Source organism: Pseudocolwellia antarctica (assembly GCF_049933045.1).
Classification (GTDB): Bacteria; Pseudomonadota; Gammaproteobacteria; order Enterobacterales; family Alteromonadaceae; genus Pseudocolwellia.
Genome location: NZ_CP187926.1, coordinates 1,268,771 through 1,326,441, shown reverse-complemented (window position 1 = coordinate 1,326,441; position 57,671 = coordinate 1,268,771). Strand labels below are relative to the sequence as shown.

52 protein-coding genes (1 of these 52 cut by a window edge) are annotated in these 57,671 nt (G+C 34.7%); 13 read left to right on the top strand and 39 right to left on the bottom strand.

What is annotated here, in order from left to right; genetic code table 11:
- The first annotated feature begins 25 nt into the window (after positions 1 to 25).
- The 4 genes from ACPUVN_RS05780 to ACPUVN_RS05765 all read left to right on the top strand — a co-directional run bounded on the left by ACPUVN_RS05780 (position 26) and on the right by ACPUVN_RS05765 (position 3,342).
- A complete protein-coding gene (locus ACPUVN_RS05780; RefSeq protein ID WP_426370165.1) occupies positions 26 to 772 on the top strand; it encodes a hypothetical protein in 747 nt (248 codons plus the stop codon).
- Entirely contained in the window at positions 769 to 1,113 is a 345-nt protein-coding gene (locus ACPUVN_RS05775) for a hypothetical protein (protein WP_426370164.1), read from the top strand. The genes ACPUVN_RS05780 and ACPUVN_RS05775 overlap by 4 nt, the downstream gene beginning before the upstream one ends.
- Before the next feature lie 103 nt (positions 1,114 to 1,216).
- Positions 1,217 to 2,167: an O-antigen ligase family protein gene (locus ACPUVN_RS05770; RefSeq protein WP_426370163.1), complete on the top strand. Its 951-nt coding sequence runs from the start codon at positions 1,217 to 1,219 to the stop codon at positions 2,165 to 2,167.
- A 2-nt stretch (positions 2,168 to 2,169) separates the two neighbouring features.
- Complete coding sequence (locus ACPUVN_RS05765) at positions 2,170 to 3,342, top strand: nucleotidyltransferase family protein (protein ID WP_426370162.1); 1,173 nt, start codon at positions 2,170 to 2,172, stop codon at positions 3,340 to 3,342.
- 331 nt (positions 3,343 to 3,673) lie between these two features.
- Here ACPUVN_RS05765 and ACPUVN_RS05760 read toward each other — a convergent pair whose 3' ends face one another.
- The 21 genes from ACPUVN_RS05760 to ACPUVN_RS05660 form a co-directional block, all read right to left on the bottom strand.
- Positions 3,674 to 5,098: a phosphomannomutase gene (locus ACPUVN_RS05760; protein WP_426370161.1), complete on the bottom strand. Its 1,425-nt coding sequence runs from the start codon at positions 5,096 to 5,098 to the stop codon at positions 3,674 to 3,676.
- 1 nt (position 5,099) lies between these two features.
- Positions 5,100 to 6,545 (bottom strand): mannose-1-phosphate guanylyltransferase/mannose-6-phosphate isomerase, encoded by a 1,446-nt coding sequence (locus tag ACPUVN_RS05755; protein ID WP_426370160.1) that lies wholly within the window; start codon positions 6,543 to 6,545, stop codon positions 5,100 to 5,102.
- An 82-nt stretch (positions 6,546 to 6,627) separates the two neighbouring features.
- Positions 6,628 to 7,089, bottom strand: a complete 462-nt coding sequence (locus ACPUVN_RS05750; RefSeq protein WP_426370159.1) for a GDP-mannose mannosyl hydrolase — start codon at positions 7,087 to 7,089, stop codon at positions 6,628 to 6,630.
- A gap of 514 nt (positions 7,090 to 7,603) precedes the next feature.
- Positions 7,604 to 8,563, bottom strand: a complete 960-nt coding sequence (gene fcl / locus ACPUVN_RS05745; RefSeq protein ID WP_426370158.1) for a GDP-L-fucose synthase — start codon at positions 8,561 to 8,563, stop codon at positions 7,604 to 7,606.
- Between the two features lie 177 nt (positions 8,564 to 8,740).
- Positions 8,741 to 9,124: a GxxExxY protein gene (locus tag ACPUVN_RS05740; RefSeq protein ID WP_426370157.1), complete on the bottom strand. Its 384-nt coding sequence runs from the start codon at positions 9,122 to 9,124 to the stop codon at positions 8,741 to 8,743.
- A 297-nt stretch (positions 9,125 to 9,421) separates the two neighbouring features.
- Positions 9,422 to 10,543, bottom strand: coding sequence for a GDP-mannose 4,6-dehydratase (gene gmd / locus ACPUVN_RS05735; protein ID WP_426370156.1), 1,122 nt, complete (start codon positions 10,541 to 10,543; stop codon positions 9,422 to 9,424).
- Between the two features lie 38 nt (positions 10,544 to 10,581).
- Entirely contained in the window at positions 10,582 to 11,820 is a 1,239-nt protein-coding gene (locus tag ACPUVN_RS05730) for a WcaI family glycosyltransferase (protein ID WP_426370155.1), read from the bottom strand.
- Positions 11,817 to 12,734 carry a glycosyltransferase family 2 protein gene (locus ACPUVN_RS05725; RefSeq protein WP_426370154.1) on the bottom strand — a complete coding sequence of 306 codons (918 nt, stop codon included), beginning with the start codon at positions 12,732 to 12,734 and terminating at the stop codon, positions 11,817 to 11,819. Before ACPUVN_RS05725 ends, ACPUVN_RS05730 begins: the two co-directional genes overlap by 4 nt.
- Positions 12,727 to 13,287, bottom strand: a complete 561-nt coding sequence (locus tag ACPUVN_RS05720; protein ID WP_426370153.1) for a putative colanic acid biosynthesis acetyltransferase — start codon at positions 13,285 to 13,287, stop codon at positions 12,727 to 12,729. Before ACPUVN_RS05720 ends, ACPUVN_RS05725 begins: the two co-directional genes overlap by 8 nt.
- Positions 13,284 to 14,417, bottom strand: a complete 1,134-nt coding sequence (locus tag ACPUVN_RS05715) for a glycosyltransferase (protein WP_426370152.1) — start codon at positions 14,415 to 14,417, stop codon at positions 13,284 to 13,286. Before ACPUVN_RS05715 ends, ACPUVN_RS05720 begins: the two co-directional genes overlap by 4 nt.
- The gene (locus ACPUVN_RS05710) at positions 14,414 to 15,589 is read right to left on the bottom strand and encodes a hypothetical protein (protein WP_426370151.1); all 1,176 of its coding nucleotides are present in this window, start codon (positions 15,587 to 15,589) and stop codon (positions 14,414 to 14,416) included. The genes ACPUVN_RS05715 and ACPUVN_RS05710 overlap by 4 nt, the downstream gene beginning before the upstream one ends.
- A 2-nt stretch (positions 15,590 to 15,591) precedes the next feature.
- Entirely contained in the window at positions 15,592 to 16,662 is a 1,071-nt protein-coding gene (locus ACPUVN_RS05705) for a glycosyltransferase family 4 protein (RefSeq protein ID WP_426370150.1), read from the bottom strand.
- A 3-nt stretch (positions 16,663 to 16,665) separates the two neighbouring features.
- Entirely contained in the window at positions 16,666 to 17,529 is an 864-nt protein-coding gene (locus ACPUVN_RS05700) for a glycosyltransferase family 8 protein (protein WP_426370149.1), read from the bottom strand.
- A gap of 37 nt (positions 17,530 to 17,566) precedes the next feature.
- Positions 17,567 to 18,994, bottom strand: coding sequence for an oligosaccharide flippase family protein (locus tag ACPUVN_RS05695; RefSeq protein ID WP_426370552.1), 1,428 nt, complete (start codon positions 18,992 to 18,994; stop codon positions 17,567 to 17,569).
- 38 nt (positions 18,995 to 19,032) lie between these two features.
- A complete protein-coding gene (locus ACPUVN_RS05690; RefSeq protein ID WP_426370148.1) occupies positions 19,033 to 20,091 on the bottom strand; it encodes a polysaccharide pyruvyl transferase family protein in 1,059 nt (352 codons plus the stop codon).
- A 39-nt stretch (positions 20,092 to 20,130) separates the two neighbouring features.
- Positions 20,131 to 21,102: a nitroreductase family protein gene (locus ACPUVN_RS05685; protein ID WP_426370147.1), complete on the bottom strand. Its 972-nt coding sequence runs from the start codon at positions 21,100 to 21,102 to the stop codon at positions 20,131 to 20,133.
- A gap of 19 nt (positions 21,103 to 21,121) precedes the next feature.
- A complete protein-coding gene (locus ACPUVN_RS05680; protein WP_426370146.1) occupies positions 21,122 to 22,474 on the bottom strand; it encodes a UDP-glucose dehydrogenase family protein in 1,353 nt (450 codons plus the stop codon).
- A gap of 740 nt (positions 22,475 to 23,214) precedes the next feature.
- Entirely contained in the window at positions 23,215 to 24,621 is a 1,407-nt protein-coding gene (locus ACPUVN_RS05675; protein ID WP_426370145.1) for an undecaprenyl-phosphate glucose phosphotransferase, read from the bottom strand.
- Positions 24,622 to 24,745: 124 nt separating this feature from the next.
- Positions 24,746 to 25,762 carry a hypothetical protein gene (locus ACPUVN_RS05670; RefSeq protein WP_426370144.1) on the bottom strand — a complete coding sequence of 339 codons (1,017 nt, stop codon included), beginning with the start codon at positions 25,760 to 25,762 and terminating at the stop codon, positions 24,746 to 24,748.
- Positions 25,763 to 25,817: 55 nt separating this feature from the next.
- A complete protein-coding gene (locus ACPUVN_RS05665; protein ID WP_426357598.1) occupies positions 25,818 to 25,979 on the bottom strand; it encodes a lasso RiPP family leader peptide-containing protein in 162 nt (53 codons plus the stop codon).
- A 26-nt stretch (positions 25,980 to 26,005) separates the two neighbouring features.
- On the bottom strand, positions 26,006 to 26,617 hold the full coding sequence (locus tag ACPUVN_RS05660) for a hypothetical protein (RefSeq protein WP_426357599.1): 612 nt from the start codon (positions 26,615 to 26,617) through the stop codon (positions 26,006 to 26,008).
- Positions 26,618 to 27,042: 425 nt separating this feature from the next.
- On the opposite strand from ACPUVN_RS05660, the gene ACPUVN_RS05655 reads away from it, so the two are divergent.
- Positions 27,043 to 29,004 carry an asparagine synthetase B family protein gene (locus ACPUVN_RS05655; RefSeq protein WP_426370143.1) on the top strand — a complete coding sequence of 654 codons (1,962 nt, stop codon included), beginning with the start codon at positions 27,043 to 27,045 and terminating at the stop codon, positions 29,002 to 29,004.
- 36 nt (positions 29,005 to 29,040) lie between these two features.
- On the opposite strand, the gene ACPUVN_RS05650 is transcribed toward ACPUVN_RS05655, so the two are convergent.
- Positions 29,041 to 29,532, bottom strand: coding sequence for a lasso peptide biosynthesis B2 protein (locus ACPUVN_RS05650; protein WP_426357601.1), 492 nt, complete (start codon positions 29,530 to 29,532; stop codon positions 29,041 to 29,043).
- Between the two features lie 54 nt (positions 29,533 to 29,586).
- On the bottom strand, positions 29,587 to 29,865 hold the full coding sequence (locus ACPUVN_RS05645; RefSeq protein ID WP_426357602.1) for a PqqD family protein: 279 nt from the start codon (positions 29,863 to 29,865) through the stop codon (positions 29,587 to 29,589).
- Between the two features lie 580 nt (positions 29,866 to 30,445).
- Here ACPUVN_RS05645 and sppA point away from each other — a divergent pair.
- Positions 30,446 to 32,302, top strand: a complete 1,857-nt coding sequence (sppA, locus tag ACPUVN_RS05640; protein WP_426370142.1) for a signal peptide peptidase SppA — start codon at positions 30,446 to 30,448, stop codon at positions 32,300 to 32,302.
- 135 nt (positions 32,303 to 32,437) lie between these two features.
- Here the strand turns inward: sppA and ACPUVN_RS05635 are convergent, their stop codons facing one another.
- Positions 32,438 to 34,174, bottom strand: a complete 1,737-nt coding sequence (locus ACPUVN_RS05635; protein WP_426370141.1) for a hypothetical protein — start codon at positions 34,172 to 34,174, stop codon at positions 32,438 to 32,440.
- Between the two features lie 49 nt (positions 34,175 to 34,223).
- The gene (traF, locus tag ACPUVN_RS05630; RefSeq protein ID WP_426370140.1) at positions 34,224 to 35,525 is read right to left on the bottom strand and encodes a conjugal transfer protein TraF; all 1,302 of its coding nucleotides are present in this window, start codon (positions 35,523 to 35,525) and stop codon (positions 34,224 to 34,226) included.
- 167 nt (positions 35,526 to 35,692) lie between these two features.
- On the opposite strand from traF, the gene ansA reads away from it, so the two are divergent.
- Positions 35,693 to 36,709 carry an asparaginase gene (gene ansA / locus ACPUVN_RS05625; RefSeq protein ID WP_426357607.1) on the top strand — a complete coding sequence of 339 codons (1,017 nt, stop codon included), beginning with the start codon at positions 35,693 to 35,695 and terminating at the stop codon, positions 36,707 to 36,709.
- 78 nt (positions 36,710 to 36,787) lie between these two features.
- Here ansA and ACPUVN_RS05620 read toward each other — a convergent pair whose 3' ends face one another.
- From ACPUVN_RS05620 to ACPUVN_RS05580, 9 genes are all read right to left on the bottom strand, one after another.
- Positions 36,788 to 37,375 (bottom strand): hypothetical protein, encoded by a 588-nt coding sequence (locus tag ACPUVN_RS05620; protein ID WP_426370139.1) that lies wholly within the window; start codon positions 37,373 to 37,375, stop codon positions 36,788 to 36,790.
- Positions 37,376 to 37,393: 18 nt separating this feature from the next.
- On the bottom strand, positions 37,394 to 37,996 hold the full coding sequence (locus tag ACPUVN_RS05615) for an AHH domain-containing protein (RefSeq protein ID WP_426370138.1): 603 nt from the start codon (positions 37,994 to 37,996) through the stop codon (positions 37,394 to 37,396).
- A 192-nt stretch (positions 37,997 to 38,188) separates the two neighbouring features.
- A complete protein-coding gene (locus tag ACPUVN_RS05610; protein ID WP_426370137.1) occupies positions 38,189 to 40,735 on the bottom strand; it encodes a metallophosphoesterase in 2,547 nt (848 codons plus the stop codon).
- 288 nt (positions 40,736 to 41,023) lie between these two features.
- A complete protein-coding gene (locus tag ACPUVN_RS05605) occupies positions 41,024 to 42,022 on the bottom strand; it encodes an alpha/beta fold hydrolase (protein WP_426357610.1) in 999 nt (332 codons plus the stop codon).
- A gap of 177 nt (positions 42,023 to 42,199) precedes the next feature.
- Entirely contained in the window at positions 42,200 to 42,745 is a 546-nt protein-coding gene (locus tag ACPUVN_RS05600) for a hypothetical protein (RefSeq protein ID WP_426357611.1), read from the bottom strand.
- Between the two features lie 178 nt (positions 42,746 to 42,923).
- A complete protein-coding gene (locus ACPUVN_RS05595; RefSeq protein WP_426357612.1) occupies positions 42,924 to 43,214 on the bottom strand; it encodes a Rho-binding antiterminator in 291 nt (96 codons plus the stop codon).
- Between the two features lie 41 nt (positions 43,215 to 43,255).
- Positions 43,256 to 43,531 carry a hypothetical protein gene (locus ACPUVN_RS05590; RefSeq protein ID WP_426357613.1) on the bottom strand — a complete coding sequence of 92 codons (276 nt, stop codon included), beginning with the start codon at positions 43,529 to 43,531 and terminating at the stop codon, positions 43,256 to 43,258.
- Between the two features lie 91 nt (positions 43,532 to 43,622).
- Complete coding sequence (locus ACPUVN_RS05585) at positions 43,623 to 44,039, bottom strand: group II truncated hemoglobin (RefSeq protein ID WP_426357614.1); 417 nt, start codon at positions 44,037 to 44,039, stop codon at positions 43,623 to 43,625.
- Between the two features lie 109 nt (positions 44,040 to 44,148).
- Positions 44,149 to 44,430, bottom strand: a complete 282-nt coding sequence (locus ACPUVN_RS05580) for a hypothetical protein (RefSeq protein ID WP_426357615.1) — start codon at positions 44,428 to 44,430, stop codon at positions 44,149 to 44,151.
- Between the two features lie 505 nt (positions 44,431 to 44,935).
- Between ACPUVN_RS05580 and tal the strand changes: the two genes are divergently transcribed.
- A complete protein-coding gene (tal, locus tag ACPUVN_RS05575; protein ID WP_426357616.1) occupies positions 44,936 to 45,874 on the top strand; it encodes a transaldolase in 939 nt (312 codons plus the stop codon).
- A gap of 273 nt (positions 45,875 to 46,147) precedes the next feature.
- Positions 46,148 to 47,788, top strand: a complete 1,641-nt coding sequence (gene pgi, locus ACPUVN_RS05570; RefSeq protein WP_426357617.1) for a glucose-6-phosphate isomerase — start codon at positions 46,148 to 46,150, stop codon at positions 47,786 to 47,788.
- A gap of 157 nt (positions 47,789 to 47,945) precedes the next feature.
- On the opposite strand, the gene ACPUVN_RS05565 is transcribed toward pgi, so the two are convergent.
- The 5 genes from ACPUVN_RS05565 to apbC all read right to left on the bottom strand — a co-directional run bounded on the left by ACPUVN_RS05565 (position 47,946) and on the right by apbC (position 53,822).
- The gene (locus ACPUVN_RS05565; protein ID WP_426357618.1) at positions 47,946 to 48,245 is read right to left on the bottom strand and encodes a PilZ domain-containing protein; all 300 of its coding nucleotides are present in this window, start codon (positions 48,243 to 48,245) and stop codon (positions 47,946 to 47,948) included.
- A gap of 318 nt (positions 48,246 to 48,563) precedes the next feature.
- Complete coding sequence (locus ACPUVN_RS05560; RefSeq protein ID WP_426357619.1) at positions 48,564 to 50,393, bottom strand: SLC13 family permease; 1,830 nt, start codon at positions 50,391 to 50,393, stop codon at positions 48,564 to 48,566.
- 230 nt (positions 50,394 to 50,623) lie between these two features.
- On the bottom strand, positions 50,624 to 51,961 hold the full coding sequence (locus ACPUVN_RS05555; RefSeq protein ID WP_426370136.1) for a hypothetical protein: 1,338 nt from the start codon (positions 51,959 to 51,961) through the stop codon (positions 50,624 to 50,626).
- A 108-nt stretch (positions 51,962 to 52,069) separates the two neighbouring features.
- The gene (gene dcd / locus ACPUVN_RS05550; RefSeq protein WP_426357621.1) at positions 52,070 to 52,663 is read right to left on the bottom strand and encodes a dCTP deaminase; all 594 of its coding nucleotides are present in this window, start codon (positions 52,661 to 52,663) and stop codon (positions 52,070 to 52,072) included.
- A 61-nt stretch (positions 52,664 to 52,724) separates the two neighbouring features.
- The gene (gene apbC, locus ACPUVN_RS05545) at positions 52,725 to 53,822 is read right to left on the bottom strand and encodes an iron-sulfur cluster carrier protein ApbC (RefSeq protein ID WP_426370135.1); all 1,098 of its coding nucleotides are present in this window, start codon (positions 53,820 to 53,822) and stop codon (positions 52,725 to 52,727) included.
- 137 nt (positions 53,823 to 53,959) lie between these two features.
- On the opposite strand from apbC, the gene metG reads away from it, so the two are divergent.
- The 4 genes from metG to ACPUVN_RS05525 form a co-directional block, all read left to right on the top strand.
- The gene (gene metG / locus ACPUVN_RS05540) at positions 53,960 to 56,080 is read left to right on the top strand and encodes a methionine--tRNA ligase (RefSeq protein WP_426357623.1); all 2,121 of its coding nucleotides are present in this window, start codon (positions 53,960 to 53,962) and stop codon (positions 56,078 to 56,080) included.
- A 180-nt stretch (positions 56,081 to 56,260) separates the two neighbouring features.
- The gene (gene rcsF, locus ACPUVN_RS05535) at positions 56,261 to 56,656 is read left to right on the top strand and encodes an Rcs stress response system protein RcsF (protein ID WP_426357624.1); all 396 of its coding nucleotides are present in this window, start codon (positions 56,261 to 56,263) and stop codon (positions 56,654 to 56,656) included.
- Positions 56,657 to 56,660: 4 nt separating this feature from the next.
- Entirely contained in the window at positions 56,661 to 57,422 is a 762-nt protein-coding gene (gene tsaA / locus ACPUVN_RS05530) for a tRNA (N6-threonylcarbamoyladenosine(37)-N6)-methyltransferase TrmO (RefSeq protein ID WP_426357625.1), read from the top strand.
- Positions 57,423 to 57,424: 2 nt separating this feature from the next.
- Positions 57,425 to 57,671 carry the start of a DMT family transporter gene (locus ACPUVN_RS05525; RefSeq protein ID WP_426357626.1) on the top strand. It continues 641 nt past the right edge of the window, so the window shows 247 of its 888 coding nt (coding positions 1-247); its start codon is at positions 57,425 to 57,427; the stop codon falls past the right edge of the window.

The following is a 57,671-nucleotide window of genomic DNA, read 5'->3' as shown; positions in this document are numbered from 1 at the left end:
TCCTTGGCTAAATAGTATTAAGAATATGAGTAACAATATAAAACATAACTACCCTATAATATTAGTAAGTTTAACTTTCCTTGCTTTGGCTATCTGGGCAAGTATCTTATCATGGTCAGAAATACTTACAATTCGACCTCAAAAGGTTCTCAAACAATTAAATAAGACTCATCATATTGAGCCAACCTTAATCAATAAAATGATAGATCGAGTTAACACGTCAACGACTCTAAATCCTAGTTCAGCTAACAACCATTTAATTCTTGCACAATTATATGAATACTTACATGAATCAAGTCCAGAAAAGAATAATATTAACTACCTAGTGTTGGCAGAGAGTGAATATCTAAAGGCTATATATTTACAACCAAATTGGGACAAGGCTTGGGCTCAACTTGCAAAGTTTTATGATAAAAAAAATGACGGTTACAAGATGCTATATGCTTTGGAAAAAGCAATGTTTTTAGGACCTTTTGAATATAATATTCAAGAATTAATATTACCTGTAATATTTAAGTATTGGGAGTTAGTAAATAATTCAGACAAAAATGCGGATAAGATAAAACAAATACTAAAGCACATATTTAAATACAAGAAAAAAATTCATCTCACATTCACTTATGCCTTAAAAAGTAAAAACCTAGAAGCTATGAAAGTTATAGAATTTATGACATCTAAAAAAGAATACAAAAAGCAATTAAAAATTCAACGTTTAAAACTTCAAGTGAATGATAGCCAATACGAAAATACAAATTTGGACGTTAATCAGTGAATAAACAACAACCATTATTTGTTCCAAGTAATTTAGGTCTTCTATCGGGACTTTTAGCAGTTATAATTATTTTACCTTGGTTTCATGGTGGAGAAATTAATTGGCAATATAAGATATTTGAATCTGCTCTATTCTTAATGTTTGCATATTTCTGTATGAAAGCTATTAAAACGAATTCTCTGATTCTATTATTAAAACCACTACAAAAATTTAAATTACCTATTTTATTATTACTATCATTTTGCTTATATTCATTTTTTCAAGCAGTTGATCTAAATACTATATTTGACTTTAATCAAAAAACAAACGACAGCTCATTTGTAGAAAAAAAAATTAGGTAGTCTTAGTATATCCCCAGAACATTCTTTCAATGAAGCATTAAAACAATTTAGTTACTTAAGTGTTTTTGTATTAACCATATTATTAATAACTACTAAAAAAAGAGTGATAACTATAGTCACAGTAATTTTTACAGTTTCTGCTCTAACAGCTCTACATGCAATAATAAATTATTATACTGATGGAGGATTTCTGTATATTGACACGTTACCTCCTTGGCACGCATCTAATTATAAAACAATTCATGGTCCTCTAAGCTATAAAAATCACTATGCATCATTATTAATACTTACTATTCCATTAGGTTTTGGGTTACTTTTAAGTAATAAATCTCCCAAACATCATTCAAAGTCAGCTTTAGTATTAAACTTCATTTTATCTAAAAACTTTATACTATTTGTTGCTTCCTTGTTTATGATAATGGTTTTGATATTTAACACCTCTAGAGGTGGTTTAATAGCATTCATATTAGGAACAACTATAACAACAATATTATTTTTTTATATTAAGAAAATTAAACCAAAAAACATATATAAAAACATTGCAGGGTTAATATTAATATTTATAACGATTATTTTTTCTGGTCTATCCGACCGGCTTTTTGAGCGTATCAGTAACTATGGTGAAAATGGGAGGGATATATTAAGGACTACAGCGTTAAACATTGTAATTGACAATCCAATTATAGGAACAGGACCTGGTACTTATCCTGCGATACAGCATAAGTATAAACCTGACACATTAAATGGAAATAAAATGTGGCAACATGTTCATAATGACTACCTAGAGTTACTGAGTAACCAAGGTATAATAGGTATCTTATTACTTGGAACAGCAATATCGATGCTAATATTTTCGCTAATTAAAGGGATAAAATCCAACAATAGCTCTTTATTAGGAATTCAAACTTCATGCCTATGCTCTGTGTTTTGTGTATTGATCCATTCCCTTATGGACTTTAATTTTCAGTTACCTGTTATCAATGTATATTTTTATATAATTCTTGCTGTAGGGATAAGAATATCAAGCATCAAACAAAGCCGAAGCCACTATTAAATATGAAGAACAATATTTCTAATCCCTTACATATATTATCCTCATTGGTACGCGCTAAGTCTATAGATGAGATTAGCCCTTTTGATGCAAAGAATATTGATGAGTTATATTCATTGAGTATAAATCATGGAGTTGCTAACCAAATCAACTCAAACTTGACTGATTTTTTATCTAAAGAAAAAAAAATCGTTGAAAATACACAACAGCTATCATCATTAACTCAACTTAATATAAAGCTCACGACGTTTGCCCAACATAGTAAAGTAATTAGTACTATAACTGATAACGCAGCTAAAAATTTCCTTCTTGCTTTAGCTGAAGCAGAGATAAAGGTTGTCGTACTTAAGGGATTTTCATTAGGTTACCAAGTATATAAAACATCTTATTTACGACCTAAAACAGATGTGGATATTTTAATAAGAAATGAAGATAAACGGAGAATATCTGAGATTTTCGTAAATTTAGGTTATAGCAACCCTCGAGGATGGGAACCACAAGCAATTAATAATCAATTTTCAATGAAAAAAATGCTAAGTAAAGGAGTAAGTACTCTTTTTGACGTCCACCTTAAAATAAGTAACAGCAAGCAAATTGAAAATATTCTAAATTATGATGAGTTGCTGATATCTGCTAACTCCACTCAACTAACTAACATTAACTTAATTAATAAACCGTACGCACTCATACACGCTATTTTCCATTTATTACACCACAAGTCATCTGGAGATTTAATTAAGCTAATATGGCATTACGACCTCTATTTAATTACTAAGCAACTTAATGAAACTGAGTTAGTGCAATTAAAAGAGTTAATAAAAAGTAAAGGTTTAAGTAACTTAGTTCAGTATACTCTTACACTGACTGCTAACTACCTCCCTACCAATGAATTACAGCACTTAATTGAATGGTGTAATACGTCAGAAATTACTAAAACTTACCAACCGCAATATGATTATTTATTGGGAAGAACATTGGGTATAAAAGGTGTTTGGCTAACTTTGTGTGCTACTGAAGGATTATCAAATAAAGTAGCTATAATTCAAGAAATGGTATTTCCTCCAGCAGAAGAAATTTATATAAAGTACGGTAAAGACAGTGGCTGGCCACTCGTAATGTTATATATAAGAAGAATATTTACCGGTTCAATAAAATATATTTTCAAAAAGAAAAAATAATAAATCTGTCAGCTAATTACACCAATTACCCTAATTAAAAGATTAGCCACAGAGTACACAGAGGGACTTAGTCCTTAACAGAGAAAAGGTTAATAACGATTAAGATTGATGTTTTAAACAATTCGTGAAATTAGGGTAATTCGTTAATAAGGTCTTTAAAAAAAAAGTATTTTGAACTTCTCGGTGTGTGCGAAGCACAACTCTGTGCTCTCGGTGGTAAACTTCTTTGTGTTTCAATATCTAACTGTGAGCTAATTACGCCAATGACACTAATAAAAATGTAGATTATAAATAATTAGTGAAATTAGCGTAATTCGTTGATAAAAAGTCCCTAAAGACTCACAACTTTACCTAACACTTGTACAACCAATTGCTTGGCTTTTTCATCACTTGTAGATTCAGCATAACAACGTAATTCTGGTGCATTACCTGAAGGTCTTAAATGAATCACATCGTTATCTGATAACGTCATTCTTAAGCCATCAGTCACATCAATACTCGTAACCGTTAAATCATCAAAACCTAATAACTTAATAAGCGTTGAAGCATCTTGAGTATAAGTTTCAATTAGCTGCTTACTTTTTGCTGTAGCAAACTTTTGAATTCTATCACTCGCTGAAAAACGCTCAGTACAATCGCTTACTAAATCAGAAATATTATTATCGCCTGCCGCAGCAAGTAACATAATGGCAGGTAAAAGTGCATCACGAGTAGGTAAGGCTTTTAATACTTTACCGTTGATACTTGTATCAGACCCTAATAAAAAACCACCGTTTGCTTCAAAACCAGCAACCGATTTATAGCTTTTACTTAAACGTTCAAACTCAGCAATAACATAAGGTGAACCAATGCGAGTTCTCTCTATTTTTTTGAAAGCATTTGAAAGCTCAATCGATGTATTACTATTAACAGGAATAGATAACGCTTCAACATTAAGTTGTTTAGCACACAATAAACCTAAAATATCACCACGTAACCAAACGCCCTTCTCGTCTGCAATTAAAGGACGATCGCCATCGCCATCTGTAGAATAAATAGCATCAAAGCCATATTCTTTTGACCAATTAATGGCTTTCAACTGATCTTCAGCAGAAACAGCCTCAGTATCAATAGGAACAAAATGGTCGCTACGCTCAAGCGATGTGACCTTAGCACCTAATTCTTCAAACAAAGCTTGGTATAAGTCTCTACCAGCACTTGAATGCTCGTAAATACCAATATGTTTACCTTGTAAAAATGGCTTATCAAATAACGACGAATAACGACGAATATATTCTTCACCAGCTACTGTACTTACTTCTAATTCTTCTAAAGTGCTTAATGGTTCAAAAGCCGCTTCACTTTTCAGAATAGAAAGCTCGTCGCTTTTACTAATTTCACCATCAGGTCGATAAAACTTTAAGCCATTACGATCAAACGGAATATGGCTACCGGTAACCATAATACAAGGAATGTTTCTTTCCATCGCAGCATAAGCTAAAGCGGGAGTAGGAATAACACCACAATAAATTATCTCAATGCCCTGCTGCTTTAAAGCGGCACTACAAGCTTGAGCCATAGCATAGCTGCTTGGACGATTATCAATAGCAATAGCTAAACGCTCAAAAGTAAATTGCCCTTTTAACGTATCAATAAAAGCTAAAGAAAATGCCGCACAAACGTCTGGCGTAAATTGCTCTACTAAACCACGTGCACCACTTGTACCAAAAGCTATACCACTATTCGCTAACACTGTATTTGCTTGTAATGTGCTCATATTATTTTACTCTACCGTAACGGTCTTCAAAGCGAACAATATCGTCTTCACCTAAATACGAACCAACCTGAACTTCAATTAGCTCAAGATCAATTACCCCAGGGTTATTTAACGCATGAACAACGCCAACAGGTAAATAAACCGATTCATTTTCAGTTAAGAAAATTTCTTCTTCGCCTTTTTGTACAATTGCTGTTCCAGAAACTACTACCCAATGTTCAGCACGATGATGATGCATTTGTACTGACAACTTAGCCCCAGGTTTAACCGTAATGCGTTTAACTTGGAATCGTTCACCATTATCTACTGAATCGTATTTACCCCAAGGGCGATAAACTTCACGATGTACAGAAGGTTCTGAACGACCATTTTCTTTAAGTTTATTTACAATCGTTTTAACATGTTGTGCTTCATCTTTATGAGCAACTAAAACAGCATCTTTAGTATTTATTACTACTAAGTCTTTCACGCCAACAGTCGTTACTAATTTATCTTCGCTGATTACCAAGGTGTTATGTGTATCAACTGACTCAACATCACCGGTAAAAGCATTACCGTTTTCGTCTTGTTTAGACACTTCTAATAAAGCGGCAAAACCACCAACATCATTCCAACCAGCGTCCATAGGTACAACTACAACATCAGAGTTGTTTTCTGCACATAATGGTTCCATTACAGCGTAATCGATTGAATCGTCAGGACACTGCATAAACGCGTCTTTATCTACACGAACAAAATCCATATCTTGATTTTGTACTTGCATTGCCTTAACACACGCATCATAAATTGCAGGGTTATATTTTTTAAGCACATCAACATACTGGCTTGCTTTAAACATGAACATACCACTGTTCCAGTAATATTCACCCGAATCAACATAACCTTTAGCTGTTTCTAAGTCAGGTTTTTCAACAAAGCTACTCACTAAAAAAGCGTCATCGCTAACTGCACTGCCGCGTTTAATATAGCCATAGCCTGTTTCAGGGCTATTAGCCACAATACCAAAAGTTACTAACTTATCGTTTTTAGCATGTTCATAAGCTTGTTTAACCGAAGTTTGAAAAGCAGCTTCGTCGCTAATTACATGGTCAGCAGCTAATACAAGTAATACAGGATCTTCACCATCTTTTGCTGTTTCTAACGCATGTATTGCTGCTAAAGCAATAGCTGGTGCGGTATTACGACCAACAGGCTCTAAGAATATTCCACCATGTTCTGCACCTAGTGTTCTTACTTGTTCAGCAGCAATAAAACGATGCTCTTCATTACAAATAAGCATACAAGGGGCGTTGCCTAAACCATTTAAACGAGAAATAGTTTGTTGCAGCATTGTTTGGCTATGATCGTTACCACACCCTAAAGCTAAAAATTGTTTTGGGTAATTGCTACGAGACAAAGGCCATAAACGTGTACCTGAGCCACCGGCCATAATTACGGGTAAAATCATTTTTAAATATCCTATTTATAAATTTTATTGAATGTAGAAAGCGAAATAGTGAAATACCTATTTATGTTCGCAAGCTAAACATTTATTTAATTTTTTCAAAATACCACTTGGTATGTAGATGAACATTTTCATCTTCTAATAACGAATCAATTTCAAACCATTTATAACTGCCATGTTGAACATCTAGCGGCAGTTTTTCAAGTTCTGTATCTAAGGTTAATACATAAGCAATAGCCACATAATGTGTAGAAAATTCATCTCCAAATACATTATCGCTATAGAAATGATCAAACGGCCCTAATAGCTCTGCTTGATTTATGCTAAACGCTTGCCCTAATTCTTCTTTTGTAAGTCGTTTAAAAGCATCAGCCATAGACTCATCTTTTAAAATTCGACCTCCAGGGACAAACCAATTACCTTTAGCGGGTTTATTTAAACGCTCACCTAAAAGTGCTTGCCCATGTTTGTTTTTAACTACTAAATCAATAGACACCAAAGGCGTACTTTCAATCACTGTAGAAAACGTTTCTTTATCTAAAAACATATTTAAAACCTTGTCACCTAATTAAAAACAATTTAACCACCGAGAAGGTCAAATAATAAAGAAATAAAACACTATCAACGAATTACACGAATTGCTCGAATTAAAAAAAATTAACCACCGAGGGACTTCGTCCTCACCGAGAAAAGCAAGAGTAAAACAAAAAGATCATTCTTTTAATCCCTTGTCATTTATCCCTTATCACTTCTCTGTGTAGCGCGCAGCGCCTCTGTGTTCTCTGTGGTTAAATCTCTTTAATGCCTTAATTCGTGTCATTCGCGTAATTCGCTGACAAAAAAATTCACCACCCAGTTACACCAAGAAGGTCAAATAATAAAGAAATAAAAACACTATCAACGAATTACACGAATTGCTCGAATTAAAAACAAGCCAAAACATAAAAATATAATCGTCTAATACATTATCACTTCTCTGTGTAGCGCGCAGCGCCTCTGTGTTCTCTGTGGTTAATAGATCCGTTTACTTAGCGTAATTCGCTGACGATCATTCAAAACACTTACTTTCTAAAGTTATCTTGGTTATCTAAAAACCACTGGTAACTATGTGTTAAACCTTCTTCTAAACTAATTGAATATTCCCAACCTAAATCTTTAAGGCGGCTCACATCCATTAACTTACGTGGAGCACCATCTGGTTTAGTTGCATCGAACGAGATAGAACCTTCATAACCAGTAACTTTAGCTACAGTTTCAACCAATTCACGTATAGTACAATCAATACCTGTGCCTACATTAATATGGCTAAGCATTTCTTGTGTATTTGCTTCATACGTTTTTTTATCTAATTCCATTACATAAATAGAAGCTGCAGCCATATCATCTACATGCAAAAATTCACGCATTGGTTTGCCTGAACCCCAAGCAACAACTTCTGGTAAGTTATTTAATTTGGCTTCATGGAAACGGCGCAATAATGCAGGAATAACATGCGAATTTTCAGGGTGAAAATTATCATGAGGACCATACAAGTTAGTTGGCATAACTGAACGGTAGTTACGACCGTATTGTCTGTTGTACGATTCACACAACTTAATACCCGCAATTTTAGCAACAGCATAGGGTTCATTCGTAGGTTCTAAAGTCGCCGTTAACAACGCAGACTCTGTCATTGGTTGTTCAGCTAACTTAGGATAAATACACGAAGATCCTAAAAACAGTAAATCTTGAACGTTAGCTAAATGAGCACCATGTATAATATTACATTGGATCATTAAGTTTTGATGAATAAACTCGGCAGGATAAGTATTATTAGCAACAATACCACCCACTTTAGCTGCTGCTAAATACACTTCGTCTATATTTTCAGTTGCAAAAAAATCTGCAACAGCTTGCTGGTTTAATAAATCAAGCTCTTTACGTGAACGTAAAACCAGCTCTACATCTGCTTGTTTTTCTAACTGACGAACAATAGCAGAGCCAACCATACCGTTATGGCCAGCAACAAATACTTTTTTCATATAAAACCTTTTGAGAGATAATCAACGAATTACGCCAATTATTCGAATTAAAACCAAACACATAATCACAGATAAGTTCAAGAAAACAAATTAGCTATTCAGTTTCACTTAGCAACTTTAATTAAACTCGTGAAATCTGCGTAATTCGTTGATGATTACTAATCACTGAAACAGCACCTAAAAGTTATTAACAACTCTTTTACTTTGTAAAGAGCTTTGCCCAAAGTTAACCAATAAACCAAGTTTTAACTTAGTTACTTTCAAATAATTAATTAATTGAGATTTATGTACTGAACTTATTTCTGATAATGCTTTTAACTCAACTATTATTGAATTATGACAAACAAAGTCAGCAATATATTGTTTACTTAATACTTGCCCTTTATAAGTTATTTCCAATGACTTTTCGCGAACATAAGGAATGCTTCTGAGTTGAAACTCTGCTTCTAGAGCTTCTTGATAAACAGCTTCTAAAAAGCCACAACCTAATTCTCTATGTACTGCCATGCAAGCACCAATAATTTGGTAACATTCATCTTTAAGCATAATGTCCGCTTGCATCATAAAATCCTTTTCATAATAAAATCGTCTTTATTGGAGAATTGAAAACCAAACACATCAACCACAAAGAAGTTCAAGCAAACAACTATCACCGAATTACACGAATTTCTCTAATTATAAATATTAACCACCGAGTTGCTCGAATTAGAAAAAAACTAGAAAACAAATTAACCACAAGTTCCCTAGTCTCTTACATTTAATCACTTTTCCTTAATTCGTGTTATTCGTGTTATTCGCGAAATTCGTTGAAGATCCCTAAATGTTTGACTTTCATTCGTTGACGAAATGTCTTACTAATTATTCAACAGATACGTTTACGTTATGGCCATGAGCTTTTAATAACGCATGTTGCTTAGCTTTATCTAAATCATTAGCAACCATTTCTGCACACATTTCTTCAACTGTGATTTCTGGAGTCCAACCTAATTTTTCTTTCGCTTTAGTTGGGTCACCTAATAATGTTTCAACTTCTGCAGGACGGAAGTAACGAGGATCAACCTTCACAATTACATCGCCAACAGTAAGTGCTTGAGCATTATCGCCTTCAATAGCAGTAACAGTACCTACTTCATCAAGACCTTCACCTGAGAACTCAACTGTTACACCAACTTCTTTAGCTGATAAACGTACAAATTCACGTACAGAAATTTGCTTACCTGTAGCAATAACAAAATCGTCAGCAACATCTTGTTGTAACATCATCCATTGCATACGAACGTAATCTTTAGCATGACCCCAGTCACGTAAAGCGTCCATATTACCTAAATACAAACAAGGCTCTAAACCTTGAGAGATGTTAGCAATAGCGCGAGTAATTTTACGAGTTACAAAAGTTTCACCACGACGTGGAGACTCATGGTTGAACAAAATACCGTTACACGCATACATGCCATAAGATTCGCGATAGTTAACCGTGATCCAGTAAGCATACATTTTAGCTACTGCATAAGGTGAACGTGGGTGGAACGGCGTGGTTTCTTTTTGTGGGATTTCTTGTACTTCACCATAAAGCTCTGAAGTAGATGCTTGATAGAAACGTGTTTTCTTTTCTAAGCCTAAAAAGCGAATAGCTTCTAAAATACGTAAAGCACCCATAGCATCAACATCAGCTGTATATTCTGGACATTCAAACGACACTGCAACATGAGATTGAGCACCTAAGTTATACACTTCATCAGGTTGAACATCTTTTATAATACGCGTTAAGTTAGACGTATCACTTAAATCACCATAGTGTAAAAAGAACTTAGGGTTAACAGCATGCGCATCTTGATAAATATGATCAACACGCTCAGTATTAAACGACGATGCACGACGTTTTATACCATGTACTTCATAACCTTTTTCTAATAATAACTCAGCTAAGTATGATCCATCTTGGCCTGTTACACCGGTAATTAATGCTACTTTGTTAGACATGTGTCTTCCTTATAATTTAATTCTTATTAATACAAATATTATTTTTTAATTAACGTTTCTACGTCAATTAAAAAGTTATCTAAAATTTTATCTTTAGCTAAAAATCCATTTGCGAAAGTTCTAGCGACTTTATTGCATTCGTTAGTAGCACTTTCTAACAAATACGTTAACCCTTTAATAAACTCTTGAGTATTTTCTGGTTCTACACAATGAAAAATGCCCTCATGCTTTTCAGCTAATTTGCCTAATTCAGTATCAGCTTCAGTAGTTACTAATGCATGACCACCGACTGACAATATATTGGTTAACTTAGAAGGTAAAACAGCGTCTGCTGCACCCTTTTTTTGTACAACCAAATGAATATCAGCCAAAGCTAACATTTGCGGCACTAACTCCCATGGTTGTAACGGTAAAAATACAACATTATTTAACACTAACTTTTCAGCTTGCGATTTTAACACATCAACATGAGCACCAGCACCTACAAACACAAACTTAACGTTCGTATTACTCTCAAAATGCTTTGCTGCCTCTAAAACGACCTCAAGCCCTTGTTTTTTTCCTATATTTCCTGCATATAAAACTATTTTCTCTGACTCCGAAAAGCCCCATTCTTTTTTAAGTGCGGTACCGTCAGTTTCAGGCGTTACAAACTCTGTATCTGACCAGTTAGGAAAATAAATAATATTTTCGCGGTTAACACCTTTAGCTACTGCATTTTCAATCATACTGTAAGAGATGGTAGAAACCGCATCGAATCGTTTCATTAACCACGACTCAATCGATTTAATAAAAGAGGTAACTTTACTGTCATCCTCGCCCATCATACCTAAACCAAACATGGCGTCTATTTCAAAGTCTTGCACATGCATAATAGATTTAGCACCTGTTAACTTACAAAACAGCAATACAAAAGGTGCACAAAATAGAGTAGGTTGTACCAAAAAAACTACATCAGGCTTTTTAAATAATTGGGTTAATAAAGCAAAAGCAGAAGATATTGCAAAAGTACTTAAATGAATTAACCGTTTAATGGTCGAGACATTTTTAGGTACATATAAAGGGCAACGAATTACATTAACACCTTCCTTTTTCTCTGTTTTATATAAAAAACCAGAAAAACCTTCATGCACTTCCCATTCAGGGTAATACGGCGGCGCCACTATTACGTTAACATTAACACCACGTGTAACCAGTTCAAGGCACATTTCGCCGTTATATTTACCAATACCAGTAAGCTCAGGAGAATAATTAAGACTATTTAAAATTAGTTTCACTTGTAATCCTTTAAACAGTATCCACTTAGCTCTTCAAGTTTTTCAATTTTCTCAACTTTTGATTTAGCATTTATCCATTCACGCTCAACCTCAATACATTTTAAGTCTACTAATGCTCGATACCAAAAAGCCTGCATAAAATGATAAGCAAATCCTGTTGCACCATCCAAGAAACCTAGTTGTAAAATATAACGAAAATTAAAATAAACAAAAGGCCTTACAAAATAAGGAAGTTTCATATAGACAGACTGCTTAAGAAACCTTTTTAATCGAATAGAAAAACCAGTGGATTCAGAAATCTTAGAGTCTGATGATGGATCAAGCTTCTTTAACATTATATCTACAACTTCTCTAGTAGCATATTTGTTATGCTTATCAATAAACCAAGAAACTGAATTTAGATTATCATCTGAAAAACCACCTTCAAGTACACAAGAAGTACCTGAATCTAAAACAATATGTTCATCCATCCAGCGGAGTTCAACATGTGCTTTACCCGTTCTAAATAAACGCAACATAGGCAATGGATACCTACCACCGTATTTCACCCATTTTCCTAAGAAAATATGTTTACGATTAAAAATTGCGCCGTTATGGCCTGCACCATCTTGTTTGATAAAGGTATTAATATTATTAACAAGTTCTTTATCAATAGTTTCATCAGCATCTAACCTCAGAACCCACTCGGAATCTATTTTACAGTTATCTATTGCCCATTGGAATTGCTGCGCTTGATTAACAAAAGGGTTTTGAAACGTTTCAGCACCTTCTTTTCGCGCTATTTCACAAGTACCATCTGTCGAAAAAGAGTCGACGATAATAACTCGAGCATTTAATTCTATAACAGAATCTATGCATCGTTTTATATGCTTATCTTCATTAAATGTTAAAATAATTACTGTTAAATCACTCATTAAATTTAGTCCTTTTCTTTAATGCTTTAGCCGGATTACCGCCATATACAGTCCACTCTTCCGTACTTTTAGTTAATACTGCACGCGCTCCAACAACACAACCTAAATCTATAGCAACATTAGGCCCGATAAAAGCTTCGGCACAAATCCAAACATCATTAGAAACATTAATAGGAGCTAGTAATAATGGATGTAAAGGATCATTGTAATCGTGTGTACTAGCACAAAGATGAGCACCTTGACTTACAATAACTTTATCACCAATGGTAATTTTACCTTGGTTATAAACATCAACAAATGGCCCCAAAGTAGATTGAGAACCTATACTGAGGTTAGCAGGTAACCATATAGAAACTGATGGATAAATACGTGAAGTTGTTTGTAAGTTTGCTCCAAACAATTTCAATATAAAATTACGATATTTAAATAAAGGTACAGGGCTAAATCTAAAAAATACGATATATACAAAACGCCATATAACTCTTATCAATTTATTTTGAAGAGAAAAAGTAGGAGAAGTTAGCGTTTCTTTTTGTTTAGTAACCGAGCTCATAAACCATACATCCTATATAACTCCATATACTGATCGCATACAGTTTCCCAATTATATTTACTTTTAACATAATCATAAGAAGCTTGTGATAAATCTGATTTTTCTTTACCCGATAAATTGAGGAATTTGGTTATACTGTTAGTTATATCTTTAACATCTGTACCCGTATCAATAGCAATACCTTCTTCTATAGCGTCTGTCAGATTACAATGTTTTGACATTAATACAGGAATACCATAACTCCATGACTCTAATATTGTTAATGGGAGTCCTTCAGAAAAAGAAGGTAAAATAAAAGCATCAGAGTTTTTTAATAATGAATCTTTATCATTCCCAAAAATAGGTCCAACAAAGTTAAAGCGTTCACTTTTAGAACCTTTAATTGTATTAATAACAAGCGCTTCGTACTCGGGCTCCCCCCAACCAGCTATATTTAGAATAAATGGGGATTTATCATAATCAATTTGTGAAATATTATTAATGGCTTCAATCAAACCTAAAATATTTTTCTTTTCATGAAGTCTACCTAAATATGTTATTAAGGTAATTTCAGCAGCATTTTTTTGTAAGTATAAATTTGTATCAGGAATATCTATTCCATTTGGAATAATATGAATATTAGCATTAGGTAATACTTTTAAAATAGCATCTGCCTCTTGTGTATTTAAGGCATGAAATGCATTAGCCTTATTCCAACTGTATCCTTCATATAAAAATTTGAGCGTTTTTTTAAGTAGAGGGCCTCTACTTAAAATCCATGGATTTAACATTCCATGAGGCGATATAATTGTTGGTGTACGATTTGAGAATTTGGCAATATTTCCATAAAGCGTCGTTGCCATCCAAATCCCATGCAAGTGCACTAAAGATGACTCGTGAGAAAACGCATTTTTTACTAATCTAGGAGAAAAACCAAGGCGCTTTGGAGGAATCGCATTATAAATCTTTGAACTAAGATTCTTTAAATCGTCATTAGCATGATAAAGGCTCTCATCTTCATAATTAAGTGAGTTAAGTTCTATAATCGTATCTGGGTTACGTTTAGCTATATTACTATAAACATCAACAACTACTTTACCTACTCCTCCAGAAGAACGTGTTAGTGATGGAGTTATAATTTCTATTTTCATCGTACCTTCCCTTGTGCACACAGTTTAAAAAAGTTTAATGAATGGAATCCTAACTCCAAAAATAAAATCAAGTATAAAAATCGTGCAGCTGAACGCAGGTTATACTGGGGAATTAATATCGCCACATAAAAGATGAGGATTGCTTGAACAATACCTAAATAAGTTTTGCTTGTGATGTTTTTATTTATTTTACCTACTAAGAGGCCAAGAAAAACACAAAAACCAAGTCCCAAGGATACAGAATAAGCGAAAACCTCACCTAATGTACTATATGGTACGTTTACATTTATTCTATACTTCCAAAAAACATCTCTCCACCCAACTAAACTTCCAGGCAATGGATTTAAACTTATTAACACATCATTTAACTGCATCCATCCAGCTTGATTTAGCGTTTCTGCGAAAATAAAGTAAGTACTAGAAAAATTACTTATAATGCCTCTTAATACTTTGTCATAACTAAAATCTACATCTGTAAAGAAGTACTCTATAAATGGGAGAAAACCTTGTAAATTTAATCCTCTAAGCTGAAGTGATAATGTTAATAAAAAAGGCAATAATATTAACGATACAGATAAACTCGTACTAAACTTCTTACCTGCCCAACATGAACTTAATAAGAATAATGTTGGAGCAAGAGCAAATATACGACTGGCTTTAGAGAAAAAAGCTAGAAACACAATAAAAAATATAAATAAAGCAATATACTTCCAAGCATTTTTATTACTTCCATAAGTAAAACCTAGAGTAAAAATTGACAATAACCCAAACATACCAGCTAAAGCATAAAGGCTTGGTAAAAAACTAATTTCAACTCTGTACCCATAACGTTCAGGGAAAAACATCCAGCCTTGGAATATAAAGAAAAAAACAGCACAGAATAATGCAATATAATGACTATATTTGCCTAAGACAAAACGTATCTCATCCATATGCAATTCATTATTTTTAGTTATATTTAATTTTTTATCCGATGATAAATGATTAGACATAAAGTAAGCGAGAGCATAACTAACACTACCCATTAATAATAGGATCAGGGGTTCAAAAGTATTTGTCCGCAATGATAAAAAATCAAAATCACTAATGTCTGACAATCCTAAGATGTAAGTCAAATAACCTAAAATAGGAAAACCAAAAATAACAAAACCAATAAAATAAAATAGCATCATAATCAAACTTCATTTATAAGGTTAGAAAAAGCATTTACAACAGACTCGCCATTTAATTCTTTATATTTATTTAAAGAATTCTTAGCTAGACTATCCCAATCATCGGTATTTCCCATTTTTGCAATAGCTTGAGCCATAGATGAAGCATTGTTTCTTTCAAAAAAAACACCGCACTTTCCTTCTTCAACATAAGCAGGCTCAGGCCCCATATGAAGATTAAATGAATCATGAACTATAATTGGTAGCCCCATAGACATATAGTGAACTACACTAAGACCTGCATCACCAGGGTAAATACCACAAAAACAGGTTTTTGATACTTCTAGTATTTCCTCTTCTTCATATATAGCACCTAAAAAAACAATATTGGTATAGCCCGAATATTGTTTTTTATATACTTCAAAAAGTTCACCTTCACCTATCACCTTTAAGCGAATATTATTATTTGAATTACTTTTTAATTGTTGTAAAGCCTCTATTAGAAGATCTAACCCACAATCATTTCTTAACCTACCAACATATAAAATATCTTTACGCTCACTCTTACCAGTAAGTTCTTTTTCAGAGAGTGAAGTATTCAAAAATAAAGTGTTAGAGGCATAATGCAACTTCATTTTAAACCGAGGTAATACTTTAATAGTTTCATCTCTAGAGAAAGCGTTATAGCAGATATAAGCGTCGGCCAGTGACAATGCTGCTTTATACATTACCCTTTTAACGAAGCCCGCTCCATTATATAAACCTTGACCATGAAGAATTATTTTTTGACCTGTAAATAGTGACGACTTAATAAGTAACAACCATAGAGCTATATTGTTTAAGTTACCGTAAGATAAAATTATTGGGTGCTTAAGTTTTAACAAACCTGTTTGATAGAAAAAACGGCCAAACTTAAACTTAATAAAACTTGTTAAAGTATTAAAAGGGTAAGATTCAGCTGTATTAAAGCCTTCTTTGGCATCAGGTTTACACGCGACAACATCTAGGTCGTATATTTTTGATAATTGCTTAAAGAATTCAACTCTATAACTTGTAATAATAGGTTGAATAAAGGCTATTTTTTTAGCATTCATTTCTTACGATCCAAAATAATTTAATTTAACACTAGAATAAAATCCAATTAAATTATCAATTACGAATGAACGTTTGGTGATCATTTTTGATGATTTAAGCTTTCTATAATCTCGTGCGTAACTTAATGAACAAGAGTAATGCCATTGTTTATTAGTACCTGAAAAATGAACAATTATAGGTTCATTGATACCTACTTTATAATATCCATCAGTCTCTAATTTTTTTGCATTAAAAAACATCGAGAATTGTGCATTAAATTGTGAAGATAATTTGTGCCACTTGCCATTGAATACTTTATTTAGAGCATCCTGATCAGGCATTTCTAGGACATGTGCTTCGTTTTTAATTATATGAATTAATTTATTTTTAATATCATTATCTAACCACTGTTGCGTATTTATTAACATAACACCGGAGTTAAAATACCCAACATCTGAAGATAGATTTAATGATTCATAACGATTAAAAAATGGATTTGTAACTGCACCAATGTAATTATCATCTAAATCAAGTGAGAATAAGTGGTCAAGTTTGCCTTTTACTAAAATGTCGCAATCAAGATATAAAACAGTACTTTCATTTATTAGTTCGGGAATAAGTAACCTGTAATACATAGCTTTGGTAAAATGAGATATTTCTTTTAAACCGTCAAAATCTTTTATATCGATTTGATGCCAAACAACATCTACTTTCGATGTTATTAAGTTTAATTGTTCATCAAAAGCTTGGCTTCTTTTTTCATCGCTAATTACATGAAATACAAAAGATGCTGTATTACTATTTAAAATCGACTCTATAACTGATGGAACAAACAAAATGTAATTTCCATCGGCACAAAAACATATATGATTTGTTATTTGTTTCAATTTTTATCCTAAATAATTTATTTTATTCATGAGTATATTAAGCTGTTTTTTTCTTTAACTTTTTAAGTACATCAATTGTTTCAGCAACTCCAACCTTGTTAAATAATAGGTTAAGTAAGATATATACAAAAAGAGATAAAACACCAATAACACATAATCTGAAAAAATCACTAGATTTAACCATTGTTAAATCTACCAAGTTAAAATAGAAAAATATAAAAGCAACGATTCCAAAAGGTATGTACATTGACATAACAGACGATAACGTCTTTATAAAAGTGTAATTTAGTTCTTTTGCTGCCTTAAAGTATAGAGATAATCCCAATGTCCCTCTTTGAATTGCTACAGCATAAGCTGCACCATCTAGTCCAAAGTAACTTCCTCCTAGATATGCGCTCATAATTAATGTTGCTGCGTCGATAAAAAGAAATATAGTTCGATCGCGCCATTTACCTTTAGATTCGAGTAATGCCCCACCAAGCGGTGAAAGCATTTTTAAAGGTAGAGATATTGCCATAACTACTGCAACTAATATTGCCGAATCCCACTTACCATTCCATATATAACTGATTAAATAAGGAGAGAAAACGACCATACCTAAACATAAGATACCAGTTAGAAAAACTAAGGCTGCACTTGCTCTATTAAATCCATTAAGCACTCTTTTGTCGTCATCAATTGAAGAAAAAGACGGCATTAAAACACTTTGTATTCCCTGTGAAAGTAACATGCCGATATTAGCTGTTAGCATAAAACCAAAAAAATAATAACCTAACTCTTCTTCCGTAAATATATTTTCTAAAACTAAATAATCCCCTCTCAATGCAGCCCCAAGTAAGAATGCACCAATGAAAAGCCATTTGATCCCAGACCATATTTCGCTAAAATATTTAAAATTAGGCTTATTAATAACTCTAATCTCAGATAGATACCAATAGCTTACAAAGTTAAATATATAGGTGAACACTATAGCAAAGATGAAGCTGTATGCGCGTGCTCCAAAATATGCAAAGGCCATTAATATAAGGCCGTACCCAATAGCATTGTAAGTATCAATTTTAGATACATCTTTAAAGCGTAAATCAATATTAAGTTTAGCTTTAAAGATGCTTGATAAAGACATAAACGGAAGTGTAACTGATATAAAAATAACTAAGTTAAATAAGTTGTTTTCATTTGAATCGCTTCCCATAAAGCTTGAAAATACAAGTAACGTAATACTCCCTACAACAGCAAAGCAAAGCGAAATAAGTAATGCTAAAGGAAATAGTTTTTCAAATTTATTTTGTTTTTGTACAAGTAATCGGCCTAAGCCAGGATCTTGAAATCCTGAAACTAAAGCCATCAAACCTGTAATAACAGCAAAAACACCAAAATCTTCTACACTAAGAACATACCCTAAAAAGAACTGTGTTAATAAAGACATGGACTTACTTATAAGTACAGCAATAAAAACCCACAACATACCTGTAATTGTTTTATTGGATAAACTCATCTAAGAAGTTACTTCTTTTCAATACTTGTAAGTAGCAACTCTTTAGAATTGTTAACTAATTGAGAGAATGTTTCATGGTAAGAGTCTGTAAAAGGTAATTTTGAACATTCAATTAATGTTTCAACTGTTGCACTTTCGTCAACCATACGTGTTTCTTGATTAAACCAAGAAACCAACGAACTTACTTTTTGTTTTTTGGCTTGTGAACAGTATATAGCGAATGGCGTATCATTCTTTAGTGAAAATACAGCACCATGGAAAAGAGAAGTAAAATGAAACTTAGCATTTTTGATATAGCCAATCCATTCAATTGGTGTAGCACTAACTTCAATGTCTTCGTAGCCTGGGTATTGACATCCTACACTCACAGGGACCAACTTTAATTTTTTTGCTGTCTCAATCGCAAGCTCAACTTGAGCTTTTGATAAAGCACCTGAAATCATCATATAGTTATCTAAAGAAGGTAGTACAGGTTTAAAGTCGAAAAGGAAAGTTGGATCTACTACACGGCTTACATCAAAACCTTGATTTTTAACAAAGTCGAATGTGTATGGGTCTCGAACAAGAATACTTGAAAAATTAGCTAAACTATTTGTCATTGTTTGCTTTAATTCTTCACTTGGATTACCTGAGCCCATTGAAGCTGCATAACTCATTTTACGAGTGTTATTTGTTGGAAAGTCTAGGATATAAGCTGGTCTATATCCCATATAATTTTGAAAATTCCAAAGTTCATCACTACCACAAATAAGTAAATCGTAACTATTATACAAAGATTTTTTTAACTGTGATTCTGTATATAAAGATTTTTTACCAATTCTAGCCATAGACTTAATAGAAGACGCAAACATTTTTCTTTTGTTAAGTTCTAATTTAGCTTGTTTAATATCTCCCTTTAAAAGAGGTCTTAATATAGTCATGATTATACGAACTCTTGTTCGAATCGGCTTGTAGTCTACTACTTCAACTTCATGTCCTTGTGCTTCAATATAACGCTGTAAAGATGATGCTTGTAATTGAGCACCATAATTATTAATGTCGTGGTATGTTACTATCCCTATTTTCATTTCTTCTTCGCTCTTTGTAATATTTATTGTTTACTGTGTTTATTGAAAAGACGCTACTTGCTCAACATTTCTTCTAGGAGATACTGCTACGTCAAAATTGTCAGGTAGATTTCCAACAGCAATCATTGTAATAATCACTTCATTTTCAGGGATATTAGTATCATCTCTTAGTCGTTGGTCAGTTCTTGCTCCTTGGCTCCAATTCAGCATACATGAACCTAAACCGATAGAGTGGATTGCATAAACTAAGCTCATTGCATATAAACCACCATCTACATAACCTTGATTACGTTCTCCGGCTTTATAAAAGCAACTTAAATCTGAAGTTACAATCAAGATTGTACCTGCATCATGACCAAAACCTGCGTTACCATCTTGATGTTTAAGTACTTTTGCCATAGATTCTTTTTCATCGTAAACGTAAACTCGTGCACTCTGCCTATTACAAACAGATGGGGTTTTATTAGCTAATTTGATCACTCTCAACAATTCATCTTTAGACACTTTTTTATCTGAGTATTTACGTACACTGCATCTTAAGCCAAAGAAGTCTTCAGGAGACTCAGGTAATGATTTGCATATTTTTTCTTTAGATAAATTCAACACTCCAGTATTAATCTTTTCAGACTCAACCTGTAGCTCAGGAAATTTATTACATAAATTAGTAAATAATGATTTTTCAGACTCAACATCTACCTCATTAGTTTGGTGATAACTTAAAAGTGATGCAATAGATGAAGCAGCAGAACTTGCTGGGCCATCCACTCCATTTTGAGTGCAATATTCATTGATGAAGTTTGTTAATTGTACTATTTTTGATTTACCAAATCCTTTTCTAGGTTGAGGTAAAGCCATACCTTTCTCTAATGCATGAGCTAAACGATACATATGAGCTTGAGCTGTTAGTTTATTTTTATTTGGTTTAAATAAATGAGCGTACTTTGTAAATCGTTTAATATCACGACAGTAAGATAATAAAACGCTTAAAATTGTGGTTATAGTTTGTTTCACGTAAATTTCCTATTAATAACTAGTTAGCTAAACGACCAATCGACCAGTAATCGAAGCCTTTCGCTTTCATACGTGCTGGTTCAAAAAGATTACGCCCATCAAATACTACGGCTTCGCTTAATTCTTCTTTAACTGTATTGAAGTCTGGCGCTTTAAAGTTTTGCCATTCAGTACATACAACTAATGCATCTGCACCTTTAAGGGCTGATTCTTTAGTTCCCATTAAGCTTAAGTCGGCACGGTTCCCACAAATGCGCTGTGTTTCTTCCATTGCTTCTGGGTCGTATGCTTGAACTTTCGCTCCAGCTTTCCATAATGCATCCATTAATACTAAGCTTGGTGCTTCACGCATATCATCGGTGTTTGGTTTAAATGATAAGCCCCATAATGCAAAGGTTTTACCTTTAATTGCATCAGGATTTTCTGCTAAACCAAAGTGTTTAGAGATATATTCAAATAATTTATTCTTTTGAGCGTAGTTAACTGCTTCAACCGCTTTTAGTATTTGCGATTCGTAGCCAATACCATCTGCTGTTCTTACAAGAGCTTGTACGTCTTTAGGGAAACATGAACCACCGTAACCACAACCAGGGTAAATAAATTGGTAACCGATACGAGGATCAGAACCTATACCATGACGAACATTTTCAATGTTTGCGCCTACTCGTTCTGCGATGTTGGCCATCTCATTCATGAAGCTAATTTTTGTAGCCAACATACAGTTAGCTGCGTATTTGGTTAATTCAGCTGATTTGATGTCCATAACTATGATTTTTTCATGGTTACGGTTAAATGGTTCGTATAACTCACGCATTAACTCTTCAGCTTCTGTAGAGTCTGTTCCGATTACGATACGGTCTGGACGTTTACAATCAGCAACAGCTGAACCTTCTTTTAAAAATTCAGGGTTAGAAACTACTGAAAACGAAGGTGCTTTGCCTTGCTCAAATCTTGAGTTTAATACTTGTTCTACTTGAGCAGATACTTTATCTGCTGTGCCAACAGGTACTGTTGATTTGTCGATAATTACTTTAGGTGATGTCATGTAGGTAGCAATTGTTTCTGCTACTTTAAGTACATATTTTAGATCGGCTGAACCATCTTCATCTGGTGGAGTTCCTACCGCGATAAACTGAAGCTCACCATAATTCGCACCAAACTCTGCATCTGTAGTAAAAATTAAACGACCTTCTGCAAAGTTACTTTCAACCAATGGCGTTAAGCCTGGTTCGTAAATTGGTATAATTCCTTTTTTAAGATCGTCAATTTTATTTTGATCTATGTCTACACAACAAACGTCGTGTCCTGCGTCAGCTAAAACGGCAGCTTGTACTAAGCCTACGTATCCAATTCCATAAAAAGTAACTTTCATCTTGTTCTTGTATCCTTAAAATATTTAATTTAAGTCGTTAAACCTGTCAGCGAATTCCACTAATTTTTCGAATTAGGGATTAAGCTATAATACATCTTTCACCACGGAGTACACCGAGGGAAATTAAAATCTGTCAGCGAATTTTACTCATTTTTCGAATTAGGGATTGAGCCCTAAAACAATTTTTACCACAGAGTACACTGAGGCGCTTTGCGCTACACCGAGAAGTGATAAAACATTTAAGGGATTAGACACCTTAAAGGTTAAAACCTGTCAGCGAATTTCGCTAATTTATTGAATTAGGGATTGAGACCTAAAACAACTTTTACCACCGAGCACACTGAGGCGCTTTGCGCTAAACTGAGAAGTGATAAAACACTTAAGGGATTAAACACCTTAAAGGTTAAAACCTGTCAGCGAATTTCGCTAATTTATTGAATTAGGGATTGAGACCTAAAACAATTTTCACCACAGAGTACACTGAGGCGCTGCGCGCTAAACTGAAAAGTGATAAAACATTTAAGGGATTAAACACCTTAAAGGTTAAAACCTGTCAGCGAATTTCGCTAATTTATTGAATTAGGAATTGAGCCCTAAAACAATTTTCACCACAGAGTACACTGAGGTGCTGCGCGCTACACCGAGAAGTGATAAAACATTTAAGGGATTAAACACCTTAAAGGTTAAAACCTGTCAGCGAATTTCGCTAATTTATTGAATTAGGGATTGATACCTAGTTCCTAGTAAGCATTTTTGTCATTGAATGATCTAAATACTGTAAATATAATAATTTTCACGTCAAGCCATAATGTCCAATGACGTATATATTCTAAATCATATTTTATACGCATTTCCATTTTGTCTATGGTATCTGTTTCACCACGCCATCCGTTCACTTGTGCCCAACCTGTTATCCCTGGGCGTACTTTGTGGCGAAGCATGTAGTAATCAACTTCTTTGCGGTAAGATTCGTTATGCGCTACAGCATGAGGTCGTGGACCTACTACAGACATTCGGCCTTGCAATACGTTTATAAATTGCGGTAATTCATCTAATGAAGTTCTACGTAAAAATGCACCTAATGGAGTTATACGCGCATCACCTTTTGTGGCTTGAGTTACTACGTCTGAGTTTTCAGTTACTGTCATGGAACGAAACTTCCACACTTTGATTTTTTTACCATCAAGACCGTATCTATTTTGTTTAAATATAACTGGCCCTTTTGATGTTATTTTTACAGCTATCGCTATAAAAAATAGAGGTAATGATATAAGTGTAAGAATAGCCAGAGAGAATGCAATATCTTCAAAACGTTTAAGTGCTGCGTTACCACCACGCATAGGGTTGTCATACACGCTTATTGTTTGAATATTGCCAATGTGTGACATAGAAGCATTCATTAAGGTATACACGAATAAGTCTGGCACAAGTTGTACGTTAGCTGTTGTATCACCTAGTAATTGCAATATGTGTTTAATTCTTTCTTCTGCGATCATTGGAAGTGCTATATAAACCACATCGAATTCGTTGTTTTTAGCGCGTTCTACACCTTTTTTTATATCACCTTCAAGCCAAGCATGGTAAGTAGCGTCAATTCTTTCAGGAATTCGATCATCAAATACAGCAGTTAATCTAAAGCCGGTATCTGGGTTGTCTAATATTTGTTGTGCTAAACGTTGACCGGATTTTGTTATTCCAATAATAGCAACACTACGCGTGTTCATACCTTTTGTTCTGATTTTAGCTAAAAATCGGTTAAACAAAAATCGCCAGGTGATAAGTGAGATAATACCGGCACCAAACCATATAAAGGTAGCAATACGAGAAAAATCCGCGGATTGTTTAGTGAAGAACATATAGGTAATTACTATTATCGCTGCCAAAGCCCAAGAAATGAAAGTGTAAAACATAAGTTCATTAAAAAAGCCTGCACGCCATGAGCGATACAAAGCGAAAGATTCAGCTGTTAAGAAAAAACCGATAGAAGCAATAAGAGAGAGTTCGAAATATTCTTTGGTGTATGGGACAGAGTAACCATATAAGGCTACTATTAGCATAAGATGAATTAATGCTAAATCTATTAGTCGGTAAACAACAGCAAAAACATTGATGTTGTTTTTAATCATACCGTTATTATTATTGATCATATTACTACATATTCCATTAAACTAGACTTCCATAAACACAACTGATTAAAGTTGGTTTATTGTATACTAAAATTAAAATCAAAATGAGTTTTAAATTTAATTTTTTATAAAAAACTTTAACTAACTAACTTTCTAAATCTTTAATAATTGTTTGTTTAACCTTTGGTAAGTACTTCTTACCACTTAAATAAGTGATTTTTTTTACTTTAATGTTTTTAACTAATTCGCTGAGCTTAAAAAATCGTTGTTGCTCTAACGACAGTGCTTTGTATGCACTACCTAATATACTATTTTGTATTAAAAGTATGACTGCTTCAGCAGATGATAATGTTGTAATATTACATACATTTGAATTATTTGTGTTATTTTCAAAATTATTCTTAGATTCTTCAATTCTGTTTAGTATGTAAATAGATTTGAGCTTTTTAGCTTGACTACAAAAGTTAAAACCACTGCTTTCATTTATACTGATTACTTTTTTAGCGAAGCTTTCATGAACTTTTACCAGTTCATCATTATTTTGATTATCGATTATCTCTAGTGTTTCTGGCCACATACGAGCTACAGGCCAGCTTGGATAAATAATATAGTCTTTGTCTTCTTGGTGTAATGCCATCATATCATCAGTCATTACAGCGAATTCTGCTTTACATAACTCTGCAGTAAGTGTTGTTTTACCTGTTCTACTTGGAGCTACAAAGGCTATTGCATGTTCTTTGTACGCTAAAGCATTAGCGTGAATGCAAAGAATATGGTTGAGCTCTAACCACAAGGCTAAACCAATAGTTTGGAAGTAGTGTGCAGAATCTGTTCCTTGATTATGCCAGCTAATATCAATATTGTTTTTACTTATTGTGAATAAACCTTTTCCTTGGCAGTCTATTTTAAGCAAATATTGAGGTGATGCTAAGAGTTCTTGTTTATTTTGATTAATTGTTAAGCTAACAATTGACTGGTAACGCTCGCCTTTGTCTTCCATGATCCAATCAGGTGCTTTGTCTTGAACCGTTTGTTGATTAAACGTATTTAAGTTAAGCGCGCTAAAATTGACATTAATATTGTGCTTAATTTTATGATTTTTAAGATCACAAAAAGGCTCGCAAGCAATACCATGCAAAGGGATTTTATATAAGAGATTCATGAGTAGTTGAAGTTATAAAGCCTATAACAAGTTATAGGCTTTATAAAAAACATAATTAACCTTGGAAAGGATTACGTTTAGTGTGACCACCTTGCTCATCTGGAATACTACCAGAAAAACCTTGGGTAAGTTCAGCAAGATTACCAGCATTAGTTAATACAGGTTTTGTATAAGCTAATTTTTGGTTGTTTTCGTTATTTTCTGTAATAGATTTCATATTATTACTTCCTTGAAATGAGTTAATTAAGATTTTCTACGGAAATTAACTAACGCTAATAAACCCGTAAGAAATACTAAAGCTGTTGCTGGTTCTGAAACTACTGCTTTATCCGTATCAGTTAGGAAAGAGTAGCTAGCGCCTGCTGCTAGTGAGCTATCCCAAGCAATGTTTAATGTTCCAAATAAATCTGGAGCACTATACACGCTAGCAAATGAAGCTGTAGTACCTACATCATCACTTGAAACAAATGGGCGACCTACTTCTGAGTCTGCGGTGTATTCAATAGTTTCTTCGTTATCAAAATAAACGTCAACGATACCAGCATTGATTAACAAGTTAGTTAAACCTGAAGCAGTGTTGTTAAGTAAAACCCACTCACCGAATAATGTATTAGTACTACCATCATAATCGCCGAAAGTTTCACCGCTAAGTGATAAAGACCAATCAGAACCAACTACACTACCAGAAGTAGCATCTGTAGCAGCCCAAGTAACAAGTTCTTGAGTACCGTCAGCAAAAGAAGCAGTAACTTCAATGCCAGCCATATCTGCGCCATTGATAACACTAATAATACCAGCTTGTGAAACCAAACTAGTGGATAATAAAACAGAACCAACTAATAATTTTTTTAACATTTTTCTTCTCCTTAAGAGGAATGAGTATTTACATTAACACTGCACATACAAAAAACGAGCCAAAACAACAAGCCACTTAAATAACATCAACTTACATTAGAGCATTCATCCTAAATACATCCTTTACATTAAGCTGTAAAAAAAACAGACACTGTTTAGAATTAGATGAATATTTTGGTGAAAAAAACCTTTCCCTGAACATAAAACGAACAATTCAATCGTTTTAATATTTCTTTCGAATTATTTTGTGCGGATTATACATTTACTGAATTAATTTTAAACTAAATTCGTTACATTAATGTTGCAATAAATGTTTAATGTAGGAATGATACACAAAATTTTACACGCTATAGCTTCTATAAATTCAACTTATAGAAGAATATAATTCATCTATAGCCTATATATTACTTGGGATTTACTATTATATGGACAATCTATTCGCTGCTTTTACTTTAATATTTAGTAAAGAAAAATTCCAACACAATATAAGAAGCATCACGAATGATAATAATTTATTCTTTAAAAACAAAGAGATTGTTGATGTTGAACTATATTCTCACTGCTTTAGTTATTACTCATTTAATAAGAACTTGGTAAAAAACTTTGATCAATTAACTACAAATATTGATTTTGATTCAGTTGAAAAAAATAGCGATATTGAGCTCCTAGCTAATTGTAGAATTGACAATAAAGATCAACTTTTACCCAAATCATTTGTACAAAACATTAGTGTAAAAAAATCCGACACTGAAAATGATTCACACCTTAGTGAAATGTTTACCCTTCTATATAGTAAATTCGAAGATGATTTACCAAAACACTTAAAAGGTAATTTTACCTATATATTGTGGGACAAGAATAAAGAAGAACTTCATGCTGCTATAGATGCTTTTAGTGGTAGGTCATTATTTTACCTGCAGATTAATGACGAGTTTTATATTGCCTCTGACGCTAAAGTTTTAGCGAGTCACCCAAGCTTAACCCTTACTGTAAATAAACAGGCTATTGTTCAATGGTTATCTGGCAGACCTGATCCTAATATTTCTATGTACAATGAAATTAAGCGCTTACCCTGTGGCCATAAATTAGTTTGGCGTGATAATAAGGTAACCGTTTCTAAGTTTTGGGATATAGATGCAGATAAATCTATTCGTTATAAGAATACTGATGAATATAAGCAGCACTTTTATGATGTGCTTATGCAGAGTGTTTCTAAGCGTTTAGTTACTCCTTCTCAACACTATGATAATTCTCATACGAGTAAGTCATCAGTTTTTTGTCAAATGAGTGGAGGTATGGATTCTACTTCTATTACTGCGTTAGCTAATATAGAAACACAAAAAACAGGCCAAGCACTTCATACACTTTCTCATAGCTATAAAAATACTGAAAGCTGTAATGAGATGGATAACATTAACGATATGATCGAAAAGTTAAATTTATCTCATGCACATTTTGTTGAACTAGATAAGTTTGATGAGATTAATTTTGGTCAACTCTACCCTACTGACTTTGATAGCCCTGGTATTGTTTTATCACCTAAGTATCATGAGGAGCTTTCGTTAATTCAACAATTAGGCGCTACTACACTATTAACAGGTAATGGTGGCGATGAGATTTGTTGGGGTCATAGTTCTACTTATCGTTCTCGCTTATATAAAGGAGAAGTGGGAGTTATTAACGAAGTGGTTAAAGCCTGTGCTGAACTTAACGAGCCTGTTGCTAGTTCTTTAGTTAAGTTATTTGTTAAACCATTAATCCCGAATAGTTTACAAAACTTACTACGTTTAGCCTTAAATAAGCCGCGAATAAACGCAACAGATAATCCAACGTCTGCTTGGTTAACTGAAGAGGCTTTAGGCTTTTTAGATGAAGATGCGTTTACTCGTAGTATTAACAATCCTTTTAATAAGACTTTTGAACCTGCGAAACATGCGCGTTTTCATTCGTTAAAAACAACGTCTACTTATAATTCTATGCGCTCTTATCAAAAAGTAGCTAACAATTATGGGATTGATGTTAGGCATCCGTTCTTTGATGTTGATGTGGTTGAATTTAGTTTTGCTATTCCAGACAGAATGTTAATACAAGGCAGTTATCCTAAATGGTTGTTGAGAAAAACGATGGAAGATCATTTACCTGAATCGGTTGTATGGAATAAGCATAAAACGGTATTCGACCATCATTTTGCTAATTTAGTGAGAAGTAATGAAGATGAACTTCGTGAGCTTTTAAGTCACAGCGGATTGCATGATTTAGGTTTATTAGATAATGACGTGTTAATGCGTGAGTTTGATGAATTGGTGCGTGATCCTAATCGGCATTTGAATGTTGATATGTTGTACGCAATTTTAACTCAGTCTTGGTATCAAACCCATTGCGTATAAACGTGTAGCATTTGTTCTGCTGCTAGCATTATTGGTTTATTTCAATAGCGCTAAGGTGCTTTGATCGTTCAAGGTTTTTAGTTCTTGATAGGTAGATATAACGTCTTTAGAGTCGTTAATTATTTGATTGTTGCTTGATAGCCATGAATGAGCGGCTAGTTTACCTTCTACAAATTTAACGCCTAGGTGTAGTTTTGTTTCAATGTTAAAGCTATTTAGTAGTTCTTTTTGAGATAAGCATCTTCTTAAGCAATTCATGTGTTTGTAATGATTGCGCCCTGCCATTTCATTCAGCTGTATGAGGGTTAGTATTTTTTTCATGCTTGCTGTGTGTGATGTATTCGATACATTACTTATATTAGCTGGCTGATGAGTTTCATTGAGAGGTGAAAGTGGCTGACTGATAATATGCTTTTGCCACTTTTTATAACTTTGTTTAGATACACGCCAATCCCACTTCGCATAAAGTAGCCATGACTTGAGCAATATTGTGTACTCATTAAACGAGAATGAAAAAAGCTTACTCATTTTATTTGCGTTATTGCTCACGTTATTTGCGTACCAATAATGGAAGGTTAAATATTAGCTTGCTTCAATCATAAGGTTTTGAGAAAGCATATTGATAACAAGTTCATTTAAATCTGCACTCACTTGTTCAGCACTTACATCGTATTTAGTGCTCATCATTTCAATTACTTGTTCTACACTCTTACCTTCTTGCAGGTTTTCAATCATGAAAGTGCCAACGGGATCTAAAGTGAAATAGTTGCCATTTTCAGGTTCTAAAATTACGGTTTCGTCATCAACCTTTTGAAAAAGTACGTTACTGACTAGCTGATATTTATTGGTATGTGCAAGCAATGGAAGATCCTTAATATGCAAAGTTTACGGAAAATAAAGTCTATCTACTTGGCTCGTTTATCTGGTTTATTTACATGACTTATTAAGTGATAAGTCAGCCCTGAAAAGCAAGTAACTTTAAGACTGTCTATTATGCTAACTTTGCCAATGTAGTGCAACGACAGTATTTGATAACGAGTCTATATTATGAACTTATTTCTTCTATTCGTTTTTTCTTAGTTAATAAAACAAGCTTCACTCAACAGTTGCAGTTACTCCGTTGTTTACTATTTATCGTATTCGAATTAATTTATATTTATTTACAAATGAATCTACATATATAAGCTAATTTTAAGTAGCATAAGGTTAGTTATTTTAGCTATTGCTGAACTTTCGCGAATCTTTTATCGCTATTTGTTAGTATTCATGTGCATATGAATTTTTGCTAAGCGATTGTTATTATTTGCTTATCGTACATAATAAGATGATAACTCATAAATATCTAAGAAACGTTGTCTGAAATGTTGGTCTAAAAATATTTTAGTATCGAAAGAATTTACCCTCGAACCTCTACAAACTATAAGAAATAAAGAAGTAAAATATGGAAGAAAAACCAAATTTGTTTAAACGTGTATTATATGCTCTTTTTAATGCTATCAATATATCTCGTAAAATAATTCTCAACTTACTGTTTTTCAGTTTAATTATTATATTTTTTGTGTCTGTAACTAATGATAATAATTTAGTTATTGTTGAAAATAATTCAGCACTTATATTAGATATAACTGGCGATATTGTTGAACAAAAGCATCAAGTTGATCCTATGGATACTTTTGTTAATGAAGCTTTAGGTAACGACGAGCAACATCCAGAAGTATTACTTGCAGATATTTTAAGTGCGATCGATTCAGCAGCTTCTGATAGTAGAATTAATTCTTTAATTTTAAAGTTAGACAGAATGGGCAGCTCAGGATTAACCAAAGTTAATATTATTGCTCAAGCACTTGAGAAGTTTAAAGACTCTGGCAAAACGATTACTGCGGTAGGTGAAAACTTCACACAAGATCAATATTACTTAGCTAGTTTTGCTGACGAGATTTGGTTAGATCCTAATGGTTGGTTAATTTTAGACGGTTATGGACGTTACCAGCTTTACTACAAATCAGCTATCGAAAAGCTTTCAATCACTCCTCATGTATTTCGAGTCGGTACGTATAAATCAGCTGTTGAACCTTACATGCGTGATGATATGTCTGAGCAAGCTAAAGAGTCTAATAAGCTTTGGTTAAATGATTTATGGAGCAAGTATAAAGCAGATGTTGCTGATCAACGTGGTTTTGCTGTTACTAACTTTGACGAAAACTCTGAGACTTTAATTACTAAGCTTGAAGCTGTAGGTGGAGATTTAGGTCAGTATGCATTAGACAATGGTTGGGTTGATTCTTTAAAGACACGCAATCAAGTTAAGCTCGCTTTAAATGAAATGTTAGGTGTTGAAGATGGCGATGATAATTTCCGTTCAGTTAACTTTCGTGAGTATTTATCAACGCTAACGTTGGATTTTCCTATTCAACATGCTTTTACAGATAACGTAGCTGTAGTTGTTGCTAAAGGTACTATTTTAAACGGTACACAAAAAACGGGCATTATTGGTGGCGATAGCACAGCGCGTTTATTAAGAGATGCTCGCGAAGATGATAGCGTTAAAGCTGTTGTTTTACGTGTTGATAGCCCTGGTGGTAGTGCTTTTGCTTCTGAGATAATTAGACAAGAAGTTGAGCTACTTAAGCAATCAGGTAAGCCTGTGGTTGCTTCAATGGGAACTTACGCAGCTTCAGGTGGTTATTGGATTTCAGCATCGGCTGACAAAATTTACGCTTCTCCAACCACCATTACGGGCTCTATTGGTATTTATGGTTTGATGATGACCTTTGAAAATGCTTTAAGTAAATTAGGTGTTTATACCGATGGTGTTGGTACTACTGAGTTTGCTGGCTTCAGCCCTACTCGTCCAATCTCGGATGGTGTTGCTCAAATTATTCAAATGAATGTTAACAAAGGTTATCAAGATTTTATTACGCTTGTGGCCGATAACAGAAATATGACTAAACAAGAAGTTGATTCAATTGCCCAAGGTAGAGTTTGGTCTGGCGCTAAAGCGAAAGAGTTAGGCTTGGTTGATGAGTTAGGTTCATTAGAAGACGCTATTATCGCTGCTGCTGATTTAGCTGAGATTGAAGACTACGGTACAATTCTGATTGAAAAAGAGTTGTCGCCAACGGATCTACTTTTGAAGAATGTGTTTGGTCAAGCGAGTGCTTTTTTACCTGAGTCTACTTTTGCCCTTAGCCCAATAGAAAAAGCTATGGCTAAACTTAAAGGTGAATTAGAGTCGTTAACCTACCTGAATGACCCTAAGAACATTTATATCTTGTGTATGAGTTGTGATATTCATTAAAGGTTTGTTCTGAACTAGATAAAATTTTGAAATAAAAAAGCCCGATTAAATTTAATAATCGGGCTTTTGTGTTTCTGCTTCTAGCTTTTACTTACTTATATTTACTTGCTTATATTTTTTTATAAGACAAATAACTTACAAACCAATACGTGACGGTAATCTTTCTTGGCATTGTGCCGCTGATGTAGGAACTATAGTGCTATCTGTTAAGCCATCTTCACTATGATAGACATTTAAGTCGCCATCGAAATCGAAACGTACTTTTTCATAATCGATATTGGTAATGGTTTCGTTACCCGCAGGTTTTAAGATTGCTTGGTAAGTTGCACCCAAGAAGTTAATGGTTAATAAAGTGCTGTAACTCTCTGTGCTGGTTTCAGATGCTCCGAGTAACGACCAATAGCCATCAACAAGATCGCCACGGGTATTACCTTCGCCTAATGTTCCATTACTTGATGCTCCATCGATATATTTAACACAAGCTGAAAATGAGCCTTCCGTGTCTGTTGCTGCGCCATCAAAGTAAAACTCGACTTCTTTATCATCTAAATTGTTAGGGCTAACACCTAAGTTAAGATCTGATACTTTTAGCGTGTAACCACCAAGTTGTGTGAATGGTTCTGCATCTGACGGTAATGTACTTGCCTGTACAATATCTTCGAGTGAATCAAAATCAGTCCCCGTAAAATCATTAACAGCTAAACTGGCGAGATCTGCATTTGCTAAAGATAAACTCAGAACTAAAGCATCTGGTAATGTGCGATCTAGATCCGTTAAAAATGCGACGGCGTTCTCAATACTGGTGTCGGTAAAACGTTCATTTATCGATTTGATTAATAAACTTTCAATAGCACGTACGCCACCTAATGTTGTAGTTTCAGATATTGAAACATCAGGAATAATTAAACTATCGATAACTAAAGAAATAGAACTTGCTACGTTTGCAGCACGCGTAATATTTTCAGGGTTAGTAACACTGCCAATATCAGCAGGTAAGTTAATGTCTTTACGTAGGTAAATGTCTTGTAGTGCACTTTCTGCATTATCAAAAATATTTATTAAGTCGTCTGTGCTTGCTAAAACCGTGTCTAAGTCGTTAGCTGAAATTATTATTTGATTAGCCAGTTGCGTATAAATAGCACTTGATGCATCGTTAGGTGTGCCAAGCTCTTCACCAATTTCATTGTAGGTATCTGTTAGTCGGTCTGATAACACTGATACCACTTTATGTACTTTAAGCGCTGTATTTAACAACGAGCTATCGATACTACCTGCGCCATCTGTATTTAAGTAATCAATATCAAGATCAACTTCATCGATGCTTAATGCTGACAATACACTGGCTCGTTCAGCTTCACTGGTAATATCCGTTAGAATTGATGTTAATGGTGAAATAACGGTATCACTTGCTCCTGCTTCTGAAATACCTGAGATTCTTCGACTTAGTTGACCTTGAAATGGTTCGCCTGTTAATACATCGTAACCACCATCAATGCGTATTACTGCGGTTTCAAGCACGCCAACATTGGTTAAACAGTACTGACTTTGTTCAGCTGTTGCTGTGTCGGCACAATAGTCTGCACCTGTATTTGGATTGTTTGAGTAGTAACCTTGATTATCGGTAAAAGCGTATGCTTCCCATGCGTTACGTGTAGCGTCGTTATTGGTGTCTATGTAGACTAATGATCTTGCTAAATAACCATCAATGGCTTGACCACTAAATACTTGCTCTGTGACTGTAGGTGTACCTTCATCTTGATCTGTTCCGCCACATGCACTTAATATAATTGCAGTAGTTAAAGCCATAGCTATTTTTGATTTTAGCTTTGGTTTAAATGTTGAATTTGAGGTAGAGCTAATTAAATTTTTCATTCTGTTTACCCTAATGCTGATAAATTAAAGCGAGATTAAATCACTGTAATTAAAACTGTTCTTGAATACTTAGTGAAAAACCAAAGCGACGTGGAGTAGAAGAGTCATCAATTTCTACGCTGTCTAAGCCATATTCAAAATCAAGCGCTACAATATCAAATAATGTTAGCCCTGCTGTTATGGTTGAAATTTTAGAGCCTGCCAAGTTTTTATGATATCCAGCGCGTATTGAAGGAATAATGTATCCATCAGAATGATAAGCAACCGAGGTGTGAAGCCATTGATTGTCGTCGCCAATAATATCGTCGTATTTAGCAAGATCTAGAGCTGCAGAAACTTCAACTTCGTTTGATAGTTTGTATAAGCCATCAAGTCGAGCTGTGGCATTTTTTGTATGCACTTCGTTGGCACTAATTTGACCTACTGTTTGGGTGAAGAATTTAGCCGACTCACAATTAGCTCTTGAAGATGTGTTTTCAGCAATGCTTTCACAGTTAGTGCCTATTTCGCCGTATTCAAATTCTGGCGAGTTAATATTCTCAAACGTTAAACCTACACGGTAAGTTTCTGCATCCCACACTAAACCGACATCAACGCCGAAATCGCTGGTTGAGTCTTGATTTTGATCGTATTCATCACGAATTAACTCGCTTAAGTTTTCGCCAGCAAGTTCAATAATAGGAAGCACTTGTTTACTTAACTCCATGGTGATGTATTTAAATTTACCACCCGCATAAAGTTTACCTAAATGATGATTAAAGACTTCGCGCCCATAACTTACGGCAAAGGTTTGTTCGATACCTGATTTTACGTACAAGGCAGAAGCTGTGGCAAAAGAGTTGTTTTGATTATTGTACGATAACTCTGATGCTAAGAAGCTTACGCCTGCTTGTACGTTAACTGAATAGTCGAAACCAATTGTGCCTTGTAGCGTTTCTGAATAAAAATAAAGAGGTAATAAAGGGGCATTCATACCTGCGTTAATTTTTACATAACCACTTTCGCCAGCTCGATCAATTACATCATTAAAGCGATCTAACACTGCACTTGGTTCATCTGTGGTTAAACTCGGATCATCAATTATGTCTGCAAGTTCTTCTAAATCGTCAGCAAAGTTGTCAACCTCCCCTATTTCTACATTAAATCCAAAAGTTGGAAAATATGACATTCTCATATTTTCACCTTCGTTAAGAATTAAAGCATTCATGGCTGGATTATAAGAAGCAGAAGAAAGGGACGCTGATGAAGATGATGGACCTAGCGACATAGCGGAACCTGTATTAATTGAACTGCTATCGGCGTGAACGTTACAAGCCATTAAAATAGAAGTGGCGATTATAAGTTTTTTCATTCATGGGTCCTTTATAGAATATATTACGTTATAATTAGCATAGCTTATAAACTCACATTTGGTTACATGTTTTTTATAATAAAATCAACATGTTAAGATTTGTTCAATATAATGTTAAAATTTAATTAACGTTTCAACAAACTTCAGTTTCTGGATAAAATAACACAATGAAAAAACGCATTTATATTGCCTATACAGGCGGTACTATTGGTATGAAAGCCAGTGAAAACGGTTACATACCTGAAACAGGTCATTTAACAGAATCAATATTGGCTAATGTGGATTTTCAACGTGATGAAATGCCTGATTTTACTATTCAAGAGTATTCGCCGCTAATCGACTCATCTAATATGTCGCCAAGTGATTGGCAGTTTATTGCTGAAGATATTAAAGCGCACTATCACGATTATGATGGCTTTGTTGTATTACACGGCACTGACACTATGGCTTATACCAGCTCGGCTCTGTCATTCATGTTCGAGAATTTATCTAAGCCCGTAATTGTAACGGGATCGCAAATCCCACTGAGTCAATTACGTTCAGACGGACAAGTTAATTTATTAAACTCGTTATATATTGCGGCTAATTTTCCTATTGCTGAAGTAGGTTTGTATTTTAATAACCGACTGTACAGAGGTAATAGAAGTATTAAAGCTTTTGCTGATGGTTTTAATGCCTTTGATTCACCAAATTTACCTCCATTGTTAGAAGCTGGAATTAACATTAATGTGATTGAAGGTAAGTTATCGACAATAGCTAAAGCCGACATACAACCATTAACATTGAGCGATATTACGCCTCAACCTATTGGTGTTGTGCATCTTTATCCGGGTATAAGTTCTGATGTATTGAAAAATATTATTCAGCAACCTGTTAAAGCGTTAATCATTAGAAGTTACGGTGTTGGTAATGCACCACAAGATAAAGACTTGCTTGAATGTATTAAAACCGCCAGCGATAACGGCATTATTATTGTGAACTGCAGTCAATGCATTAAAGGCACAGTAAACATGGACGGATACGCTACGGGTAACGCGTTGAGTAAATGCGGTGTTATTGGTGGAGTTGATATGACCCTTGAAGCTACGTTAACTAAGTTACATTATTTGTTAAGTAAAAACCTACCTGCAGATGAAATACGTCAGTTAATGCAAACTAATTTACGTGGTGAGTTGACTAAGTAAGTATCACCAAGAAGCTCAGTTTCTGGGAAATGCTATCTATCATCAAAGTCCTATTTAGATGATAGACAGGCAATTAGATTAAGACAAATTAACTTCTTTAAAGACTAAGCCTGAAAGATTTTCTGTTTGAACTTTGTCATAAAACCCACCCTTTTCGTCTGTACAATATGTTGCTAACCCAACACCTTCAACAAGAAATAATCCGTTAGTGTTGATTTCGGATTTCTTTAATACGAGTTTTTCAAATCTTCGAGTTCGACTAGGTCGTCCATTCTTCATGTTTCGAATGGTTAACTCTTCATCAATCGCATTTTGTTTACCTATAATATGAAGAGCAAACCAAGTTTCATTATTAAGTGTAAGAGGTAAAAGTTCACAACAATCTTTCAAGCAGTCTTTAAGGGTATTGGCGGTATCTTCAGAAACTGTGAAAATTGTAGCTCCCCATCCCGCAATATCTGGCTTGATTAATCCATCATTTTCTTCACCTGAAATGATCATCCACTCCGTCGTTGGTTTTCGCCATTTATTACCTTTAGCAATGCCATCAAATATGTAAATAGTGTCATTATCTTTGTCTAAGATTTGATCTAAAACTGTAGTTTGAAGAAGTAAGTATTGTCCTACATTTACGCTGACAGAATAAACTTTATTAAATGTTGTCATCTTGTTAAACCTATATTGTTAATCTTGATATACTTCGTGAATAGGGAATTCACCTGTTTGGAGATCTTCCGCAATATCTTGTAATGTTTCTATGATCTCTTTACGTCCTAGACCTTCAGCAATTGTTTGTTCTAACAAATACTCTACATTTAAATAGTATTCTTTAGTATGTAAGGTTGAATGTGAATATGCTTTCGGCATACATTTCATTGGTAGGTGTCTGGAAAATCGAGGAAGAAAAACACCATTAGCAGCATGGTCAATATCAATCCCAAAAGCAGCTAGTCTAAGTCGGCTTTGTGATGCTCTTATATCATTCCAAGCCACAATATGATGAGCAGCAGTATTTTCTGGCCTTTTAGATTTACTATTCAAGATCATATTGTCACTAAGCTTCTTACTGTGATTTTTATTATGTTCCCAAAGAATATTTCGGCTTAAAATATATTCTTCTTTATTGATTAATCCTTTTTTATAATGAACAGAGTTTACTATATCTCCTTTATACATTATTGCATATTGTTGCGCTTGTTGCTTAGCTAGAGCTTTATTACCAGTAACGTTAATTAGATCTTGTTCTAATTCTTGTAGTGTTAAATATTCTACTTCCTGTTGTAACATAACAGCAATATCCTTATCGATGAAAAAATCATATTACATTCAACATTATTCAAATAAAGTTTTTTATTGTAAATAAATATTATTAAACGTGATAAAAAGCGATAACGGTTTTAAATCGTTATCGCTTTTTTAGTTTCTGATTTATTGTTATGAATAGCTGCTTAGCAACTCTTATACATAATCAATCATTTATTACTCAGCAGTTACTGTGTTTTCAATAAGAGCAAAACGTCCGTCTTTGTGAGTAAATCCCCACACTGTGTTGTTATTATGGTTATAACCCCATAAGTAAGTTCCACAACTGCTGTCTACGTCACTTGGTGCACTACCCGCTCCTGATTTAAACATTACGCTGAAATCATCTGAGTATGATGTTTCTGTAAAACAGCTATCAGCAAGAAACTCTTCCCATTCGCCCGTTTCTTCATTGTAACGACCTATGGTTAAGGTGGTTAAGTCGATACCTTCAGGCGCTGTCATTGCAATGGTCATAGCATCCGCTTCGTCGTCTGCAGTAACTATCCCATCACGGACTACATTGGTTGGGTTTGTTGTTTCAACCGCATCTTTATCGAAGAACAATTCAGATGGCGAGCTAGCTTGTACAAAACCATTGGTATTTTTGTATGACCCATCTTGATTTAAGTTACCGTTAATGAATAAAATATCTGAAACAGTTTTTTCATCATTGTCTGTAAACCAACTTAGTGATAGTAGCTCATTCATCGCTTGTTCTTCGCGTGGAATGTTATACGCATTAGCAAAGCTGGTGTATTCGCCTTTACCTGTTCCAAGTTCATCTTCGTAGTTTGCGTGAACACCTACTTGCTTGCTGTCTTGTGTATCGGTAGTTAGCATTTCAACACTGTTGTAGGTTAAGTTAAAACCGTCAAGTATTGCTGCTTCTGTGCCTATGTAACCTTCTTCGTCCGGCGTTTTAGTTGTGGTCCAGTAAGATTCATAAGGAGATACAACACGTTGTAATGCATCATTAGTGTAACTTGCGTTATCGCCTAAACTCCATTCAATTGGAATGATTTCTTCTACTGTAGTTCCTGAGCTGTCTACATCGTATTGGATCCAAGCATTTTGATTTTCATCCCAATATGTGCCCATGTTCATATCAGCTTCTGAGAAATTAACGGGTGCATAATAATTTTTGAAGGTAATTTGACGACCATTAACTTCTACAATCACGAACGAGATTTTGTTCGATTTTTCGTATTTGGTTAGGTCTTTATCGTACTGACTATTAGTACCTTCATAATCGCCTACTTGGGCAAAGTTATCTTGCGCTAAACCTGTCTCGTATTTGTCGTGAATACCGTAGCGATTGTTATAAGCTTTCCAAGATGCATTACCCGCTACAATTTGAGTAAAGCCTACTGACGGATTGTTATTGTCTGGATGAATTAAGCTACGAGAATACTGATGATCGTGTCCTGCAATGTAGTTAACGTTATATTCGCTTAATAAGTTAAGTACGTTGTCTAGCAAACCTGGTGACGATTCGTCTTGTAGTTCTAAGTAACCTAGTTGTCCTGTGTCTAAACCTAAAATACCTGGCTCAGTTTCGTTTTCGCTTTCACCGTTATCTTCATTACTTAATGAACTGATGTAATCAAAATATTCGTCGTAGTTATAAACCGATGGACGCTTTTTAGTTGATAAAGCTTCATGGCCAAACATAACAATATGATCAACCGTTGAACCTTTAGTTTCTAATACATTTTTTAACCAGTCGTAAATCAATAACCATGTGCCTTCGTAGCTAACTGATACTAGATCGCTAGCGTAAAAATCAAGTGCGATAAATAGCGTATTGTTTTGTACTGTGTAGTACATCAGATCTTCAATTTCTTCGTAACCAACAATTTCGCCATCAGCTAAGCCTTGAGTTAATAAGCTTCCAGGGTATTCTTTATAAAGCTTATATCCTTGATCAAAATTTCCTGAGTCTTCCTCGGTATAAGCATCGATACCGTTGTCAATGTTATTAACTGAACGATTATCGGTTGTGTCTACTTCTGTGGTGAACCAGCTTAACCAATCGTAACCATCAACAATTTCATGATTACCACGAACGGGTAGCACTGTCATGCCAGCTTCAGTTAATGGATTGGCAACTTTGTTCATCCATTCTACGTATTCGTTTTCTGTACGTACATCGGTCATGTCACCAACGGCTAATACAACAGAAACACCTTCAGCTTTTATTTTAGAAACAATAGGATCAACGAGAAGTGCTGGTAGATGTTTAAAATCGTAAGGAGTGTCTGAACGTTCGTTGCTCGCTATCGCAACTGGAGTAGCACCGTTAGCAAGTGGGTCACCATTTTCGTTAGCAAAAAATGCATTGTAAGGGTCTGAAACATCTATTTTCCAGCCTTCACCATCAAAAATGTCATCGTTGTTTACGTCATATCCAATATCAATTGATAAAGTGATATCGTCGTATGTGTGGATAATAGTTTGTTTGTAATCGTCATCATCACGACCTTGTGTGTCTGGAATTACAGCAAATCGCCACACGTTATCATTATTGTTTTCGGCAAGTACGTTAGCACCTTTGGTGATTGAAAGTGTTGCTTCATCTGAGGAGTCTTCTACGACTTCTTCAATAATTACTTCTGGGATATCAGGTGTGATCTCTGGAGTGGGACTTGAACTGTCGCTATTACATGCAGTTAATGTTTGTGTAATAGCAATGACTAGAGCCGTTTTTTTTAAAACCTTCATTATAATATTCAACCTATCACTGGGTTTTTGATAGCTCAATAATTCGAAAGATGTATCGAGCTTTTGGATAAACGATGCATGTTAGAGAACCTTTGTGACAGATTAATGATAGAAATGTGTCGGATTTATGTCATTGAATTTATTTGGTTTTAAGGTGGTTTGTTTTGTGAACAGCAAAGAGAAATTGTAGATAAAATAAAGTCAGTAAAGTTTTTTACCTTACTGACTTTTGTTTATTCGATTAGAAATAAAAACTAGTGCTAATCGTTAAGCTATTAAGATGTTCTGTTATTCACTTTCAGCTAGCGCTTTATCGAATGCTTTGATAAATGCGCTGTAATCTTCATAGTGTGGCATGTGACCTAAACCATCAAGTTCGTATAGCGTAGATCCCTTAATCAGCTTATGTGCATTTTTGCCTAAGTTTTTATAATCACCAAGTGTTCTTGTAACGCCTGGCTTTTTGAATCCTCTACCTGGTCCTGTGTTATCTCTTGTTCCGATAATTAGAAAGGTGTCGTTAGTGATTTGTGGAAATTTATCTACCATATTCTCAGCAAATATAGGTCCGTAAGTTAAGGCGTTGTTCCATGCAACTACTTGCCAATCTTCACCTGCAAGCATTCCTTTTAATGGTACTAGCAGTTCTTCATATTTGTTTGACCATTTACCATCATAGTAATTTTTTTGTTGGTAGCTTCTGGCTTTATCAAGTGTTGATGCAAGCTGCCCTTTGTAGAAGAAGTTTGTGTCTTTAAATTCAACATACTTGCTGTAGTCTTCCAATCCAATAGGATTAATAAGAATCAGCTTATTAACTGACGCGCTATAATTAACAGCAAAGGTTACTGCAACCATTCCACCCATTGAATGACCTACAACGTCATACTTTTTAATATTCAAACTGTCTAACAGTGATTTAGTATTTAACGCTAGTTGCGGAAAGCTGTATTGATAAGACGCTGGCTTAGATGATTTACCAAATCCAATTTGATCAGGAATAATTACCCGGTAATTTTTCTTCAATAAGTCATTAGCTGTTTGTTCCCAGTAGTAACCAGAAAAGTTTTTGCCATGAAGCAATACGATAACTTTATCTGCATCTTTATTGCCAATATCCATGTAACGCATTTTCAGTTCTTGATTTTGAGAATTGAAGTGAAACGTTTGTACATCAAATGGGTAATCAAAACCATCGAGTTCTTTGTTGTACTTCACTGCTGTTTCAGCGAATGCCTGCGTGGTAAACAAGAAAGCTGTGACGAAAATCAATACTATTTTTTTCATGTTTTCTCCATAGATATAAATGACCCAATAAACGTAAAGTTATGGGTAATGATTTATTGTAATCAATGGGTGATGATCTTGTTACTGCTTTTAGGGTAGCTAGAGCAAGCTTTTGTAAAATGATATTTCAATTGGCGAGGTAGAAAAGAATAATAAAACGATGCGCCGCATTTTAGATTACTCGCTCAACGATGAGTTAATCGCATTAATTTCTGAAAAATGCGTGGCAAGTTCAGTAGCGATTGAATGATGTTTAGCTGGCTGTGTGATTTTATTGTTTTGAGGGCGATATAAAACAGACTGTTTTGGCGGTGTAATGCTTTTAGATGATAGTTCTTTAATCGACACTAAAGCTAACGCTAAAGGTGGATGATTGGCATTAGGTTTTAGCGCTGTTGGTTTTATTTTTTGTTCTGAAAAAAGGTTAGCGCCTACAGGTAAATAAGCTTTAACCGTGAGTAAAGAAATAGTAATAACCGAAAGTGCCGAAAAGCTTTTAACAAGCGCTTGTGTATTGTTACGCACTAAAAATATTATAACGAGTGAAGCTGCCATAATAAAAACGCCTGCTAACACACCATAGCGCATGTAAGTTGTGGCATCGCGTGTAGTAAACCATTCTTGGCGTGTATCGATTAACGACAAAGACATAAAAATAACGCATACGATACTAGCGATCAGAATAAGATCTGACCAAAACTTTGAATTTTTTGTTACTAACATTCAAGGCTCCTAGCGTTATAGTTAGTTATCTCATTATAGTGAGTATAAAGAGTTATGGGTTAATAGCAGGTTAAGAAATAAAGACTGCTATAAATGATTTCTGTTACGTATATTGATTGAACTCGGTTTACATTAATGCTTAATTTGATTTGTAAGAGCTTAATCTGATTTCAAAAAATTAGCTAAATGAAACCACTTTAAAATGTGGATTTTCAACAACAACTTCTAACGATGCTAAGTTATTCAATGGTATTAAGCTTTCAGTCGTATTATCTACCTTTTTGATATTCTGCATATTAACATCAAAAGTACTTTTACAGCTTACTTTAATACATTCTTCTCTTGCATCATTATATTTTGTATCAAGGGCGATACATTTAATAACGGTGTTATTTTTCATGGTTAATTTGACAGGATATTTATGCATACAGACAATTTCAATATAATCGTATAAGTGGCAACTGATCACGCGAACACCTCAAAATAAGCCATTAACTTAATACTTCAAAGCTATACAACAAATACCACTATAGCAGCGGTAACACCTAATACAGAGTAATGTGGCGCTCCGTTTGGTACTTTGTCTAATAACCAAAAGCAAACAAAGCCTAAAGCAAACAATATAGCGCTACCAATAAATACGCCAGCAAGCGGGTTACCCATTATCAAACCTGCAACCGCTAAAGGAATACTAAACAGTAAAGCTGAAAAATAAGGTTCTTTTTTCATTAAATATAATTTATATGAAGCTGCCAACATAAGAAGTGCGAAGATTAAAAAGATCATAGTTTTCCGTTTGTTAATGTAATTTGTTTAAGTGTTTAAGTGTTTAAGTGTTTAAGTGTTTAAGTGTTTAAGCAAGATTAACTTTGAAAGTTCAGCCTGCTGATACTTTTCTTATTCTTTCTGCTGGAACTCGTAACTGCTCCATTAAGTAGACCTTGAATGCTGCTTCATAATTTTGCTTATCTACAGCTTTTTGCATACACAGTAGCCAAGCTTGAGTTTCGTCTTCACCAACAGATAAATGTTTATGAGCTAATGGAATATTTATACTACCAAAATGCTCTGTATATAACTTAGGTCCACCCAGCCAACCTGAAAGAAAGTAAGCCAGTTTTTTACTTGAAAGCGATAAATCTTCTGCGTGCATGTTTCTAACTTTTTTAGCTGCAGTAAGTGTTGCCATGTTGTGATAAAACTCATCAACAAGTTGCGTAATACCGGCTAACTCCCCTGCCATTTTGTAAGAATTATCGCCTACGCCGTATTCACAGCTTTTGTTATTCGTCATTTATGCAGATTCTTTTGTATTGTTATTCTAACTTTTAGGTTTGTACTTCAAATAGCTCAATAGTTTCATAAAACTTTATGTTCTGACAAAGCTTTAAATTCTCACTAAGCTATAAAATTGAAATACCCGACACTTCAAGAACTGATTTAGCGTTGGCGCGTTCAATAATTTTAACTAATGCTGATTGAATAACTTCGCTTTCTCGTGCGTTGTCTTTACTGGTGAACTTTTCTTCTTGAGCTTCAGCACCTTCTTCAAAGGTAAAACCTACAACAACTAAGGTTGCACATTCGGCTGTTTCACCAAAATATTCGATGGAAATTTGTGGATAACCTTTATCACCCGCTTTTACTAATTTGGCTATGCGTTTTTTAGCTTTATCTACATGCATTTTTATTTCCATTTAATTTAAATATTTACTTAGCGTCAATTTATATGAATAGCTTTAAAGATCAAAGTAATAAAAACACTAATTTGTGTATGATCTGCGTTTTTTAACTTCAACTTCGTTAAAGATGCTTTTGTAAAAATAATATAGAGAAGATTTAAGGGTTAATGAATAAAAAAGCTAATCACTTTATAGACAATTTCTTTTCATCTATGTAGATGGCTAATTAATAGTAAAATAAAATAACTGAGCTTAATTGCTTAACATTTAATCACAACTTGTAGTTTTATGATCATCTACGTTAAACTTAGCACCCTTAAATCACTTTAGTTGATTTAATATGAATAAAACATTGTTAAATAGACCAAATAATTATTTGCTATAAAGTTAATATCAGCAATAATGTGTCTTCACTATTTTCACGGGTTATAGTTCTAAATCGGCTATGCCTTAAATCCTGGTTGGATTACACGGTAATCATTCAGAATAATCAATTAGTAGAGTTCCCATGAATTTATTAGAGCAATTAAAAAAAGTAACTATTGTTGTTGCAGACAGTGGCGATGTTGATTCAATTAAAGCATTAAACCCTGTAGACGCTACAACTAACCCTTCGTTAATTTTACAAGCAGCTAAGTTACCGCAATACAAAGGTCTTATAGACGACGCTATTGCAAAAGCTGGTAGCGATATTGATGACGTTTGTGATCAACTTATTGTTAACTTTGGTTGTGAAATTTTAAAAATTATCCCTGGTCGTATTTCGAGTGAAGTAGATGCGCGTTTATCGTTTGATACGCAAGCAAGCATCGAGAAAGGCCGTAAGTTAATCGCATTATACGAAACAGCTGGTATCTCTAAAGAGCGCGTTTTAATTAAACTTGCTTCAACTTGGCAAGGTATTAAAGCTGCTGAGCAATTAGAGATGGAAGGTATTTCTTGTAACTTAACTTTATTATTCAGTAAAGCTCAAGCAATTGCCTGTGCTGAAGCGAATGTAACGTTAATCTCTCCGTTTGTTGGTCGTATTTTAGATTGGTACAAAGCAAGCGAAGGTAAAGAATTTATTGGCGCTGATGATCCAGGCGTTATCTCTGTAACAAGTATTTATAACTACTACAAATCTTACGGTTATAACACAGTTGTTATGGGCGCAAGCTTTAGAAACACAAGTGAAATTATTGAATTAGCAGGTTGTGACTTGTTAACGGTTTCTCCTGCGTTATTAACTGAATTACAAAATACTGAAGGCACATTAGAAACTAAGCTTTCTGCTGATGGCGTTGTAGTTAAATCTAAAGACGATATTGTTCCGTTAACTGAAGCAACTTTTGCTTGGGAACATAACGAAGATGCTATGGCTACAGAAAAACTATCTGAAGGTATTCGTAAATTTGCTGTTGATCAACGCATTTTAGAAGACCTAGTAGCTGACTTAATTAAATAGTTAGTTCACATTCTATTATGTTGGTTTAATGCCAACATAATAGAAGTTTATTTTGTTTGTACTTTTCGCTTCTAGCTTCAACTTTGTTTGAAAAGAGCATAAACAAAATAAAATGTATTAAAAATAATTTGTTGAGCGCTTACGTCCTATTTATTTCATGTAAATAGCCAAGCTCGACAATAAGTATGCACATTGTAAAATTTATAAATCCTAACGTATTAAAATTTATCTTAATTGATTAGCAATATTCAATTACAAAACAGGAATTCCAAAATGACATCAAGAACATCACTGCCAAGCTGGCAAAAGCTAATCTCTCATGCCGAAGAAATGAAGCAACAACACATGGTTGATTTATTTGCTAATGATAGTGAGCGTTTTTCTAAATACTCAATTAAAACCCCGGCTTTCTTATTTGATTATTCGAAAAACTTAATGTCAGACGAAACTTTCAAACTACTTTTAGATTTAGTTAAAGATTGTGAGCTTGAAGATTGGCGCACTAAAATGTTTTCTGGTGAGAAAATTAATACCACAGAAAACAGAGCGGTTTTACATACGGCATTACGTGATCGTAACAGCGCGCCTATTGTAATTGACGGCGAAAATGTTATTGAAGAAGTACAAGTTGCGTTAAATCACGTTAAAGCATTCAGCGATAAAGTACGTTACGGCGAATGGGTTGGTTATTCAGGTGAAGCGATTACTGACGTTGTAAGTATCGGTGTCGGTGGTTCAAACCTTGGTCCTGAAATGGTTACTGAAGCTTTAGCTGAATATGGTTCTAAAGATCTTCAAATGCATTACGTTTCGAATGTTGATGGCACACAAGTTGCGAATGTTTTACGTCACTTAAACCCTGAAACTACATTATTTATTGTATCAAGCAAAACCTTCACTACGTCTGAAACCATGACTAACGCTACTACAGCAATGCAATGGTTAGTGGCTGCAGCTTTTGATAAGAATGCGATTGCTAAACATTTTGTTGCGGTATCTTCTAACAAAGAAAAAGCCACTGCGTTTGGTATTAAAGAAGAAAACATATTTGATATGTGGGATTGGGTTGGCGGTCGTTTTTCTTTATGGTCAACCATAGGTTTACCGATTGCTATCGAGTTAGGTTTTGAGAACTTTGTTGAATTACTTGAAGGCGCTTACGAAATTGATCATCACTTTTGTACTGCTCCATTAGAACAGAATGCTCCAGTGATTATGGCAATGCTTAGTGTGTGGAATACCACCTTCTTAGGTTCTCAATCACAAGTGATTTTACCTTACGACCAATCTTTACATCGTTTACCTGCTTATTTACAGCAAGCAGAAATGGAAAGTAACGGTAAGTCAGTTTCATGGGAAGGCGAGCGTATTTCTTATACTACGGTACCTGCTATTTGGGGTGAAATTGGTATTAATGGTCAACATGCTTTTTATCAATATTTACATCAAGGCAATACCATTGTTCCTGCTGACTTTATTGGTTCAGTTGAAAGTTTAATACCTGTTAATAATCATCACGACATTCTTATGTCTAACTTCTTTGCTCAAACACAAGCGTTAATGCAAGGTGTTACAGAAGAGCAAGTGAGAGAAGAATTAACAGCTAAAGGAATGTCAGCTGAAGAAATTGATAAAGTGGCAGTGCATAAAGTACATCAAGGTAACCGCCCTTCTAATACAATTTTAATGCAAAAACTTACACCTAAAACATTAGGTAGCTTAATTGCACTTTATGAACAGAAGATTTTTGTACAAGGTATTTTATTGCAGATTTGTTCGTTCGATCAATGGGGTGTTGAATTAGGGAAAGGCTTAGCAAACAAAGTATATGCAGAGCTTTCTGCTGATACGTTAAGCGAAAGTTTAGATAGCTCAACTTTTGGTTTATTAGACTTTTATAAATCGTCTAAATAATTAATCTAAGCCAGTTATCTATCAGTTTTATCGGTGTTGGTTTTACATAATCAAACTGATAGCTGATAAAAATTAAGGTTAACGATAGTTCTACTGAGCTATCGTTAACTTAAATACTTTGCAAAACACACAAGTGTGACATATAAGTTCAAATCAACTAGTCTATTTCTGAAATATTAATACCAAGTAAATAACACTCTTCGCTTTCTGGAATACAACGTACTACTTTCCCTTTTACATCTAATGACGCAATACTTCCGCCAGACGCATCAACATGTACTCTAACATTAGTGTCTAACGCAATGGGATGCGGCATTTCAATCGCCATTCCTGTTGCACTTAAATCACGACATACAGCTATTACAGTTGAGTTAACTTCGTCATCTATAATGGTCACGGTAACTTGGCTGTTTATCATCATGCGATAAAAATCGCGATTGTCATCATAATTAATCATTGTTACTCCATAATACAAAAAGCGATTGATATGTTATTTATACGTACTGATCACAAGTGTGTCAATTTATAGTCAATTTGTTTATTTAGTCTGAATATAAGCCAGGTTAACTCTAGCCTTATATTCACGGGAATAAGCAAGGTTATTAATGGGTTACCCTTCCTTAATCAAACTTTTATAAACAGATCTCTTATAAGTGTAGTTGAGCTTTTTAATTTTGGTATTTTATTAGCAAAAATAAAACGCTAAATCAGTTATAAAACTTAATTTAGCGTTCGTAAGTTGTGTTATCTAAATAGCTAATTTATGCGTTTATCTCTATAGATAGAACCAACTGAGTAAGAATGATAATACCACCCACATCAATATGATTAACGGTATCCCTACTTTCATAAAGTCAGAAAATTGATAACCACCCGCGTTCATCACTAAGATATTGGTTTTATAAGCCATAGGCGTTGCATAACTTAAGTTAGCACCAAACAGTACCGCTAAAATGAAAGGTTCAACTGGCACGTTTAGTTGTTGTGCTACTGATACAGCAATTGGCGTTCCGATAACAGCCGCTGCGTTGTTAGAAACAATATTAGTTAATACTGCGAGTAACAACATTAACGCTGACAAAATACCTGCTGGCGGTAAACCTGACGATGCAGCAACAAACACTTGCGCTATATATTCAGCTCCACCCGTTTGCATCATGGCGGAACCAAGTGCAAGAGAGGCAACAACAATCAATATAACCTGTGTGCTTAAAGCGTTAGAGATTTCGCTCCAATCTAAACATTTAGTGGCGAGTAATACCAAGACACCACACATTGAACTTATAGCGATAGGCACAAGACCAACGGCTGCTGATAAAACCACAAATGCGAGTACCGCAAGAGAGATAGGTGCTTTCTTTGTATAAGGTAAGTTAGCTGCGCCATCAATAATTAATAAGCCACGAGACTCTTTCAAATCATTAATTTGCTCTGCTTCACCTTGTACTAGTAATACATCACCTGTGCGAATAACAACGTGACCGATACTTTGTCTGCCAATTTCCATCGCTTTACCTTCACGATGTAAAGCTACAACAGAAATACCGTAACGATGAGCAAAGTTAGCATTTTTTAAGGTTCTACCTACTAAGCCTGATGCTTGTATAACTACAATTTCAGCAAGCACTTGTTTATCAGCTTTTAATGGATGATCTTCATCCATTTTATGACTACCAGAATAAAGTGTTGCACCGATAACGGCTTCAAACTCTTTTAATTGATCTGGGTAATCATTTACTTGTAAACGGTCGCCTACTTTTATCAAGGTATCTGGTAAAGGGAATACGTTTCTATTGTCTGGGCTACGCTGAATTGACTCAATTTTCATTTGATCGTCAGTTAGCTTAATCAACTCTGCAACAGTTTTACCGTTCGCGTCACTGTCTTCATTTATATTTAAGTAGGCTGTAAATATACGTGGTGATGTATCAGGTAACGTTGGGCTTCTTTTTGGTAGTAGCTTAGGTGCGATGATCCACAAGTAAGAAATGGCCACAGCCGCAGCAATTAAAGCAGGCACAATAAAGTCAAACATACCGATACGAGGTAAGCCCATGTCACTAGCAACACTGACTACAAGTAGGTTAGTTGAAGTACCTATGGTGGTGGTCATGCCGCCAACTAAAGTTGCAAGCCCCATAGGAAGTAACATAGGAGAAGAATCGGTTTTAGTGCGTATGGCAACACTGATTAATATAGGTAATAACAACACAACAATTGGCGTATTGTTAACAACAGCACTTAACATGCCTGCAATAATAAGGGTGAGTAGCAAAGATAATGTTGGGCTTATCTTCCATATTTTAGCTAGGTTCCGCCCTACTGGCTCTAAAGCCCCTGTCCGCACAAGTGAATGTCCGATGATCATTAAAGCACACACAGTAACAAGTGCTTCATGTCCAAAACCAAAGAATAGTGACGAAGGCTCTAAATGCCCGGCACTACCTTCAAATGGGAAAACAGTAAAAATTAAACAAAGAATAACCAATACAGCTAATGAAGAAGTTTCTAGAGGAATATCATCTCGTCTAAAAAAATATAAAGCGACTACTGTGATGATTAACATCAACAGAGCATGATTATTAGGGATGTCAGGAATATTCAAAAATAACCTCTAGGAGTAAAAATTAGCAATATAAAAGAATAAAATATTGCTAGTGTTATTCGGAGCTTAGCTTGGCTTTAAAAACTAATCAATAAAAGCGAATTAAATAAATGAATCAATAGGATGCCTTACTAATATTAGCCTGCGTAAAAAGCTTAAAGTAATATTGTGATATTTATAGTGATTATTAATTTTATTATTATATATCAATAATATAAAGCGTCATCACATTATTTATAAAGAGAAAGCTCAGCCAGTTTCCCATCTAAAAATGAAATCATGTTTTTATATTTTAGTGAGTCAACATCTCGATAATCTTCATTAAATAAGTTCGCTGAAATGCCTTCTGGAATGCCTTGTATTAAAGGCATAAAGTCGTTCTCAGTTAAGCTATTAGTAATGGTGTTTTGTAATTTAAGTGCAGATGATTCAGATGTTGTGGCTAATTTAGCAAACCGGGTTCCCGCTCTGTCTGCCATTAAGTCAGCAAAACTAAAACCACTCCCACCTGGGTTGCTGTCTAAAAACTCTTTTAATTCACCAATAGCATCACTTGCTTTGCTATTACCAAATAATTGTAGAGCCACTGAATACATAAAGTGTTTTTGTAAATCAACTCGATTACGTAAAGTGACTTTTCTTCTTAACAGAGTACGCGTTTTACGCTGAGCCACATTTAGGTTTGAGACATCACCCAATAACAGCTCGAAAGAGTTTGAACCAAAATACAGGGCTACAGCCATTAATGCAGAATAGTTTTCTTGTACGGCATTACTTGGCTTACCTTCATCTTGATTACTCAAGGTTTTTAACTTGGCAAGCGCAAACATTGTTTGAAGATAATAAGGTAATTCTTTGTTTAATTTTGTTTTGTCTTGCGTCGCGTCTAAATGCTGAACGAGAGCTTGGTGATAAAACTTAACTTTGTTAACATCGCCAAATAAAGCCAAGTTATCTCTTAGTGCGAAAAGCCCTGATTTCCCTTGATCTAACTGATTCATATCATCTGGCACGAGCAAGCTAACACGTAAATGTTCTTGTTTTAACGTTACCCATTGCACCATAGACACAATTTTAGTGCCGAGATCATCTTGAATAAAAGAATCAACCGTCCAGCGAGTTAACGCTAATAAGGTATTGCCCGATAATGTTAAGCCACCGATAGAAACATCGCCTAGCTCTAACCCTTTATTTGATGGGTATAAGTCACCTGACACATTAAGATATTTAATGAATTTTGGTAAAGGTAATTCAACAGAAACGTTAAGTTTTGCTGTTTTGTTTTGAATAATGACATCAGACACTATTTTAGGAAATGCGCGATTTACGAGGGCATTTAAACCATTTAATTCGGCTTGAGATAATGACAAAATAACAGGTTGTTTTTTTGACCTCAGTGAATCAACAAAGCGCTTAGCGGCAGCTTTACTTTCGGTAGCTGCTTGCACATTTACCGTATTCTGATTCTGGAATTGAGGTTGTGATTGAAGAGCTAAAAGACCAATGATACTAATAAGAACAATACTAGTAAGAAAGAACAAGCCTAATATTTTAAATGTTAATTTCAAGAAGCACCTAATTAACTAAAAACAGTAGAGCATTCTTGATGCTCTACTTTAAGTCCATTTAATCGTTCGTAATTTTGATGACGTTATTCACAGTTGCATTAAATGAAACTATTTTGAAGATTCGTCTTGGCTGATACGACTTGCTACAGCGCCCTTCTGGCCTCTGTATTTCGCATCGTCTCTTTTGTTATAAGGACGTAAAGCACTTGAAGACATAGTTTCGAAGTTCAACGCGGCTATTTTCATTTTAGGACGTAAAGCCAATGGTAATTTACCGCTGTTATAAAATTCGAGTACGATTTGACCCGACCACCCGGGATCGATTCTATGGGCGGTAACATGCACCATTAAACCTAAACGCGCTAATGATGAACGTCCATCTAACCAGCCAACAATATCATCAGGTAAAGTCACTGATTCATACGTTACAGCTAGTGCAAGTTCACCTGGATGGAGGAAAAACGCTTCGCCGTCTTCAATTGTTATTTCATCACTCATTACTGAGTTCATGGCCTTTTGCATTTCAGCTTTAGGACCACTTAAATCAATATAAGGCGCAGTATGTTCTTTAAAAACTCTAAACTCATTGCCTAGTCTAATATCAACACTTACACCTGATATCATTGAAACATCAGGTTTTGGTTCTATTATAATGTTGCCATCAGCTAGTGATTTTTCTATATCTCTATCGGAGAGTCTCATACGTTGTTTTCTACCAGTTATTTGCAGCTAGATTCGATGAAGCAATTGATAATAATTTCATTTACTTAGGCTCAAAACATATTTCTGCGGTATTAGGGCTTCTTGCATCGAGTTGATAAAACAATTCAGATGCTACATTGCGCGCTAGTTTACGGTATAACAGGGCTATATCGCTAGTGCTATTTTCTAAAAGTGATGAGCGGCCATTGTCTGCGTCTTGTCTTATCTCTATATTTAACGGTAATTGTCCTAAAAGCGGAATGTTTTTATTTTTCGCGGTGTTAACTCCACCATTCTCTCCAAAAAGGTGTGATTGATGACCACAGTTTTCACATAAGTGATAACTCATGTTTTCAACTAAGCCCAACACTGGCACTTTCACTTTATCAAACATCGTAATGCCTTTAATGGCATCGGTGAGTGCAATATCTTGTGGTGTTGTAACAACAATTGCAGCAGCAACAGGAACACTTTGCGATAAAGTTAATTGTATATCGCCCGTTCCTGGTGGCATATCAACAATAAGGTAATCAAGCTCTGGCCATTGAGTTTCATTCAATAGTTGGCTAAAAGCTCTACTTGCCATAGGTCCACGCCAAACCGTTGCATCTTCTTCATCTATTAATAAACCAATCGACATAGCACTTAAGCCATTCGCATCAAGAGGTGTAATTGACTTACCGTTATCTGAAGATGGGTGCTGACCTTTTAAACCCAACATTGTTGGTATAGAAGGACCATAAATATCGGCATCTAAAATTCCAACACTACTGCCTTCAGCTATTAGCGCATAAGCAAGGTTAACCGCCGTAGTCGATTTTCCCACACCTCCTTTACCAGAAGTTACCGCAATAATATTACTAATGCTTTTTAGGTTATGCTGCCTAACAGGTTTAATTTGATAATCGGGTTTAATAATGGTGCTGTGATCAAGTAATTCGGTAAGTGCGTCGCTGATATCGTCTAATTCGCCATCACATGGAAAAGGCAGCACAATATTTACAACAATGCAGTTGTCAGCCAGCACCATAGTAGGCACTGAACTTATATTGAGAATTCCATCAGGGAAACAATCAGATTGGTACGCATTTAAAAAACTCATAATAGAATCTTGTGATTCTTGAGTAACTGTTTTATTAGAAAAAAACTTAGAGAACATGGATTTTATGCACTTTTACCCAACTAATGCCAATCAGTTGAATTAATTGGTCACTTAGTAAGAATTATTAATGAAAAGTATCTCTAAATTCTGTACCATTCTCCCCATAATTACCACCTAAAATATGTAAACTTTATATGTCTGAATCAAAGTCATCTCAGATAACGACTGAGAAACGAAAAATATTAGCAACGTGTGCCCTTCCTTACGCCAATGGTTCAATCCATTTAGGCCATTTACTTGAACATATCCAAACAGATATTTGGGTACGTTTTCAACGAATGCGTGGTCATGAAACTTATTTCGTTTGTGCCGATGATGCACATGGCACACCGATCATGCTTAAAGCTCAAGAATTAGGTGTTACACCTGAAGAGATGATTGCAGGTGTTCGTGAAGAACATATGGCTGACTTTGCTGATTTTCATATCAGCTTCGACAACTATCATTCAACGCATAGTGAAGAGAATGAAACCTTCGCACATGAAATTTATAACAGATTACATGCTAAAGGACATATAAAGACGCGCGTTATCTCGCAATTATATGATCCAGAAAAAGGTATGTTTTTACCTGATCGCTTTATTAAAGGCACCTGCCCTAAATGTAAGAGCGAAGACGAAAACGGCGATAGCTGTGATAACTGTGGTGCAACTTACTCACCTACTGACGTTATTAATCCTCGTTCAGTAGTATCAGGTGCAACTCCGATATTAAAAGATTCAGAACATTACTTCTTTGATTTGCCAGCGTTTGAAGAAATGCTACAAAACTGGACCCGCAGTGGTGCTTTACAAGAAGAAATGGCAAACAAGCTAGCAGAATGGTTTGAATCTGGTCTTAACCAATGGGATATAAGTCGTGATGCGCCTTACTTTGGTTTTGAAATTCCAAATGCTCCTGGTAAATACTTTTACGTTTGGTTAGACGCACCGATTGGTTACATGGGTAGCTTTAAAAACTTATGTAATAAATCAAATATTGATTTTGATAGCTTTTGGAATAAGGATTCTGATGCTGAGCTTTATCATTTTATTGGTAAAGACATCATTTATTTCCACAGCCTATTCTGGCCTGCAATGTTAGAAGGCGCTGGCTACCGTAAACCTACTTCTGTATTTGCTCATGGTTTTGTTACAGTTAATGGCGCTAAAATGTCTAAATCAAAAGGCACCTTTATTAAAGGTCGTACTTATTTAGATCATTTAAACCCAGAGTATTTACGTTATTACTACGCAGCTAAATTAACTAGCCGTATTGATGACTTAGATTTAAACCTAGAAGATTTTGCACAACGTGTGAATTCTGACTTGGTAGGTAAAGTAGTTAACATCGCGTCTCGTTGTGCGAGCTTTATATCTAAACGTTTCGATGGCATGTTATCTACAAATATTGATGACCAAGCCTTAGCTGACGAAGTAATGAATGCTGGCGACAGTATTGCTCAACATTACGAAAATCGTGAATTCAGTCGTGGTATGCGTGAAATAATGGCATTAGCTGATAAAGTTAATGAATACATTGCGATAAAAGAACCGTGGCAACTTGTTAAAGACGAAACTAAACAGCAAGAAGTACAAGATATTTGTTCTCTTGGTATTAATATGTTCCGTACATTAATGATTTACTTAAAACCTGTTTTACCTAAGCTTGCTGAAAGCACTGAAGTATTCTTAAATGATGAATTACTTTGGGAAGGTCATAAGGTTTTATTGACGGATCATAAAATCAATAAGTTTAAAGCTTTGTTGCAGCGTGTTGATATGGATAAAATCAATGCAATGACAGATGCGTCGAAAGACAATCTTGCTGTTACAGAAGAAAAAACAAAACCAGCAAAAGAGAAAAAGAAAAAACCAGCTGCGGTAGAGAAACCAACAATGGATTTCAATAACCCGTTAGCATCAGATCCTATTTCACCAGAAATTAGTTTTGAAGACTTTGCTAAAATTGATTTACGTATCGCCAAAATTGTTAAAGCTGAACATGTTGAAAAAGCAGATAAGCTATTAAGATTAGAACTTGCTTTAGATTCAGTTGAAGGCGGTGAAACTCGCCAAGTATTCGCTGGCATTAAATCAGCTTATCAACCTGAAGATCTTGTAGGTAAGTTAACTGTTATGGTTGCTAACCTAGCACCTCGTAAAATGCGCTTTGGTATGTCAGAAGGCATGGTATTAGCAGCAGGGCCTGGTGGTGAAGACTTATGGATATTAAATCCAGAAGACGGAGCTCAACCTGGCATGCGAGTTAAGTAACCTTAGCTCAGTTAAAAACAGGTAAAATAATAAGGCGAACCTGTGTTCGCCTTATTTGTATTTGACAGCTAATATTTAACAGTTAGTTTTCAAGCATGACTTTTTAACACTTTATTTCCAAAAATAACTCTTAGTAATTCGCTAATGGTTTAATTCTCCAACTACCTAAATGGAACTGCAATGAAAAACACACTTTTAACCTTACTCGCCTTATCATTGCTAGCAAGCTGTAGTAGTAAATTTGATACGAGTACCAATTTAGATGCAGAAAATTTTACCAACTACTTTGCCCCGTCAAAAGTTAAGATTTATCCATCGATTACTGATATTACTGGCCCACATAAATACCTAGGCGTAGTTGAAGGTGAAGATTGTCAACTTAAAGCACATCACGCAAAACCTGATGAAGTTATCGCTAGAACAGATGCTCGTAAAAAAGCCAGTGAGCTTAAAGCAAATGCGATCGTGTTCTCGGGCTGCACTATGCTTACAGGTGGCAGTACAGCAAAGCAATGTATCGCTACAACAGTATGTTACGGACAAGCTTATTATTTAAAACCTACCTCGTCGAAGTAGTAACATGCCTAACAGCATAGCGTTAAATTACATTGGCAAGGTTTCCTCTCCTTATAAAGAAAAGTTTGCTATACCTCGACAACCTGGTTTAGTGAGTGCAGCTAAAGGCAGTATTACTTTATTAGGTGATGCGAATACTCCTGAACTTGTGAGAGGGCTAGAAGCTTTTAGTCATATCTGGGTGATATTCATTTTTCATGGTACTCAAGAACAAGGCTGGAAACCTCTAGTAAGACCGCCTCGCTTAGGTGGCAATGCTAAAATTGGCGCTCTAGCTTCACGTTCTACTTTTAGACCCAATCCTTTAGGAATGTCGGTCGTTAAGCTTGATAGCATTGATGTTATTACCAATAAAGACTGTCCTAAAAAATCTAAAAATGTAGTGCTGAGTATTTCAGGATTAGATTTGTTGGATGGCACACCTGTTATCGACATCAAACCTTATATCCCCTATTCAGATGCCTTAATAGATGCACAAGCTAGCTACGCACAAGAAACGCCTGATAAAAGCATTAGGGTTAGCTTTAACAGCCAAGCTAAAGAGTCATTAAGAACATTAAACAAAGAATACCCAGAACTTGAAGCGTTTATACATCAAGTACTTGAACAAGATCCCCGACCTGCTTATAAAAAAAACAAGCAAGACGATAAGGTGTATGGCATGGCGCTTTATAACTTAAATATTCAATGGCAATTTGTTTCTCTATCTGAGATTAACGTAATAAATATTACTTCTATAAATGACTTAAAAAATAATGATATTTAAAAATGAAAACTAGACCATTTATAGAACTGCCGTTACTCGCTGCCATTTGGGGTTCTTCATTTATCTTCATGAAAATAGGAGGTAGTGAATTTGGACCTTTTCTATTTATGGCAATGCGTACATTAGTAGCCAGCTTATTCTTAATACCTCTTTTATATATAGCTAAAAAACAATCGGCGTTATCAGGTTACTGGGGCAAAATATTTATTGTTGGCTCACTCAATACCGCAATCCCTTTTGTATTATTTG

Excerpts from the sequence above, each read along its gene's own strand:
- ACPUVN_RS05780 (WP_426370165.1), top strand. The coding sequence starts at position 26 with ATGAGTAACAATATAAAACATAACTACCCTATAATATTAGTAAGTTTA.
- ACPUVN_RS05765 (WP_426370162.1), top strand. The coding sequence starts at position 2,170 with ATGAAGAACAATATTTCTAATCCCTTACATATATTATCCTCATTGGTA.
- ACPUVN_RS05760 (WP_426370161.1), bottom strand. The coding sequence starts at position 5,098 with ATGAGCACATTACAAGCAAATACAGTGTTAGCGAATAGTGGTATAGCT.
- ACPUVN_RS05755 (WP_426370160.1), bottom strand. The coding sequence starts at position 6,545 with ATGATTTTACCCGTAATTATGGCCGGTGGCTCAGGTACACGTTTATGG.
- ACPUVN_RS05750 (WP_426370159.1), bottom strand. The coding sequence starts at position 7,089 with ATGTTTTTAGATAAAGAAACGTTTTCTACAGTGATTGAAAGTACGCCT.
- fcl (WP_426370158.1), bottom strand. The coding sequence starts at position 8,563 with ATGAAAAAAGTATTTGTTGCTGGCCATAACGGTATGGTTGGCTCTGCT.
- ACPUVN_RS05740 (WP_426370157.1), bottom strand. The coding sequence starts at position 9,124 with ATGCAAGCGGACATTATGCTTAAAGATGAATGTTACCAAATTATTGGT.
- gmd (WP_426370156.1), bottom strand. The coding sequence starts at position 10,543 with ATGTCTAACAAAGTAGCATTAATTACCGGTGTAACAGGCCAAGATGGA.
- ACPUVN_RS05725 (WP_426370154.1), bottom strand. The coding sequence starts at position 12,734 with ATGAGTGATTTAACAGTAATTATTTTAACATTTAATGAAGATAAGCAT.
- ACPUVN_RS05720 (WP_426370153.1), bottom strand. The coding sequence starts at position 13,287 with ATGAGCTCGGTTACTAAACAAAAAGAAACGCTAACTTCTCCTACTTTT.
- ACPUVN_RS05715 (WP_426370152.1), bottom strand. The coding sequence starts at position 14,417 with ATGAAAATAGAAATTATAACTCCATCACTAACACGTTCTTCTGGAGGA.
- ACPUVN_RS05710 (WP_426370151.1), bottom strand. The coding sequence starts at position 15,589 with ATGATGCTATTTTATTTTATTGGTTTTGTTATTTTTGGTTTTCCTATT.
- ACPUVN_RS05705 (WP_426370150.1), bottom strand. The coding sequence starts at position 16,662 with ATGAATGCTAAAAAAATAGCCTTTATTCAACCTATTATTACAAGTTAT.
- ACPUVN_RS05695 (WP_426370552.1), bottom strand. The coding sequence starts at position 18,994 with ATGTTGTGGGTTTTTATTGCTGTACTTATAAGTAAGTCCATGTCTTTA.
- ACPUVN_RS05690 (WP_426370148.1), bottom strand. The coding sequence starts at position 20,091 with ATGAAAATAGGGATAGTAACATACCACGACATTAATAATTATGGTGCT.
- ACPUVN_RS05680 (WP_426370146.1), bottom strand. The coding sequence starts at position 22,474 with ATGAAAGTTACTTTTTATGGAATTGGATACGTAGGCTTAGTACAAGCT.
- ACPUVN_RS05675 (WP_426370145.1), bottom strand. The coding sequence starts at position 24,621 with ATGATCAATAATAATAACGGTATGATTAAAAACAACATCAATGTTTTT.
- ACPUVN_RS05670 (WP_426370144.1), bottom strand. The coding sequence starts at position 25,762 with ATGAATCTCTTATATAAAATCCCTTTGCATGGTATTGCTTGCGAGCCT.
- ACPUVN_RS05665 (WP_426357598.1), bottom strand. The coding sequence starts at position 25,979 with ATGAAATCTATTACAGAAAATAACGAAAACAACCAAAAATTAGCTTAT.
- ACPUVN_RS05660 (WP_426357599.1), bottom strand. The coding sequence starts at position 26,617 with ATGTTAAAAAAATTATTAGTTGGTTCTGTTTTATTATCCACTAGTTTG.
- ACPUVN_RS05655 (WP_426370143.1), top strand. The coding sequence starts at position 27,043 with ATGGACAATCTATTCGCTGCTTTTACTTTAATATTTAGTAAAGAAAAA.
- ACPUVN_RS05650 (WP_426357601.1), bottom strand. The coding sequence starts at position 29,532 with ATGAGTAAGCTTTTTTCATTCTCGTTTAATGAGTACACAATATTGCTC.
- sppA (WP_426370142.1), top strand. The coding sequence starts at position 30,446 with ATGGAAGAAAAACCAAATTTGTTTAAACGTGTATTATATGCTCTTTTT.
- ACPUVN_RS05635 (WP_426370141.1), bottom strand. The coding sequence starts at position 34,174 with ATGAAAAATTTAATTAGCTCTACCTCAAATTCAACATTTAAACCAAAG.
- traF (WP_426370140.1), bottom strand. The coding sequence starts at position 35,525 with ATGAAAAAACTTATAATCGCCACTTCTATTTTAATGGCTTGTAACGTT.
- ansA (WP_426357607.1), top strand. The coding sequence starts at position 35,693 with ATGAAAAAACGCATTTATATTGCCTATACAGGCGGTACTATTGGTATG.
- ACPUVN_RS05620 (WP_426370139.1), bottom strand. The coding sequence starts at position 37,375 with ATGACAACATTTAATAAAGTTTATTCTGTCAGCGTAAATGTAGGACAA.
- ACPUVN_RS05615 (WP_426370138.1), bottom strand. The coding sequence starts at position 37,996 with ATGTTACAACAGGAAGTAGAATATTTAACACTACAAGAATTAGAACAA.
- ACPUVN_RS05610 (WP_426370137.1), bottom strand. The coding sequence starts at position 40,735 with ATGAAGGTTTTAAAAAAAACGGCTCTAGTCATTGCTATTACACAAACA.
- ACPUVN_RS05605 (WP_426357610.1), bottom strand. The coding sequence starts at position 42,022 with ATGAAAAAAATAGTATTGATTTTCGTCACAGCTTTCTTGTTTACCACG.
- ACPUVN_RS05600 (WP_426357611.1), bottom strand. The coding sequence starts at position 42,745 with ATGTTAGTAACAAAAAATTCAAAGTTTTGGTCAGATCTTATTCTGATC.
- ACPUVN_RS05590 (WP_426357613.1), bottom strand. The coding sequence starts at position 43,531 with ATGATCTTTTTAATCTTCGCACTTCTTATGTTGGCAGCTTCATATAAA.
- ACPUVN_RS05585 (WP_426357614.1), bottom strand. The coding sequence starts at position 44,039 with ATGACGAATAACAAAAGCTGTGAATACGGCGTAGGCGATAATTCTTAC.
- ACPUVN_RS05580 (WP_426357615.1), bottom strand. The coding sequence starts at position 44,430 with ATGCATGTAGATAAAGCTAAAAAACGCATAGCCAAATTAGTAAAAGCG.
- tal (WP_426357616.1), top strand. The coding sequence starts at position 44,936 with ATGAATTTATTAGAGCAATTAAAAAAAGTAACTATTGTTGTTGCAGAC.
- pgi (WP_426357617.1), top strand. The coding sequence starts at position 46,148 with ATGACATCAAGAACATCACTGCCAAGCTGGCAAAAGCTAATCTCTCAT.
- ACPUVN_RS05565 (WP_426357618.1), bottom strand. The coding sequence starts at position 48,245 with ATGATTAATTATGATGACAATCGCGATTTTTATCGCATGATGATAAAC.
- dcd (WP_426357621.1), bottom strand. The coding sequence starts at position 52,663 with ATGAGACTCTCCGATAGAGATATAGAAAAATCACTAGCTGATGGCAAC.
- apbC (WP_426370135.1), bottom strand. The coding sequence starts at position 53,822 with ATGTTCTCTAAGTTTTTTTCTAATAAAACAGTTACTCAAGAATCACAA.
- metG (WP_426357623.1), top strand. The coding sequence starts at position 53,960 with ATGTCTGAATCAAAGTCATCTCAGATAACGACTGAGAAACGAAAAATA.
- rcsF (WP_426357624.1), top strand. The coding sequence starts at position 56,261 with ATGAAAAACACACTTTTAACCTTACTCGCCTTATCATTGCTAGCAAGC.
- tsaA (WP_426357625.1), top strand. The coding sequence starts at position 56,661 with ATGCCTAACAGCATAGCGTTAAATTACATTGGCAAGGTTTCCTCTCCT.